This is a genomic window from Nonomuraea sp. NPDC050383 (assembly GCF_044459125.1).
GTDB lineage: Bacteria > Actinomycetota > Actinomycetes > Streptosporangiales > Streptosporangiaceae > Nonomuraea.
In genome coordinates, this window is sequence record NZ_JBITIP010000011.1 from 55,659 (window position 1) to 110,413 (window position 54,755).

Below are 54,755 nucleotides of genomic sequence, written 5' to 3' on the forward strand. Positions count from 1 at the left end.
CTCCTGCGGGTCGGCGTCCTCGATCGAGTCGCCCTTGCTGTCGGTGATCTTGTTCACGAGGTACGGCTTCATGACCGTGCCGTTGTTGGCGATGCCCGCGGCGATCATGGCCATCTGCAGCGGCGTCATCCGGTTGCTGCGCTGCCCGATCGAGGCCATCGCCAGGGCCGCCTTGTCCTCTTCCTTGCCGAAGTCACTCTGGGTCACCGACATCGGGACACCGAGCTGCTCCCCCATGCCGAACTTCTCGGTCTGCTCCTTCATCTTGTCGTAGCCGAGCTCCATGCCGATGGATCCGAACGGCGTGTTGCAGGACTTCTCCAGCGCGAAGACCAGCGGGACCTTGCCGGCGCCGCAGGCGGCGCCGCCGTAGTTGGGCAGGCTGATGGTGGTGCCGGGCAGGGGCAGCCGCTGCGGCGCGTCCACGGTGGTGTCCGGCCCGCGCGAGGAGTCGTCCTCCAGGTACGCGGCCGCGGTGACCACCTTGAACGTGGAGCCGGGCGGGTAGGTCTGGCGGATGGCGCGGTTGAGCAGCGGCTGGCCCTTCTCCTTGGCCAGCTCGTCGTAGTGGGCGAACACCTTGCTCTTGTTGGTGCCGGACAGCTCGGCCGGGTCGTAGGTGGGCAGCGACACCATCGCGAGGATCGCACCGGTCTTCGGGTTGAGCGCCACCAGGGCGCCCCGCTTGCCGCTCCCGCGCAGGGCGTCGTACGCGGCCTTCTGCGCCTTCGGGTTGATCGTCAGGTCGACGTTGGCACCCTTGGTGGGCTCACCGGTGAACAGGTCGATGCTGCGGCGCAGCAGCAGGTCGGAGCTGGAGCCGTCGAGCAGCTTGTTCTCGGTGGCCTCGATGGCGTCCGCGCTCTCGGGCGAGAAGAAGCCGGTGACGTGCGCGTACAGCTTGCCGTCGGTGTACTGCCGGACGAAGCGGAACTCCTTGCTGTCGGTCTCGACCGACTGGGCGAGGATCTCCTTGCCACCGGCCGTGATCCGCCCGCGCTGCACGGCGTAGCGCTCGTAGAAGTTGCGGATGTTGCGCGGGTCCTCGGAGTACGTGCCGGCCTTGATCGCCTGGACGTAGTTCACGTTGACCATGAGCAGCGCGAACATGGCCAGGCAGGCCACGGCGATGCGCTTGACGGTGCTGTTCATCGCTGGAACACCTGCGTCATTCCTTCGTTCTGGATCGCCTGCGGCGGTGGCTTCCGCGCCGCGTCGGAGGTGCGTACCAGGAGGGCGATGAGGATCCAGTTCGCCAGCAGGGCCGAGCCGCCCTGCGACATGAACGGGGTGACGAGGCCCGTGAGCGGGATGAGGTTGGTCACGCCGCCGACGATGATGAACAACTGCCAGGCCAGCAGGAAGGACAGACCGCCGGCCAGCAGCTTGGTGAACGGGTCACGGGCGGCGAGCGAGGTGCGCAGACCGCGCTCGACCAGCAGGGCGTACATCATGAGCAGTGCCATCAGGCCGGTCAGGCCCAGCTCCTCGCCGGTCGCGGCGAAGATGAAGTCGGAGAACGACAGCGGGATCTGGTAGGGGTGCCCCTGGCCGAGCCCGGTGCCCAGGATGCCGCCCGCGCCGAACCCGAAAAGGGCCTGCATGGTCTGGTAGCTCTTGCCGCACATCGGGCTGCCCGGCGGGTCCTGCTGGCAGATGTCATCGTTGCCGTAGAAGATGTTGTTGGTGGGGTCCAGCCAGACGTCGAATCGGGCACCTACGTGGTCGAAGATCTGCCCGGCGACGAAGGCGCCGCCGACGAACAGCAGGATGCCGATCAGCACCCACGACGTGCGCTGGGTGGCGATGTAGAGCATCGCGATGAACGTGCCGAACAGCAGCAGTGAGGTGCCCAGGTCCTTCTCGAAGACCAGCACCAGCAGGCTGAAGCCCCAGGTGACGAGGACCGGGCCGAGGTCCCTGGCCCTGGGCAGGTCGATGAAGAGCAGCCGGCGCCCGGCCAGGGCCAGCACGTCGCGCTTGGCCACCAGGTAGCCGGTGAAGAAGACGACCAGGGCCAGCTTGGCGAACTCGCCCGGCTGGATGGAGAAGCCGCCGATGCGGATCCAGATCTTGGCCCCCTGCACCTCGCTGAGGCTGCCGGGCAGCACCGCGGGGATGGCGAGCAGGACCAGGCCGACGGCGCCCGCGGTGTAGGTCAGGCGCTGGAGCATGCGATGGTCGCGCAGCACGATCAGCGTGATCGAGAACATGGCGACGCCGAGACCGGTCCACATGATCTGGTTGGCAGCGGACGCGCCGGGCATCTTGGCGGCCTCGAGCCGGTAGATCATCACCAGGCCAAGACCGTTGATCAGGGTCACCAGCGGCAGGATCAGAGGGTCGGCCCAGGGAGCGAACTTGGCCAGGACGAGATAGGCGGCCAGCATCAGACCGCCCAGACCCAGGCCGTACGTCAGCATGCCCGCCGGGACCTTGCCGTCGACGGCCAGGCCCACGTAGGCGTAGGCGAACATCACGATGCCGACGGCCAGCGCCAGCATGAGAAGCTGCGCCCCTCGGCGCTTGGCGGGCATGGGAACGGGGGAGGCGGCCATCTCGCTCATCTAGGGCTTCGTCCTCGTGGGGCTCGGAGATGCCTTCGTGGCGCTGGGGGACGCCTTGGCGCTGTCGGGGGACGGGGACGCGCTCGCGTCGGTTACGGCCTTGTCCTTCGACCCGGTCTGGTCGTCGGCGAACCTCAGGCCGTTGATCTTCTTCAGGCCCTCGTCGACGCTGGCGACCTCGATGCCGTCCTCGATGAGCGCCTGGTCGGGGGCGGAGAGCCGGGACACGGGCTTTCCGGTGTACTTGGCCACCGAGAAGAACTGGAGCGGGCCGACTTCCTGCTGGATGCCCTGGAAAACGACCACTTCGCCGCCCCTTGCTCCGACGAAGAACTGCTCCTGGGTCCACTGCCAGCCGAAGTAGCCGCCGACACCGGCGACCACCGCCCCGACGCCGAGCACGGAGACCAGCACGGGCCACACGCGACGACGGCCGCCCGACCGCCGGGTCGCCTGCGCGCCCGGCTCGTCGAACTCGTCGTCAGTGATCACCGGCTGGGGCGCGGTCACCGCGCTCGATCGCCCCGGGGAGGTCTCCTGCGGGCCGGGTCTCAGCCGGTCCATGCCGGCCGCGCCCACCACCGCGGCCTCGGCGGGCGCCTGCTGGTCGTCGGCGATCTCCAGCACGTCGGCCAGCACGCAGGTGATGTTGTCGGGCCCGCCGCCCCTGTTGGCCAGGTCGATGAGCTGCCGGACGACCTCTTCGGGGTCGTCGATGTTGGTCAGCGTGGCGTGCAGCGTCTCCGCGCTCACCACACCCGACAGCCCGTCGGAGCACAGCAGGTAGCGATCGCCGAGCTGGGCCTCGCGCAGCGTGAGGTCGGGATCGACCTCACCGCTCCCGTCGAGCGCCCGCAGCAGGATCGAGCGCTGCGGGTGCGTCGCCGCCTCCTCGGGGGTGATGCGCCCGTCGTCGACCAGCTGCTGCACCAGCGTGTGGTCGTGGGTGATCTGGTAGAGCTCCCCGCGTCTGAGCAGGTAGGCGCGCGAGTCGCCGACGTGCACCAGGGCCACCTGGGTGCCGTGCCAGAGCATGGCGGTGAGCGTGGTGCCCATGCCCTTCAGGCTCGGGTCCCGCCCCACCATCTCGTGCAGTCTGCGGTTGGCGTCGCGTACTGCTGCCTCGATGGCGTTGAGCAGGTCACCGCCCTGCTGGGCCTCCTCCAGGGAGGCCATTGCGGCGATGGCGACGGAGCTCGCCACCTCGCCGTGTGCGTGCCCGCCCATGCCGTCGGCGACGGCCAGCAGGCGGCCGCTCGCGTACGCCGAGTCCTCGTTCCCTTCGCGGAGGAGGCCGACGTCCGAGCGGGCGGCGTAGCGGAGTGCGATGGTCATTTGCGCAATTCAATGACTGTCTTGCCGACGCGGATCGGAACACCGAGCGGCACCGGGGTCGGGCGGGTGACTTTTGAGCGGTCGAGGTACGTGCCGTTGGTCGAACCAAGATCTTCCACGATCCACTGACCGTCCTGAGGGAAGAGCCGGGCATGCCGGCTGGATGCGTAGTCATCGGTGACTACCAGCGTGGCGTCGTTCGCCCGGCCGATGGTGATGGGCGTCTCCGTGAGGTTAATGGTGGTGCCCTGCAAGGGGCCACCGGTCACGACTAGCTGGCGTGGCTCGCCCTTCTTGCTCTTCGGCTTGGCCACCGGTTTGGCGGGTTTCGCGGTCTTACGCGGACCCGAGGGAGCCGTACGTGATCCGAACAAGTCAGTCCGGATCACGCCGACTGCGGCAATGACGAAAAACCACAGCACCGCCAGGAAGGCGAGCCGGATCAGCAGCAGCGTGAGCTCGGACATGGACCGTTTGTCTACCCTTAATCGCGCCGGAACACCAGAGTCGTGCGCCCCAACGTCACTCGCGTGCCGTTCTGGAGCTCGACTCTGCGTACCGGCTGGCCGTTGACGAAAGTGCCGTTGGTCGAACCCAGGTCGACCAGGAAGACCTGGGGACCCTCCACGCGCAGCTCCGCGTGGTGGCGTGAGACGCCGGGATCGACCAGGCGGAGATCGCAGTCGGTGCCCCTGCCGAGCAGGGTCACCGGCGTGGTGAGCTCGTAGGAGCGGTCACCCTGCGGGTCGTCCTGGGTGGAGACGAGCAGCCGGGGCCGCCCGCCGAACGCGTTGGGCCGGGAAGGGGGCAGGTCGCTGGCCGGCTGGCGGATCTCGTCCTGCTCCACCGTCGCGCCGCGGATGACGCCCGACCTGATGCGGAACAGACCCACAGCGAGGTCCGCCGCCGTCTCGAACCGCACCCGGACCGGTCCCACGAAGGAGTAGCCCTGCTCCTTGGCGTACTCCCTGGCGAGGTTGGCCAGCTCGTGGCTGATGCTGTCGGCGTAGACCTCAAGCCGCTCGCTGTCGGTCGTGGACAGCTCCACCACGAAGTCGTTGGGCACGAGTGTGCGACCCTGTGCGACGATCGCCGCACGCTCGTCCATCTCCCGCTGAACCGCGCTGGCGACCTCGACCGGCTGAAGGTCAGATTTGAACGCCCGCGCAAAGGCCCCCTCAACCAAGCCTTCGAGCCTTCGCTCGAAGCGCTGAAGGACTCCCACCGGGTACCTCCCTTCCTCCGTGCATATGATCGCGGCCTCCAGGCGCTCGCGCGCCTGGCTCCGCTCGTCCCACGTCACGGCGGTCCAGGCGCTTGGTCAGCCGTCGCGCCCAGCTCATCCGCTCCCGTGTCTTATGCGATCGTATCCGGGTTCAGTACCAGCGGCTGTTCCGTGCTACTGTTTCTCCGCACCCAACAAAGGGCGGGTGGCGGAACGGCAGACGCGCACGGTTCAGGTCCGTGTGTCCGAAAGGACGTGAGGGTTCAAATCCCTCCTCGCCCACTCAGGTTCGCCGATGAAATCGGCAGAACCACACTGACGAAGACAAGCCCCGGTTCGCAAGAGCCGGGGCTTTTTCTTTCCCAGGAACCTGAGAGGTTGCGGCTGGCGCTCCCCCGGCGATGAGTGTGGGGCGGGCCACTTGCAGATCGCCTTCGGACTGCTTTCGCCGGGTTCACGGTGAGATTTCGCTCACAGCGGAGCATGGGCGCCCGGGTGAGGCGCGCGCCGGAGCCCCTCCCCGGGAGTCCGCCTGAGTGCCGGGAGTCAGCCTGAGTGCCGGGAGTCAGCCTGAGTGCCGCGGCCGGCCCGTTTCCGGACCGGCCGCGGCGTTCTCAGACGGCGGCCATGGCGGGGGCGGCCAGGGCGGCGCGGGTGTCCAGCAGCTCCCCGATCAGGTCGGTGAGCGTCACCATGCCGATGACCTCGCCGCCCTGGTCCGTGACCAGCGCCAGGTGCGCGCGGGCGTCCTGGAGCGCCGTCACGGCCTCAGGGACCTGCGTGACGCACGCCAGCCGCGGCACGGGCCGCGCCAGCCCTTCGGCCGTGGCGTCGGGCTGGAGCAGCGCCTCACGCGCGTGCAGGACGCCCCTGATGTCGCCGGGCACGCCCACCAGCAGCCGCAGGTGGCCGCTGTCGCGGGCGGTCCGCCTGATGGCCTCCGCGCCGGCCTCCGGCGGCACCGTCACGGCGTGGCCGATGGGCACCATGAGCCGCTCGATGCCCTCGGCCTGGAGCCGCAGCGCCCGGGTGAGCAGGTCGTGCTCCTCCCGGTCGAGCAGCCCCATCCGGCCGGACTCGCCCACCAGCATGGCGAGCTGCCGCGGGGTGCGGGTCGTCGCCAGCTCGTCGCGGGGCCGCACGCCGAAGGCGCGCAGTATCAGGTTCGTCAGGCCGTTCAGCGTCGACAGCAGCGGGCGCGTCACGGTCACGAACGCGCGGAAGGGCAGCGTCAGCAGCATGGCGGCCCGCTCGGGCGCGGTCAGCGCCCACGACTTGGGCGCCATCTCGCCGATCACCATGTGCAGGAACGTGACCAGCGCCAGCGCGATGGTCAGCGCGATCGGCATCCGCAGCGACTCGGGCACGCCGAGGGCCGCGAAGACCGGCTCCAGGAAGTGCTCGATCGCGGGCTCGGTGACCTGGCCGAGGCCGAGCGTGCAGAGCGTGATGCCGAGCTGCGCCCCGGCCAGCATCATCGACAGCTGGCGTCCGCCGCCCACCGCCGACCTCGCGGCGAAGCGGACCAGCCGGTTGCCGCCGCTCGCCGCCTCCTCCAGGCGGTGGCGCCGCGCGGAGACGAAGGCGAACTCCGCGGCCACGAAGACCGCGTTCAGCGCCAGCAGCACGAGGCTGAGCAGGATCATCGTCATCGGGCGGCCTCCGTCTGCAGCACCGGCGACAGGCGTACCAGTCCGGGCACCCGGCGGTCGAGCGCGACGACGGTGAGCTCGGCGAGCCGCTCCTGGCCGTCGTCCTCGGCGAACAGGTCGGGCTCGGCCGTGAGGGGCACGACCACCTGGTCGCCCGCCTCGGCCATGCGGCCCAGCCTGGCCAGGATGAGACCGGCGAGGGTGTCGTAGTCGTCGCTCTCCGGCAGGGCCACGCCGGTGGCCCGCTCGACCTCGTCGAGCCGCAGGCTGCCGGGCACGTCCCAGCCGCCGTCCGGGCGCTCCACGGCGCCGGCCGGCTCGGGGTCGTTCTCGTCGACCAGCTCGCCGACCAGCTCCTCGGCCAGGTCCTCGATGGTGATGACGCCGGCCAGGCCGCCGTACTCGTCGATGACGCAGACGATGTCGTCCTTGCCGGCCCGCATCTGCTCGATCACGGCCGGCAGCGGCAGCGAGTCGGGCACCAGGCGGGCCGGTCTGGTGATGTCGCCGACCGTCCCGCCCCCTGCCGTGCCGTCCGCCCCGATGTCGAGACCGGAGGCCAGCAGCTCGCGCACGCCCGTCACGCCGGCCACGTCGCCGTCGGCGCCCAGCACCGGGTAGCGGGAGTGGCCGCGGTCGCGCATGACCTGCACGAGGTCGGAGAGCGGCTGTGAGTCGCGCAGCGCGACCACCCGCGGGCGCGGCACCATGATCTCCTCGGCGATGCGGTCGCCGAACTCCAGGGCCCGCTCCAGCAGCTCCGACAGCCGCGGCGGCAGCTCGCCGGCCCGCGTCGACTCGGCGATGATCCGCGACAGCTCCTCCGGCGTCGCGCCGTGCTCCACCTCCTCGACCGGCTCGATGCCGACGCGCCGCAGCACGCCGGTGGCGGCCGAGTCGAACAGGCGGACCACCGGGCCGACCACGGCGAGGTAGGTGAGCGTCGAGCCGGCCAGGAACTTGGCCACGGGCTCCGGCCGCGCGATGCCGAGGTTCTTGGGCGCGAGCTCGCCGAGGACCATCTGCACGATGGTCGCGGCGACCACGCCGGCCGCCACCGACAGCCCGGTGACGGCCGCGTCGGGCAGCCCGTGGCCGTCCAGCCAGGGCCGTACGAGCGTGGCGATCGCCGGCTCGGCCAGGAAGCCGACCAGCAGCGCCGTGACCGTGATCCCGAGCTGGGCGCCGGAGAGCATGAAGGAGAGGCGGGAGGTCACCTGGAGGGCCTTGTCCGCGGCCTTGTCACCGGCCGCGGCCTGCTCGCGCAGGACGCTCCGGTCGGCCGCCACGAAGGCGAACTCCTGGGCGACGAAGTACCCGGTCGCCGCGGTGAGAAGGAGAAGGGCCAGCAGGCCCAGATAGGCGCTCACCATGGTGAGCTCTCAGAGGAACCCGTGCACCCGCACGGGCTGCTACTCCAAGGGTCCGGAGCGGACACGATCTTCCCTTCGATAGAGGTCGTCCATAACCGTAACGATCCGACTCCCCACTATGTTTCCTGCGCGTATGTTTCGCGCGCGGGCGTCAGCAGGGGCCGGTGAGCCGGCCGGCGACGGCGGTGCCCAGACCGTAGCCGGCCCAGGTGAAGGTGCTGAGCCAGGCGAAGACCTCGGTGCGGTGGCGGGCGGGGGCGTGGTCGGCGAGCAGGGTGGGCACGACGGCGTCGCGCGGCCCGGTCACCAGCCCGACCAGAGTGATCAGTACGGCGAGCGTCACGAAGCCGGGCGCCCAGCCTCCGCCGAGCAGGATGACGGCCTCTGCGAGCGAGAGCGGGACGAGCACGTGCGCATCGGTCAGGTCGAATCGCCGCGTCCCCGCTAAGGTGGTGACGAGGTCTCCGGTACGAGGGTTGATCTTGGTCGATCAACCCTCATACCGGGGACCTCACTCGTTGCCGATCTCCCACCCGTCAAGTCGAGTCGGCCACCGTGGACTTTGATACGGGCCCTGGTTCCGCGTACTTTTCCGTGGCAAATGCCCGGCGGGGAGGCTTCACTGGTGCAGGTACGACGTAGCGTTTATGGCAGCCGAAGGAAGTAGGGGGACGTGTCTGAGGACGACCGGACGCGGGCCATGCGCTCGCCGGGCGACGGCCGCCCACTGCCTTCCAGGAACGACAAGCCCCCCGGGAACGACGGGGGCCTGCTGTCCGGCGGCGCGCCCGCCCACCAGCGGCCCTCCGCGCCGGGGCCGGAGTCGGCGCCCACGCACCTGCTCCCCAACGCCTCCGGGCCCGCCTCGCCCGCCGGCGACGCTCCCCGGTCGGCCGCCCGCGTGTACGGCAGGCAGCGCTCGGGCGACTCGCCCGTCAGACCGCTCGGGCGGCGGGACGGGCCCCCGGGGCCCGGCGGCCCGTCGGGCCCTTCCGGTCCCTCGCGGTCGCGCTCGCCGAGGCGGCTGCCGTCGTGGTCCACCATCGCGAAGATCGTGGCGGCCGTGGTGGCCCTGCTGCTGGTCGTCGCGGTGGGGCTGTTCTTCTGGATCGACTCCCGGCTGGCCGGCATCGACGGCGTCCTCGACGACTACGAGGGCCGCCCGGCCGACACCCCCGGCACCAACTGGCTGCTCGTCGGCTCCGACAGCCGCAAGGGCCTGTCGGCGGCGCAGCGCCGCAAGCTCGCCACCGGCCGCGCGGCCGGGCAGCGCACCGACTCGATGATGCTGCTGCACATCCCCGAGGGCAGCGACAAGCCGACGCTGGTCAGCCTGCCCCGCGACTCGGCCGTCACCATCCCCGGCAAGGGCCGCAACAAGCTCAACGCCGCCTACGCGTTCGGCGGTCCGAAGCTGCTGGCCCGTACCGTCGAGACCGTCACGGGCGTGCACGTCGACCACTACATGGAGATCGGGTTCGCCGGGTTCGTGGGCATCGTGGACGCGATCGGCGGCGTGGAGATCGACGTACGGGCCGCCGTGGACGACCCCAAGGCCGGGCTCAAGCTGAAGAAGGGCAAGCAGGTGCTCAACGGCAGCCAGGCCCTCGGCTACGTGCGCACCCGCAAGGGCGGCGCGCTGCCCGACTTCGAGCGGACCAAGCGGCAGCGGCAGTTCCTCGGCGCGGTGGTCAAGAAGGCCGCCGGACCCGGTGTCCTGCTCAACCCCTTCACCTCGATCCCGCTGGCCATGAGCGCCACGGACGCGGTCACGGTCGACTCCTCCACGGGCGCGCTCGACATGCTCTCGCTGGGGCTGGCGATGGGCGACAGCCCGGTGACGACCGTGGTGCCGTTCGGCGGCAACGAGATCGCGGGCGGCGGCTCGGCGATCAAGTGGGACCGGACCCGCGCGCTGGCGCTGTTCGACGCGCTCAAGAACGACAGGCCGGTCCCGCAGGAGATCCTGGACGCCGGCTGACCGGCCGCCCCGGTCCCGTCCCGCGAGGGCGGGACCGGGGGCGCTCAGCTGGTGGCGGCGCTGGTCGATGCCGCGATGGCGGCCGACGTGACCGCGGCCATCATGGCCGCGTTGATCGCCGCGATGGTCTTGGCCACGGCGTCGGCCGTCCACGCGCCCTCGGCGATCTCCTTGACGCGCTCCTTGCTCGCGCCCGGGAACGCCTTGCGGTCGATCTTGGCGGCGTGCAGCAGCGCGATGAGCACCGCGGTGCGCGGGTCGGGGTCGGCGCCGCCCAGCGCGCTCGCGACCCGCTCCCTGACGTTCGCCTCGACGGAGCCGTCGGCCTCCGGCCAGCGCGTCGTCGGGAAGATCCCCAGGACCTTGCCGCGCTGCTCGGTCAGCACGCCGGTCTCGGCGAGCCGGGTCAGCAACCGCGGGCGGGGCTTGCCGGCCATGAGCCTCTGCACCCACCAGACGGGCTTGCGCTCCTTGCCCTCCGCCGCGATGCGGGCCAGGGCCGCGTCCAGCTCCTCGTCGCCGAGGGGAGTGGGGTCCTTGACGGTCACGGTCTTGTCCGACAGCTCGATCCGGCCGTTGACGGCCAGCTCGGCGAGGAGGGCTCCGCTCAACGCGGGGTCGAGCTGGGCGGAGCCGACAAGCTGCCTGCCCTCGTCCTCGCTGTAGGCGAGCAGGAGGAGTTCCTCGGCGATCGTCACAGTCATGCCCCCGACACTAACGTGCGCTCATGTCCATCTCCGAGAAGTTGCACGCCGCCGGCCGCCCCCTGCTCGACGCCCAGCTCGCGCACCCCACCGTCGCCGGGATAGCGCGCGGCGACCTGCCCGAGGCGGTGTTCCGGTCCTGGCTGGAGCAGGACTACCTGTTCCTGCTCGACTACGTGCGGGTCTTCGCCCGGCTGGCCTGGCAGGCGCCGGACGGCCACCTGGGGGATCTGGTGGACCTGGCGCACACCACCTTCCATGACGAGCTGAGCCTGCACCGAACCATGTCGGCCGAGTTCGGCGCCGATCTGGAGGGAGCCGTGAAGGGGCCGGCGTGCGCCGCGTACACGGCCTTCCTGCTCGAGTCGGCGGCCACGTACGCCGACGGGCTGGCGGCGCTGTACCCGTGCATGTGGGGATATTCGACGCTGGGCCGGATCCTGGCGCAGGACCCGCCGGCCGAGCCGCGCTACCGCGCGTGGGTGGGCACCTACGCCGACCCGGGGTTCGCCGCGCTGGCCGCCCGGATCGCCGTGATGATCGACGAGGCGGCTCCCGACCCGGTGCGGGCCGAGCGGCTCTTCCGCGAGGGCATGGCTCATGAGCTGGCCTTCTGGGACGTGCCCTGACGCGTGGAGCGGTGTCCGCGAGCGTCCGGGAAGCTGTCGGTGAGTGACCGTACTCTGGTGGCATGCCGGAACTTCCCGAAGTCGAGTCCCTGGCCGGATTCCTGCGTGAGCGGGCGGTCGGCCGGACCGTGCTGGCCGTGGACGTGGTGGCGATCCAGGCGCTCAAGACCTTCGACCCACCGGTGAGCGCGCTGGGCGGGCTGAGCTTGACCGGGGTGTCGCGGCACGGCAAGTTCCTCGACCTCGACTGCGACGGGCTCCACCTCGTCATCCACCTGGCCCGGGCCGGCTGGCTGCGCTGGCGCGACGACCTGTCGGGCGCCAAGCCGGTCCGTCCCGGCAAGGGCCCGCTCGCGGCGAGGGTGCGGTTCGCGCCCGACGACGAGGGCCTGGCGCCGGGGTTCGAGCTGACCGAGGCCGGCACGCAGAAGCGCCTGGCCATGTACGTCACGAGGGACCCGGCCGAGGTGCCCGGCGTGGCCGCGCTGGGCCCGGACCCGCTCGCGGAGTCGTTCACGGTCGAGACGCTGAAGAAGATCGTGGGCGGCAACCGCACGCAGATCAAGGGTTTGCTGCGCGACCAGAAGGTCGTCGCGGGCATCGGCAACGCCTACTCCGACGAGGTGCTCCACGCGGCCCGGATGTCCCCGTTCAAGATCGCGTCCTCGCTGACCGACGCGCAGATCGCGGACCTGCACGAGGCCATCGTCACGACGCTGCGCGAGGCCATGGAGCGGGCCCACGGGCTGGCCGCCAAGGACCTCAAGGCGGAGAAGAAGTCCGGCCTGCGCGTCCACAACCGCGCCGGCCAGCCGTGCGACGTCTGCGGCGACACCATCCGCGAGGTCTCCTTCGCCGACTCCTCGCTCCAGTACTGCCCGACCTGCCAGACCGGCGGCAAGCCGCTCGCCGACCGGCGCCTGTCGCGCCTGCTCAAGTAGGGTCGGTTATCTCTTGTAACCGCAGGGTCCCTGCGACAGCATGGATGCCATGGACGACCACGCCTCCTGTGACATCACCGACGACTACGACGTCCGGCAGTGGGACACCCGCGAGGACTGCGAGGTCCGGCAGATCCTGGACCGCGTCGCCGACAAGTGGTCGCTGCTCGTCATCGCCCTGCTCGACAGCCGAAGCCTGCGCTTCAGCGAGCTGCGCCGCGAGATCGACGGGGTCAGCCAGCGCATGCTCAGCGTGACCCTGCGCCACCTGGAGCGCGACGGCCTGGTGACCAGGACCGTCCATCCCGTCGTGCCGCCCCGCGTCGACTACGCGCTCACGCCGCTCGGCCGCACCCTGCACGAGACGATCAAGTCGCTGGTCACCTGGACCGAGCGGCATCAGCGGGAGATCGCCGAGGCCCGTGCGGCCTACGACCGAAGGCGCGAGATGATGGACGCATGACGGTTCCCGAGGTAGAGGCACGTGACGTACCCGACGACGCTTTCCTGCTGGACGTGCGCGAGCGTGAGGAGTGGGTGGCGGGCCACGCTCCCGAGGCCGTGCACATCCCGATGAGCGAGATCCAGGGGCGCGTCGACGAGGTCCCCGCCGGCGGCAAGGTCTACGTCGTCTGCCGGGTCGGCGGCCGGTCCTACCAGGTGGCGGCCTGGCTGAACCACCTGGGGCGCGAGGCGGTCAACGTCGGCGGCGGCATGCAGTCGTGGGAGGGCGCGAGCCGTCCGATGGTCAGCGAGACCGGTCAGCCGCCGTTCGTGGCCTGAGCCGGTCCCTTAATCCGGTTGCCCCGCGCGCGTCCGTGCTGGTGGGCTGTGCCGGTGAATCGTGATGAGATGCTGGCGGCCTACGACCGCCAGGTGCGAATCAGCCAGGGCGAGCGGGCGGGCCGCGTGGTGCGCAAGGCGGCCGAGGGCGGCTGGAACAGCATCCTGTGGTCGGACCTCGACGAGGACACGGCCGACGCCGAGATCGCGGCGCAGGTGGCGTACTTCACCGCGCTGAAGCGCTCGTTCGAGTGGAAGCTGTACTCCCACGACCGCCCCGCCGACCTGGCGGAGCGGCTGTCGGCCGCGGGCTTCGCGGCAGACCCTGAGGAGACGCTGCTGGCCGCGGAGGCCGCCGCCATGGCCGCCGAGCCGCGGCTGCCCGAAGGCGTCGTCCTGCGCCCAGCGGAGGACCCGGCGGGGATCGAGCTGCTCATGGAGGCGCACGAGCAGGCGTTCGGCATGCCGGTGCCGGGACTGCGCGACCAGTTGCTCCGCCGGCTGGCCGAGCGGCCCGAGTCGATGGCCGCGGTCGTCGCGATGGCCGGCGACCGGCCGATCAGCGGGGCGCGGGTGGACCTGGACCCGGACACCGAGTTCGCCGGGCTCTTCGGCGGCGGCACGGTGGTCGGGTGGCGCGGGCGCGGCGTGTACCGGGCGCTGCTGGCCTACCGGGCGCGGGTGGCCGTCGAGCGGGGCTACCGCTACCTCCATGTGGACGCCTCCAGCGAGAGCCGTCCGATCCTGCTGCGGCTCGGCTTCGTGCCGCTCGGCACCACGACCCCGTACGTCTACACCCCCTGACGGGCCCGGGTGTGGCCGTCAGGCGGCGCATGAGGCATCATGAGGGCGCACGCCAGGACATCTCCGGCACAGACCAGGGTGGTCCGGCGCGCGACAACTACAGATCCCGCGGGAGCTCGGGGCCACCGGGCTGAGAGGGCAGCTACCGCTGCTGCCGACCGCATGAACCTGTCCGGGTAATGCCGGCGTAGGGAGTGTGTGATGACGCATGCCGTCAACGAAGTCCCGCTGACCCTCGACGAGGCCCCGCCGAAGACGCTCGGGGTGCTGGACCAGGGCGCGCTCTGGGCCAACCTCGGGGTGAGCCTGCTGGGCTTCTCCGGCGCGCTCTTCCTGCTCGACCCGCTGGGCGGCGCGCCCCTGAGCGTGGCCGCGGCCCTCACCGCCGCGGTCGTGGGCAGCCTCGTCGGCACCGCCATGGTGGGCCTGGCCGCCATCCCCGGCACGCAGACCGGACGGCCCTCGATGGTGCTGCTCCGGGGGCTGTTCGGGGCACGGCTGTCGTACGTGCCGACGGTGCTCAACATCATCCAGATGGTCGGCTGGGGCGCCTTCGAGCTCTGGGTGATCTCCATGGGCGCGAGCGCGATCTTCGGTCCGGCGGTGCCGTACGCGGTCTGGGTGATCGTCGCCGGGGTCCTCACCACCTCGCTGTCGATCTGGCCGCTCGGCTCGGTGCGGCTGCTGCGCCGGTACGTCACGGTCGCCGTGGTCATCGCGCTGGCCTGGTTCGCCGTGGACTTCCTCGGCCAGGCTCAGCCGCAGGCCGGCGGCTCGTGGCACGCGTTCGCGCCGGCCGTCGACTACGTGATCGCGCTGTCGGTCTCGTGGGTGCCGATGGCCGCCGACTTCGCCCGGCACTCCAGGTCGAGCGCCGCCGCGTTCACCGGCGTCGTCGGCGGCTACACGCTGGCCCAGGTGGCCTGCCTGGGGCTCGGCGTGTACGCGGTGGCCATCGCCGGGGCGGCCGCGGTCCAGGCGGACGGCACCGCGGTGTTCGGGACGTTCGTCGCGGCGCCGCTCGGCGCGCTGTTCTTCGCCGTGCTCGTCCTGCGCGAGACCGACCAGTCGTTCGCGAACGTCTACTCGACCACCCTCTCGCTGCAGAACCTCATGCCCCGCGTCGACCGCCGCGTCTTCAGCGTCGCCATCGGCGTGGTCACCACGGCCGTGGCGCTGGTGGTGGACGTGAACTCCTACGGGGCGTTCCTCGGCATCATCGGCGCGGTGTTCGTGCCGATGTTCGCGGTCCTCGCCGTGGACTACTTCGTGCTCGGCGGCTCCGCCCGGTGGAACACCGACGAGGACGCGCCGTCGCGCTGGTCCATGCTGGTGCCCTGGGTGCTCGGCTTCGCCGCGTACTGGCTGACCACCTCGACGCCGACCGTCGGGGCGTGGGACGGCCTCTGGGCCGGGGTGCGCGAGGCGATCGGCTTCACCCGTCAGCCGTGGATGAACGGCGCGCTCGGCGCGGCGCTCGTGGCCGCCCTGGTCACGCTCGCCCTCGGCCTGGCCCGGCGCCGGACCTACGCCGACCGCGTCTGACAGCTCGTGATCAGGAGCGGGACTCGACGGTGAGGAGGTGGCGCTTGGCGTTCACGCCCCCGGCGTAGTCGCCGAGCGCGCCGTCGCCGGGCACGATCCGGTGGCACGGCACGATGACGCACACCGGGTTGGCCATCAGCGCGTTGCCGACCGCCCGCAGCGCGCGTGGCCGGCCGATGTGCTCGCCGATCTCACTGAGCGTCGCCGTCGTGCCGTACGGGACCGCCATGGTCTTCTGCAGCACCGTGCGCGCGAACGACGTGGCGATGGCCAGGTCGACCGGCGTGGTGAAGGCCCGCAGCCGTCCCGAGAAGTACGCGTCCAGCTCCCGGCGCACCGGGTCCAGCCGGCCGGGGTCGGGCCCGATGAACGAGCCCACGTGCCGCGTCACCCGCTCGTACACCGCGTGCTCGTCCTCGAAGCTGCACGCCACGATCCCCTTGCCGGACACCGCCAGCACCAGCCGCCCCACGGCGCCGTCATAGGTGCCGAACGCGACGTCGGGCGGGTTCTCCCCGCGGTAGGTGGCGGAGGTCACCCGTAGCAGGGCATCGAGATCACCGCTCGACATCCGCTCACCCTCTTCTCACCTGGTAGGTCGTGATCGGCAGCGTATCGGACGGATCGGCCGACGGCGGCCGCGCAGCGCGGGCACTATGGAGGTGTGGGTGACGAGTGGGCCGGCAGTGACGACGAGATCGCTCGCGCGGTGCTCGCCGGCTCGCCCAACGCGCTGATCGCGCTCGACCGGGACCAGACCGTGCTGGTGTGGACCCCGGCCGCCGAGCGGCTCTTCGGCTGGACCGCCGAGGAGATGCTGGGCCGCAGGGCGCCGATCGTGCCGGGGGAGCTGACGGCTGAGCACAACGCGGTGCTCGAACGCGCGCGTACCGGCGACCAGGTGACGCTGCGCACCAAGCGGTTACGCCGCGACGGAAGCGTGCTCGATGTGACGGTCGACATCGGGCCGCTGGTGATGGGCAGCTCGGTGGTGGGATACGTGTGCGTCCACCACCGCGCGGCGGCCGAGGAGGCGGCGAGCGAGCGCATGGCGCGCCGGGTCCGGCTGGTACGCCGGCTGACCGACGTGGTCGGCGACATCAACGCCGAGCTGGAGCTGCCCGCCGTCCTCGACCGGATCGCCGGCAGCCTGACCGAGCTGACGGGCGCCGACGCGGGCGGCTTCGTGCTCATCGAGGGCGAACGGCTGCGCGTGGTCAGCACCCACCGGCTGCCCGAGACGCTCAAGGGCGCCACGGCCGGGCTGCGCACCAGCCTCGTGGACAAGCTGCTGCGCACCGGCAAGACCGTCCTGCTGGAGTCCCACGGGCTCGACGAGCTGCTGTGGGCGGAGCTGACCGGCCTGCACACGATCGCGCTCGGGCTGGCCGCCGTGGGCGGGCGGCCGTACGGCGCCCTCTACGCCCTGTACGCCCAGCGCAAGCCCGGCCACCTGGAGCTGGAGCTGCTGGAGCTGCTGGCCGGGCACGCCGGCATCGCGGTGGGCAACGCCATGGCCTACCAGGAGGCGGTGCGGCAGCGGGCCCACGAGCAGGCGGTGTTCGACGCCAGCGCCGACGGCATCGCCGTGCTCGACGGGGCCGGCCGCGTCATCCGGTGGAACCCCGCGGCGGCCGAGCTCACCGGGCTGCCCGTCGACGACGTGCGGGGCGGGCCGCCGCCGTTCCCGCTGCCCAGCCCGGGGGAGAAGCTGACGTTCCAGCTCGACACGGGCCGCTGGCTCGACGTCGTGAGCGCGCGCGTGGAGGAGACCGGCGAGATGGTGGTCGACTTCCGCGACGTGACGCGCGCCAAGGAGCTGGAGGAGGCCAAGGACCTGTTCCTGGCGACGACCAGCCACGAGCTGCGCACCCCCATCACGATCGTGCGGGGCTTCGCCAGCACCCTCGACGCCCGCTGGGACAAGCTCAGCGACCCCGAGCGCCGCTCCGCCGTCCACACGATCGCCGAGCGGGCCAGGTCGCTGGGGACGCTCATGGACCACCTGCTGCTCGGCTCGCGGGCCGGCGCCGACGAGCTCAAGGTACGGGTGGAGGCATTCGACCTGGCTGAGCGGATTAATGCGGCAACGCTAGGATTGCCCGAGTTGTCCGACACGCATCGGGTCGAGGTGGAAATCCCCGGCGGCCTGCCGTGGGTGAAGGGCGACGCGCTGGCCACCGACATCGTGCTCGGCCAGCTGCTGGAGAACGCCTTCAAGTACTCACCGAAGGGCGGGTTGATCAGGGTCCAGGCATGGCCGGAGGACGGCAGGGTGGTCGTGGTCGTCGACGACGAGGGCGTCGGCATCGCCGCGTCCGACCGGGAACGGATCTTCGAGAGGTTCGTCCAGGTCGACAGTGGTGACCGGAGGAGATTCGGCGGCGTGGGGCTCGGGCTCTACATCGTGCGCAGCCTCGCGAGGGCCCAGGGCGGCGACGTGAGCGCCCATGCGCGACCGGGAGGAGGCACCCGGATGCGGATGGTGCTCAACGCGGCTGCTCCTATCGGAACCGACACACCGGTGTGGTAACGAGGTGGTCACGGTTGAGCTGACCTATCGTCCGATGTGGACAAGCTGTGATCGAGATCCGGTTTCTGGGATCGAGTAACGGGGCATTTCGGTCGTACCGGGGAGTGTTCCCGCGGGGGGCACATGAAGACGGGGAGGTGGGTGTGTCAAGCGTGGTGTTGCTGCCGTACGCGCCGTCCAGCGTCGCTGTTGCCCGCCAGCGTCTGAGCACTGACCTGCATGATTGCGGCGTCTTCTCCGCCGCGATCGACGATGCGGTGCTCGTGGTGAGCGAGTTGCTCAGCAACGCGCTGCGGCACGCGCATCCGCTGCCGTCGGGCATGGTCAAGGTCACCTGGCTGCGCAACGACGACCACATCGAGGTCGCGGTGAGCGACGGAGGCGCGGCGACCGAGCCGCGCGCGGGCCGTCCCACGCTGTCCTCCCTCGGCGGCCGGGGTCTGGGCATCGTGGAGTACGTCGCCGAGAGCTGGGGTGTGCGCCACGACGGCGACACCACCACGGTCTGGGCCGTCCTGCCGGCCCCCAACGGCAACGGCACCATGAAAGGCCAGGTCGCAGCCCTGCGAGAGGCCGGCTGAGCCGGCCTCTCGGTTTTTGTCCGGGCGTTCGCCCGCTCTCCGTCAGGCGAACCGGCGCGCGAGCACCGTCCGTTCACCGTACGTCCATGCGCTGGACACCAGCAGGTACAGGGCGGCGGCGAGCGGCATCACCAGGGCCGCCAGGACCGAGCCGAAGGGCATCAGCGGCATGATCCTCCGCATCAGTGCCGGCTGCTCCTCGGGGAGTGTGGCCCTGATCCGGCGCGCCTGGAGCCACGCCACCAGCGTGACCAGGGCGATCACCACAATGAAGACCGAAAAGGGCCAACTGATCAGTCCGTAATGGGTGACAATTCCGGCAACCTGCTGGCCCAGCGGGGCGCCCAGAAGGTCATGACCGGCCAAGGCAGTCGGATGCGTGGCCACCCGGTACATCAGCCACATGAACGGCAGCTGGGCCATCCCGGGCAAGATTCCGGCCAGCGGCGAGCTGCCCTCGTTCGCGTACAGACGGGACAGCTCCTTGCTGAGCCGCTCCGGGTTGCGCTCGAACCGCTTGCGCAGGGCCCGGACCTTCGGAGCCAGGCGTTCGGTGACGCGCGCGGCCCGCGCCTGCCGGACGCTCAGCGGGAGCAGCAGCAGCCGTACGGCCAGCGTGAACAGCACGATCGCGACGGCCGCGTGGCCTCCGGACATGCCGACGAGAAGCGTGACAAGAGAATCGATCATGAGCCCTTCCTCGACGTGCAGGTGACGAGGGCTCGACGAGACGAGCCCCGCTAGACGGAAGCGGGGCTGGGAGAGGGCGCTCTCGGGCGCGGCCGACCGGCGGCGCCGGGATCACGCTGACGCTGGAACGCCGTCCGCCGGGCGTACACCAGCGGGAAGCTCGGCCCGCTGCCGCCCACGACGGGCAGCAGCCGGGCGGCCCAGCTCACCAGGAGCAGGACCGCCACCATGGTGATGCCGGCCAGCCACGGGTCCAGCAGGAACAGGGTCACGTCAGGTCCCGGACCGGGACTACCGCGACGACGTCTTGCCGACCAAGGTGACGGCGACGAAGACGAGCAGAGCCACCACCCCGATGATCAGCGCGACCTTCAGGAGTCCCAGCACCATGGGCAGGACGAAGGTGAACAGCACGAAGAGCCCCAGCAGGGCTCCCAGCACGAGCATGACGACTCGACTCATGAGCCCACCGTACGTCCTCCGACCAAGATCCGCGAGGCTTACGAACCGATGACGTGGGTGTCCCATCAGGGGGCGCCGGCCGTACGGTGAAGACGTGAGCACGCGCATCCTGGTGGTCGACGACGACCCCACGGTGGCCGAGGTGGTGGCGCGGTACCTGGAGCGCGACGGCCACGAGGTGGAGTGCGTGAGCGACGGCGCCGAGGCGCTGCGGCGCGCCCTCGCCCGGCCGCCCGACCTGATGGTCCTCGACCTCATGCTGCCCAAGGTGGACGGCCTCCAGGTGTGCCGCAAGCTCCGGGAGCGCTGGCCGGTCCCCGTGATCATGCTGACCGCGCTGGGCGAGGAGATCGACCGGGTCGTCGGGCTGGAGACGGGCGCCGACGACTACGTCACCAAGCCGTTCAGCCCGCGCGAGCTGGCGCTGCGGGTCCAGTCGGTGCTGCGGCGGGCGCGCGGCGCTTCCGTGCCGGGCGGCACGGGGGTCCTGCGCGACGCCGACCTGATGGTGGACGTGGGGGCGCACGAGGTACGGCTGGGCGGGGCCGAGGTGATGCTGACGGCGCGGGAGTTCGACCTGCTGGCGTACCTCATGCGCAACCCTCGTCAGGCGTTCAGCCGGTCGGCGCTGCTGGACCAGGTGTGGGGGTGGTCGTTCGGCGACTCGTCCACCGTGACGGTGCATGTGCGGCGGCTGCGGGAGAAGATCGAGGTGGATCCGACGGAGCCGCGCAGAATTGTGACGGTGTGGGGGGTCGGGTACCGGTTCGAGCCTCTGGAGACCTCGGGATGAGCCCGGCGCCCCCTCTCCTGACCGGCCTCCCGACGGCTCTGCTGGACCGGCTCCCGGGCGGTCCTGTCGACCGGCTCCCTGGCGGTCCTGTGGCGGCCGGGGCTGCGGCGATGGGCGATCTGGGGATGATCGTCGCGGTCACGGCCGGGCTCGGGCTGCTGGTGGCGCTCGTCGGGGTGTGGGCCATGTGGGCGCTGCGCCGCCGCTCCATCGGCGTGATGCTGGGCGTGGTCATGGTCGTCTCCATCGCGGCCACCCTGGCCGGCGTCGTGGCGATCACCCTGAAGATGATCATCGAGGGTCAGGTCAAGAACATCGTGCTCAGCGTCGTCGCGGTGGGCGGCCTGGTGGGGCTCGGAGTGGCGTACGTGCTGGCCAGGCGGGTCGTGGGCGAGAGCCGCCGACTGGTCGCCGCCGTACGCGAGCCGCCGTTCACCGCGCCGGCCGGCCTGCCCGCCGAGCTCCAGACGATCGCCAACACGCTGGAGGAGGCGTACGCCCGCGAGCGCGCCCTCGAAGGCGCCCGGCGCGAACTCGTGGCATGGGTCAGCCACGACCTGCGCACGCCGCTCGCCGGGATGCGCGCCATGGCCGAGGCGCTGGAGGACGGGGTGGTGACCGACGAGGCGACGGTCGGGCGCTACCACCGGCAGATCAAGCTGGAGGTGGAGCGCCTGTCGGCGATGGTGGACGACCTGTTCGAGCTGTCACGCATCCACTCGGGGGCGCTGCGGCTGTCCCGGGCCAGGATCGGCCTGGCCGACCTGGTGGCCGACACCCTCGCCGGGGCCGAGCCGCTGGCCAGGGCGAAGGGCGTGAAGCTGAGCGCTGAGGCCGCCGAGGCGGTGCCCGTGGAGGCCGACGCGGGAGCGCTGGGACGGGCGCTCGGCAACCTCGTCGTGAACGCCATCCGGCACACCCCCTCGGACCGCTCCGTGGTGCTGCGGGCCGAGGTGGACTCGGGCATGGCCTGCCTGTCGGTGAGGGACTGCTGCGGGGGCATACCGGACGCGGACCTGCCAAGGGTGTTCGACGTCGCCTTCCGGGGCGAGACCGCTCGTACCCCGACCCGGGAGGGGGGCGGGGCCGGGCTCGGACTGGCCATCGCCCAGGGGATCGTCGAGGCGCACGACGGGATGATCGGCGTGGTCAACGACGGCCCGGGCTGCCGCTTCGAGATCCGTCTCCCGCTGGTGCGCTGACGCGCTGACGCGCTGGTGCGCTGGTGCGCTGGTGCGCTGGTGCGCTGACGCGCTGAGGCGCGTCAGGCCGCCGGGCCTCATCGCGCCTCGCCATGCGGTCCCGGCGGCCACTCGCTGCCCGGCGCCGTCCTATGCGCGCTCGGGGAGGGTGTCGCCGTCGAGAGTCCCGCCGAACGACTCCGACATCGCGCGAAATGTCGGGCACGGCCAGCGCCACATGCAGCTCCGGCAGCGCAGGATCGGATTGGCCGAGTCGCTGGTGATGCCCCCGGCGTCCCTGGGCTGATGCAGGTCGAGCAGGCGCAGCGTCAACTCGGTGAATGCCAGCACATCCCGGCGGGCGCCCGCGAGGAACTCCAGGTCCTCGATCGCCAGCCGGGTACGTACAGGGACGAACCCCTCGTGGTTGACCAGACCACGCAGGCGCCCGACCTCGTCGTTCCAGGGGGCGGCCTTCTCGGTGCGGATGAGGATGGTCTCCAGGTGCTCGCGGAGCCGTTGACGCTGAGGATCTTCGGGTTCTTCGCTGTTCATCAGATACTCGGGCCCGTGAGTCGCGCCCAGCCCCTCCTTCTCGATGCGGCGATCAGAGTGGTTTCCGGATGCGGGTGCCGGGCCGCCCCCTTCCGGCCGTGCCGGTGTCACACCGTCAAGCTTCGCGTACTCTGCGTTCCTGTGAAGCCCAAACGGAGGACAAAAACCTGCTGTTCGCCTCTCGGCGTGACAACGTGACCGGAAGGCTTCGCGCCGCTAGCCTGCCCCTGTGGAGCTCAAGGTCTCGACTCGATCACATGCCGGCCAGGCGCTCGTCGCCATCACCGGCGAAATCGACCTCTATACGGCACCCCACCTGCAGTCCGAGTTCACTCGCCTGCTGCAGGACGGGCCCAGCCGCGTGGTCATCGACATGTCCGGCGTGGATTTCTGCGACTCCACGGGGATGAACGTCCTGCTCTCGGCGCTGAAACGCATGAAGGAGCGGGGCGGCGCCCTCGACGTGGCCGCCCCTCGTCCCGCCGTACGGAAGATCCTGCAGGTCACGGGGCTCGACTCGGTCTTCACCGTGTACGACGCGGTGCCGCAGGAACTCCTGATCACCGAGGGGTCGTGAGATCGCCCTTGACCCGCCCGCACCCCATCCCCTCGCCCACCACGGATCTCGCGCCGGCCGCGGGCCCTTCGGCCGGCAGAGACCTCACCGTCATCAGGGAACCCGCGATCATGCCGTACGCGACACGGACTCCCGCGATCACGCCGTACGCGACACGGACTCCCGCGATCACGCCGTACGCGACACGGACTCCCGCGATGGACGCGGGCCGGACCCACGCTCCCGGCCCGCACCGGATGACCGTGCCCGGCGTGGCGGGGACCCGCATCCCCGCCCTCACCTCTGTCGGTGAGGCGAAGTGAGCGGCGACACGGCGGTCATCATCCCGGCCAAGGACGAAGCGAGACGCATCGGCGCCACCGTCACCGCCTCCCTGGCCCTCCCGGGAGTCGACCTGGTCGTGGTCGTCGACGACGGATCGTCCGACCAGACCGGCAAGGCGGCGCGCGCGGCGGGCGCCCGAGTGGTACGCCACAGCCGCAACCGCGGCAAGGCGGCCGCCATGGAGACGGGCGCGGAAGCCGTACGCCTGCTCGACGGCGACACCCCGCGCCACTTACTGTTCCTGGACGCCGACCTCGGCGAGACCGCCGGAGCGGCGGCCGCCCTGATCACCCCGATCCGCGAGGGCACGGCCGACATGTCCATCGCGGTCTTCGCCGCGCGCGTCAAGCTCGGCGGCCACGGCATGGTCGTCCGGCTGTCGCGTGACGGCATCCGCCGCGCCACCGGGTTCACGGCCACCCAGCCCCTCAACGGCCAGCGCTGCCTCACCCGCGCCGCCTTCGAGGCGGCCAGGCCACTGGCCCACGGGTTCGGGGTGGAGACGGGGCTCACCATCGACCTGCTGCGCAAGGGGTTCCGCGTGGTGGAGGTCGAGGTGGAGATGAGCCACCGCGCGACGGGCACGGACTGGCGCGCCCAGCTTCACCGCGCCCGTCAACTCCGCGACGTGGCACTCGCCCTGGCGACCCGCGAGCCCCTAATCACCCAAAACCTCAACAAACTCCGCCCCAACCGCTGACCGGCTCCACGCAAACCCGGTCGATCCCTCTCACCACCCTGCACACCCCGCGGATTCCCCCACGAATCACCTTTCGGCCGCTCCGTGTGCCGTCGCCTTGTCCCGAACGCCGAGACGGCCCGGAGCCGGCCCGGCAACCCGTCCGGCCCCACCGTCACGGGCGGTGCCCAGGCTCCCGCGCCGTCTCCCTCGCCCATCGGCGCGGGCACGCCCGCACGGCTGATCCCAGGACTCAGGTACGGGCGCACCTGCCGAATGACCGGCCCTGTTTCGGGCCGCCTCGCTGTCCAGACATGTCCTGACGTACCGCACGCGCGGTCTACCCGGCGCAGCTCGCCCGGTGGAGCTTGCCCGACGCAGCTGCCCGGCGCTCAAGAACGAGCTCGGATGCGACCGAAACCCACCCCCCCGCCCGTCCGAAACCCGATTCTGGCCTTTCCGGCCACTCCTCCGGCACAATCCCCACTCCTTCATCCACCAGAAACGCGAAGTTATCCACAGCCTGGGGACAGACGACCCGGGTGCTCGGCCCGGTGTGCTGGAATTTGCGGGTGACTCCGGAGAACGAGAGCGGAAAGCCGAGCCACCGGCTTCCGAGGGCTGCCACGATCGCGATCGTCGCGTCGATCCTGCTGACGATCGCCATCGGCATCCTCGGCCCGTCCGCCATGGTCCCGGCCCTCGGCGGCCCGGCCTGGACACCGCCGTTCTCCCTGGACGTCCGGCCCGATCCCCATCTCGTGATCGCCATGGCCGTTGCCGCCGTTCTCCTCGGCGGCCTGGGCCTCCTGGCGGGCCTGACCGCCACCCGCCGAGCTGCCTCCCCCTCGAAGGACCACCCGGCCCAGCCACCCTCCACCCCCCGAAACGCCGCAGATCACCCAAAGTCGCACCGCTGCACCCTGGGCCACCTCGCCTCGGACCACAGCGCTGTGGGACGCATCACCTCGGACCACGGCGCGCTCGACCACAATCCGCCCGCTGACCACATCTCACCGCCCCACCGGCCACCCGACGGCACCACCCCGGAGCCGTCACGCCCACCACGGACCACCACACCCCGCACCGGCCCACATCCGGCAACACCGCGCCAACCGCCCGAACACCCGCGAGAGCGCCCTCTCGGCCGTGGCGATCACGGCCTGCCGCCGGCCCGGCTGCTCGTCCTCATCGGTTGCGTCGCCGCCGGTCTGCTCGCCTTCCTGCCACCCTCCGGCTCCGGCGATCATCTCAACTACGCCGCGTACGGCCGCATGGTGGTTCTCGGCGTCGACCCGTACACCCACGGCGCGGTCGATCTTCCCGGCGACCCCATCGCCAAAGCGGTGGAGGATCCGTGGCGCGAGGAGCCCAGTGTCTACGGCCCGGTCGCGACGGGCGCGCAGGCGTTGGCGAGCTGGGTCGGTGGCGACTCGCTCAAGCTGACGATCTTCGTCCTGGCCCTGCTCAATTCCGCCGCGTTCATCGCGACAGGTCTCCTGATCGACCGTTTCACCCGGCACGACCCCGCCGGACGGCTGCGGGCAGCCCTCCTGTGGACGGCCAACCCGCTCCTGCTGTACCAGCTCGTCGCCGGCATGCATCTGGACACGCTGGCCGTCGCCTGCATGATCGCAGCCCTCCTGGCGCGCGGCCGTCCGGTGCGATCAGGGCTGCTGCTCGGCCTCGGGGTGGCGATCAAGGTCAACGCGGGGCTGGTCGCCCTGGGCCCCGCGTGGGAGCTGCGCCGCCGCCCGCGACGACTGGCGCTGATGGCCGGGGCGGCCCTGGCCGTGGTGGTCGCCGGGTACGCCATCGTGGGCACGGACGCCATCAGCCCGGTGACCCGCACCAGCAAGGCGATCTCACACGCCTCGTACTGGAAGCTCGTCCAGGGCTGGCTGCAGACGCTGGTGGGTGAGGGGAGCGCCTACCGAGGCGAGATCCAGATCGGTTCCCTGCTCGTCCTCGCCCTCATCGCCTGGTCCCTGTTCCGCCTGTCCCCCCGCCTCACCCCGTCCGGATCGCCGACGACCGGCGACCCGGCCGGCGGGCCGCCGGCCGAGGTGGTGTCCGCCGTGCTGGTCGCCGCGTACGTGTTCGCGACGCCGTACGTCCTGCCCTGGTACGACGGGATGGCCTTCGCGTTGCTCGCGCTGGTGGCGGCCACGGCCTTCGACGGTTTCCTCGTCGTCCACCTGCTGGTGCTGTCGCTGGCCTACCTGCCGGCGCGGGTGATCAGCCTACCGGCCGACCTCGACTGGCTCAGGGCCGTGGTGAGGCCGCAGGTGGTTCCGTGGATGCTGCTGGCTCTGACGGTGGCCCTGGTGTGGTGGGCCCGGAGATCCGCAGGGCCCGTACGGAAGCGGCGAGCGACAGCGGTACCGCCACCGTGAGCGCCATGGCCGGGATGGCGATCCCCGAGTCGTTGATGAGAAAGCCGATGAACGCGCACGTCAACGCCCCGAACAGGCCGGCGCGGAGAGCGGGCGCGAGCGCGTACGCCTGGCCGAGCGCCGACGCGCCCCAGCGCGACGGGCGGTCCAGCACCAGGAACAGGAAGGCGAGCGCCACCACGGAGAGCAGCGTCAGCGACCAGTTCCCGACGGTGACGCCGATCATGGCGCCGAACTTCCGGCCGACCACGGTCCATGCCTGGCCGTCGATGATCTGCTGGACGAAGTTGCCCAGATGGGTTCGCTGCGTCGCGGGCCGTAGCCAGTCGAAGACCGCGATGGCGCCGATCAGCGCGGCGCCCCCGATCGCCACCAGCAGCAGCTTGACGATGGAGACCCGGCGACCGGAGAGCATGATGAGGAAGACCGCCAGTCCGATCACGAAGGCGGGCACGCCTCCGAAGTCGGCGCCCCATGCGGGCCACCCGTCGGCGAAGACCGCCAGGCCGCCGTACGCGGAGCAGACCAGCAGCGTCACGATACGCGGCACGCCCTTGCCCAGCAGCCACTGGGCGACCCCGGCGAGCCCGAGGATGGTTCCGGTCGCGTAGACGGCGAAGGCGATGTTGCTGAACCCGTAGAACCGGCCGCCGGTGACGGGCTCGTAGCCGGTGACGGCGTTCACCTGCAGCGTGGAGCCGGTCATCACGTCCGCGAGCAGAGCCACCGACGTGACGGCCGCGACGACGGTGAGCGGCCCGAGCACGTGCCCCCGCCACGGCCCGGCGAACGCCACCCCGCTGATCAACAGGGCGATGCCGAGAATGGTGACGATCAGGGCCGCCATCGGCGTGGGCAGGCTCCACCAGGGCACAAGCTGCGCCAGGAACGTGGAGACGGCGATGGCCCCACTGACCACCGCCACAACCTGCACGGTGGTCAGCAGCCGCGACTCCCCTGCGACATCCCTCCTGGCGCCCCCACCAGGCCCCCCACCCGCCGCCCCGGCTTCCGAAGGTACGCCGGCTGATGCGGCCGCCGCCGGGACGTCCGCCGCTGGTGTGGTCCCTGCCGGGACGTCACCCACCGGTGCGGTCCCTGCCGGGACGCTGCTTGTTGGTGCAGCCCCCGCAGGGACGTCCGCCGCCGGTGTGGCCCCCGCCGGGACGCCTTCCGCCGCCGTACCTTCCGCTGGTACGCCCGCCGCCGGTGCGGCCCCTGCCGGTGCGTCACCCACCGGTGCAGCCCCCGCCGGGACGCCCGCCGCTGATGCAGTCCCTGCCGGTACGTCCGCCGTTCCGTTGGGGTGCTGGGGGGCGTCGGTGGTGAGGGCCCGGCCTCGGGTGCCGGGGGACTTGCGGCGGCGGCGGAGGGCGAGCGCGGCGAAGGCGTAGAAGGCCAGCTGCACCGAGACGAACACCGCGAAGAACGGTCCACGCACATCGCGGAGCACCTGGCTGGCCAGGTCGGCGTCCGCCAGCTCCGCGACCGTCTCGGCCGGTGTGGCCGGGGCGGGGCCGTCGCTCTGCCAGGCCCGGCCGACGACCTGACGCGGAGGTTCGAGCCCGAGTGTCGCGATCGCCGTGGCCGTCAGGTCGGTGATCGTGACCAGGGCGTCCTGCCGTGTGGAGGTGGCGGTGAGGTGACCGTGACGGTACTGCTCCCCGCCGGAGGGCTCCTCCGCGCCGGAAGGCTGGTCCCCGCCAGGCTGCTCCCCGCCGGAAGGCTGGTTCCCGACCGAAGGTTGCTCCCCGCCGGGCCGCTTCCCGCCGGGCTGCTTCCCGCCGGAAGGCTGGTCGCTGGAGGGTGGGGTTGCGGTCGGCTCGTTCGTGGCGGCTGGTTGGTCGGCCGGGGCCGGGCCGGTGGCGAGGGCGACGTGGAGGTGGGCGTTCGGGGTGACGTCGGAGATGCCCGCCACCAGGATCGTCGTGTCGGTCGGCAGCCGGGTCAGGAGGGCGCCGATGCGCCGGTCGGCCTCCGCGACGGCCGCCCGCCTCGTGGCTGTCGGCATGGGCGACGGCACGCCGTACTCGTCGAGGGGCTGGCGGGACCACGCCTCGGCCAGCGGGGAGACGTCCTGCACGATCAGGTGGTAGGAGGACGGGTCCGGCAGGGCTTCCGGAGTGTCGGCGTATGTGGCGATATTTCCCGCCTTGTTGGCGGCGGCGAGAGCCGCTCCCGGACCGATGGCCGCGACCCGGCCCCCTCCGTCGGTCACCAGCTGACCGAGCGTGCCGAGCTGCGCGTCGTAGCCCGTGTCCGCCTGGAGAGCGGCCAGCGCCGCCCAGCCGGGGACGGTGGCGCCGTCGCCGTTCCGCTGCGGCGTGGGCAGGGCGGGACAGCCGCGCTCGGCCGTACCGGCTCGCTGGCCCGCCGAGACGGTCAGCCACCCTGCGAGGGGACACGTGACGCCACGGTCCGGTGGCGGGACGGCGCGCGTGGACAGGGACGCCGAGCCTGCTCGTCCGACGAGCTTCCACAGGTTGGGGGTTCGGGAAGCGTCGAGGTCGCTCCACTCCAGGCCGGGGACGCCGATGAGGGCCACCCTGCCGGTCAGTTGGTCGGCTCGGCCGGTCGGGGTGCGGGCGGTGGGCCGGAGGGCGTGCAGCGGTGAGGGTGCGCTCGTGGTCGCGGAGGCTGCGACGGTCGTCGCGGCTGCGGGGACCGTCGTGGCGGAAGTGGCGAGGACGGCGCTCGCGACGAGGGCGAGTGCGCGGGTCAACGACCGACCGGCGAGCCGCGCGAGGAACATCCGCAGAGTCGCGGACGAAGGAGGCGTGAGCGCGGACGAAGGAGCCGTCAGAGAGGGGGAAGGAGCCGTCAGCGGGCGGGAAGGATGCGTGAGCGAGGGGGGAGGAGGCACGGGGGTGGGCGACGACGTGGCCGAGCGGTCGGGCAGGGAAGGTGACCGCCGGGGCGGGAGAGGGGCCAGGGGCGTGCGGGGGTGTGAGGGCGCGCTGAAGCTGGCGTGCGGCATGTACGGGACCCCCGGTGTCTGACCCTCGATCGGCAACAGCCACGGTAACCTCCCACACCGTGACAGGTGGCGAGACGCCGGTGCTCCGGCGGCAGTGGTGGGCGTGGGCCGTGGCGGCGGTCGTCGTGGCGTGGGCCGTGGCTCCCCTGGTGCTGCACTGGCTGACGAACCCCGACGACCAGCGCCTCGTCGACCTCGATGTTTACCGTACCGGCGGACAGATGCTCCTGGACGGCCGCGCCGTGTACGACTTCTCCACCCCCGCCCCCCAGTTGCTCCCGTTCACCTATCCGCCCGTCGCGGCGATGCTGGCCGTGGCGCTGGCCGAGATGTCGTGGGGGACGGCCCAGTGGGTGTGGACGGCCGGGATCTTCGTGGCGCTGGCCGTGACCGTGGGGTACTCCTTCCGCAAGGCGCTTGTCGGAGCGCTCGGGAAGCACGGCCCGTGGGTGTTCGCGTTCCTGATGGTGGCGTGCACGTATGTGATGCCGATCCGCGACCAGGTCCGGTTCGGGCAGGTGGACATCATGCTGGTGGCGCTGTGCCTGGCCGACTGCGTGGCGCGGCGGCCGTGGTGGCCGCGCGGGTTCCTGATCGGGGTGGCGACCGCGGTCAAGCTCACCCCCGGTGTCTTCCTGGTGTACCTGCTGGTCACGAGGCAGTGGCGGACGCTGTTCATGGCGTCGTTCGTGACGGGGCTCCTCACGTTGCTGCCGTTCGCGGTGATCCCCCGGGACGCGGCCGGCTTCTGGTTCTCGGCGCTCCTCGACCCCGAGCGTCTCGGCTCGAACGCCGGCACCACCAACCAGTCCGTCCGCGGCATGCTGATCCGCCTGTATCTGAACGACACGCTGACGTGGGTCCTGTGGGTGGCGGTCGTGGCCGTGGTCGCCTGGTACGGGTTCCGCGCCGCCCGTGAGGCGTACCGGGCGGACGACCACGTCACCGCCGTGGCGCTGGTGGGGCTGATGGCGGTGCTGCTGTCGCCCGTCGCGTGGATCCACCATCTGGCCTGGGTGGTCGTGGTGCTGGGCGCGCTCGTGGGCGACGGCCGCGATCCGGTACGGCTGCGCGTGGCGGCCGGGGTGTGGCTGTACTACGTGCTGCCGATCCCGTGGTGGGGCGTGTCGCTGAAGGCGGCCGAGATCCCGGTGCTGAGCCCCGTCCTGGGGAAGATCGTGCAGAACGGGTACGGACTGGGCGCGCTGGCCCTGGTCTGGCTGCTGGCGGCCTGGCTGCCGAAGCGGAGGGCGGCCGAGCCCTCGCCAGGCGCCTTGGCCGCCCATTACCCTCGGTAGCGTGCTGATTGCCGTGGGGATGTGCGCCGCCGCCGCGACGGGCGGCGTGGTCATGGGCTACCTGGCTCTCCGGCGGGCTCGGGAGGAGATCGAGGACTGCCGCCGCATGCTCGTACGGCAGGCGTCGGCCGCCCGAGGGGACCTGATGGCCATCCGGGACGTGGCCGTGTGCCGGTACGACGCCCTGGAGAAGATGGCGGGCGAGCTGTCGTTCTCGGTCGCGATGATCAACGGTCTGGGCGACGGCATCGTGCTGACCTCCATCAACGGCTGCTCCGAGAGCCGCACGTACGTGCGCCGCGTGGTGGGCGGCAGGGGCGAGCAGCCGCTGTCGCCGGAGGAGGAGCAGGCGGTGCGGGCGGCCAGGCTCGGGCTGGGATCAGTCGCGGCGAAGCCGCGCGCACCTCGACAAGCTGCGGATACCCTGTAGCCATGCCCAGACTCGCCTATCTCGGGCCCGAGGGAACCTTCACCGAGGAAGCCCTGCGGCTCCTGGATCCCGGCGCCGAGCGTCTGCCCTGCCCGACCGTGAGCGCCGCGCTGGCCGCCGCGCGCAGCGGCGAGGCCGACGGCGCCGTCGTGCCGCTGGAGAACTCCGTCGAGGGGGCGATCACCACGACGCTGGACGAGTTCGCCTGGGGCGAGCCTCTCCTGATCAACGCCGAGCTGCTGCTGCCGGTGCGCTTCTCGCTGCTGGCCCGGCCCGGCGCGGAGATCCCGCGCATCAAGCGCGTCTACACCCATCCCGCGGCCATCACCCAGTGCCGCGCGTTCCTCTCCCGGGAGCTGCCCGACGCGGTGGTGGTGGCGGCGCCCTCGACGGCCGCCGCGGCCCAGGAGGTGTCGCTGCCCAGCTCGCCGTACGACGCGGCGATCGCGGCGCGCATCGCGGGCGAGCACTACAACCTGGTGGAGCTGGCCGGCGACATCGGGGACCGCACCGACACGGTGACGAGGTTCGTCAAGGTGGCCCGTCCCGGCGGTCCGCTGCCCGGGCCGACCGGGTCCGACCGCACCACGCTCGTCGTCTTCCTCGCCGACGACCACCCGGGCGCGCTGCTGGAGATGCTGACCGAGTTCTCCGTGCGCGGCGTCAACCTGACCCGCATCGAGTCGCGGCCCACCGGCGACGGCATCGGCCGCTACTTCTTCCACTTCGACTTCGAGGGCCATGTCGCCGACGCCCGGGTCGGCGAGGCCATCTCGGGGCTCCACCGGATCTGCGACGAGGTGCGCTTCCTCGGCAGCTATCCGCGGGCCGACGGCGTCGTGCCCCGGGTCAAGCGGGGCACGGCCGACGAGGAGTTCGCCGAGGCGGGCGGCTGGCTGGCCCGGATCCGCTCCGGCGAGGTCTGACGGGCCGCAGGGGCGACGTCCGGGAATCGAGGGGCGAGGAGACGTCCCGCGCCGGTAGCCTTTCCTTGTGATTGACCTGCGTACCCTTCGTGAGGACCCCGACCGGCTCCGGGCGTCGCAGCGTGCCCGCGGTGAGGACGACGCCGTCGTCGACACGCTGCTCGACCTCGATGAGCGCCGGCGCTCCGCGCTGACCGGCTTCGAGTCGCTGCGCGCCGAGCAGAAGAGTTTCGGCAAGTCGGTGTCGAAGGCGCAGGGCGAGGAGAAGGCCGCGCTGCTGACCCGGGCCAAGGAGCTGGCGAGCGCGGTCAAGGCCGCCGAGTCGGAGGCCGAGCGGCTGGGCGGCGAGCTCGACGAGCTCATGCAGACGGTCCCCAACCTCGTCGAGGAGGGCGCGCCGCACGGCGGCGAGGACGACTACGTCGTGCTGGAGACCCACGGCGAGCCGCGCCGGTTCGACTTCGAGCCGAAGGACCACCTGGAGATCGGCGAGCTGCTCGATGCGATCGACATGGAGCGGGGCGCCAAGGTGTCCGGCTCGCGGTTCTTCTTCCTCAAGGGCGTCGGCGCCCGGCTCCAGCTCGGCCTGCTCAACATGGCGATGCAGCAGGCCATCGCCGCCGGCTTCACGCCCATGATCACTCCGGTGCTGGTCAAGCCGGAGACCATGCAGGGCACCGGCTTCCACGTGGCCCACGACAAGGAGATCTACCGCCTTCCCGAGGACGACCTCTACCTGGTCGGCACCTCCGAGGTGGCGCTGGCGGGCTACCACGCCCAGGAGATCCTCGGCGGGGACGAGCTGCCGCTGCGCTACGCGGGCTGGTCGTCCTGCTTCCGTCGCGAGGCCGGCTCGTACGGCAAGGACACGCGGGGCATCATCCGCGTCCACCAGTTCGACAAGGTGGAGATGTTCTCCTACGTACGGCCGGAGGAGGCGCACGAGGAGCACCAGCGGCTGCTGGCCTGGGAGAAGGAGATGCTCGACGCGGTGGAGGTGCCCTACCGGATCATCGACACGGCGGCGGGCGACCTCGGCATGTCGGCGGCGCGCAAGTTCGACTGCGAGGCGTGGATCCCCACCCAGGGCCGCTACCGGGAGCTGACCTCGACCTCCAACTGCACGGAGTTCCAGGCCCGCCGGCTGGGGGTGCGCTTCCGCGACAAGGACGGCAAGCCGCAGCACGTGGCCACGCTCAACGGCACCCTGGCCACCACGCGCTGGATCGTCGCCATCCTGGAGAACCACCAGCAGGCCGACGGCTCGGTCGTGGTGCCGGAGGCCCTGCGCCCGTACGTCGGCCTCGACGTCCTGGAGCCCGCCAAGAAGTAGGCGGGTCCTGGAGCCGCCGAGAAGTAGGCCGTACGCGGCCTTGAGAGGGCCCGGAGACCCCCTTGCGGGGGTCGCCGGGCCCTTGTCCTTCTCAGCGGCCGTACGAGGCCCGTACGGGCCTCTGGAACGCGAAAGGCCGGAAGCCCGCTGGACGCGGACCCCGGCCTGACTCGCTGCTACAGGTCAGATGGCACGGACCTGGGAGGCCTGCGGCCCCTTCTGTCCCTGCGTGATCTCGAACTCGACCCGCTGGCCGTCTTCAAGGCTGCGGTAGCCGTTGCCGACGATCTCAGAGAAGTGCACGAACACGTCCGGCGCACCGCCGTCCGGGGCGATGAAGCCGAAGCCCTTCTCGGCGTTGAACCACTTGACGGTTCCCTGAGCCATAAAAGCTCTCCCTCAGGATGTGAATCTATGGGACCCGCACCTCGCGAGTCCCGGTGTGTCGTACAGCAAGCACCCCGGGGTGGCTCAGACAAAGTCATGCTGGTTTTCACTACGGGATCAGCTAATACAACGCCACCACATCTAACACCATTCTGGCGCGTTGGTGTTCCCGTCTCTGGGAAGATTTCTCGCCGGCGGCATCACCCGGCAAACTGGAACGTGTTATGCAGAGTCTCCCCGCGCCGCGTCTTGTGGCCACTGACCTCGACGGCACCGCCCTGCGCGCTGACGGAACCGTCTCTCCCTGGACGGCTGCGGCCTTCGCGAGGGTCGAAGAGGCGGGCGCCATGCTCGTGTTCGTCACGGGGCGGCCGCCCCGGTGGATGAGCGGAGTGGCGGGTGCGCTCCGTCACCGCGGGCTGGCAATCTGTGCGAACGGCGCCCTGATCTACGACCTGCATACGGAACGCATAGTCGAATCTCACCTGATCGCGGCCGATGTGCTGGAACAAGTCGTCGCTCAGCTAAGAGCGAACGTGCCCGAACTCGCATTTTCGGTCGAGTATGAGGGGGGATTTGCGCATGAGTCCGAATTTCCACTCGGCGGCTGGGACAGCAAGGCCGTCGCCGGACTGCGCGTCGGCATCCGCACGCTGACCTCGCAGCCCTGCGCCAAGCTGCTGGCCCTGCACCCCCACATGGACCCCGACGCGCTCCACGAGACCGTCCACGGGCTCGTGGGGCACCTGGTGACCGCCACGCACTCCAGCGGCCGCAGCCTCGTCGAGATGAGCGCTCACGGTGTGACCAAGGCCACGGCGCTGGCCGTGCTGGCGGAGCGGCACGAGATCAAACCCTCGGAGGTCGTGGCGTTCGGCGACATGCCGAATGACCTGCCCATGCTGAGCTGGGCAGGCACCTCGTACGCCGTCGCCAACGCGCACCCGGCCGTCCTGGCCGCGGTCGACCACGTGACCGCGGCCAACGACGACCACGGCGTGGCCCGCGTGCTCGAGGAGCTCTACGGGCCGCCCTCCCGCGACTACAGGTAGGGGCCGGAGCCGCCCGGCGGGCGGTGGTCCTCGCCGTGCGGTACGCCGGGCAGCGCCCTGCGCATCTGCTCCAGCTGGGCCCGAGCGGCCATCTGCTGCGCGAACAGCGTGGTCTGGATCCCGTGGAACAGCCCCTCCAGCCAGCCGACGAGCTGCGCGTGGGCGATGCGGAGCTCCGCGTCGCTCGGCGGCGTGCCGTTGTCGTCGGTGAACGGCAGGGACAGCCGCTCCAGCTCGTCCACCAGCTCGGGCGCCAGGCCGTCCTCCAGCTCCTTGATCGAGGACTGGTGGATGTCCTTCAGCCGCTTGCGGCTGGCGTCGTCCAGCGGCGCCGCGCGGACCTCCTCCAGGAGCTGCCTGATCATGCTGCCGATGCGCATGACCTTGGCGGGCTGCTCGACCAGGTTGGTGACCGAGCGCTCCTCTTCCCCACTGTCGCTCTGCCCCTGGAAGTCGGGCCCGACCACCACGATGCGAGAGGTGTTGTTGTCCTCAGCACTCATAGGTTTCACCGTACTAGCAGGATCTTGCCGATGTGTTCCCCGGAATCCAGGATGCGGTGCGCCTCGGCCGCGTCGCTCATCGGCACCCGCGCGTGCACCACGGGACGCACCGCCCCGGCGGCGACCAGCGGCCAGACGTTGTCCACGACGCTGCGCACGATGACGCCCTTCTCCTCGGCGGGGCGGGAGCGCAGCGTGGTGCCGTGGACGGCCGCCCGCTTGGCGAGGAGGAGCCCGAGGTCGATCTCGGCCTTGGCGCCGCCCTGGAGAGCGATGATCACCAGGCGTCCTCCGGTGTTGAGCGCCCGGAGGTTGCCGGCCAGGTAGCGGGCGCCGATGATGTCGAGGATCACGTCGGCCCGCACGAGGTCGGAGAAGTCCTGCTCGCGGTAGTTGACGGTCTCGTCGGCGCCCAGCTCCCGCAGCCGCGCCAGCTTGGCGTCGGTGCCGGCCGTGGTCGCCACCCGCGAGCCGAGCGCCTTGGCGAGTTGGACGGCGAACGTCCCGATCCCGCTGGCCCCGCCGTGGACCAGCAGCGTCTCGCCCTTGCGCAGCCGCGCCAGCATGAACACGTTGGACCACACCGTGCAGGCGACCTCCGGCAGCGCCGCCGCCTCGTCCAGGGGCAGGCCCTCGGGCGCCGGCATCACCTGCTCCCACGGCACGGCCACCCGCTCGGCGTAGCCGCCGCCGGCCAGCAGCGCGCACACCCGGTCGCCGGCCTCGAACCCCGGCACGCCCGCGCCGACCTCCGCCACCACGCCGGAGACCTCCAGGCCCGGGTACGGCGGGGCGCCCGGCGGCGGGTCGTAGAAACCCTTTCGCTGGAGAACGTCCGCTCTGTTGACCCCGGCGGCGGTCACCTCGATGACGACCTGACCCTGCTCGGGACGCGGATCAGGCACCTCGCGCCACTCCAGGACCTCTGGGCCGCCCGGCCGGGCGATCTCGATGGCTCGCATGTCACCACCGTAACCGGGCAAAGAAGTTGTGGGTTGGCTGCGACCATGGGAACACCTGGCGTTAATCTTCAGAAGATTTGCTGCCCCTTTACACCCACCCGAGGGGGACCACGGTGGCGAGACACGACCGCGAGGAATCGCTCGAGGAGCAGCTTGCCTGGCTCGACGCGATCAAGGAGTCGGAGGAGGCGTCCGTACCGGCCGGCTCAACCGGCTCCGCCGACGAGCCGTCCGCTTCGCCGTACCCTCAGGACCCCTGGCGGTCGGTGACGCCGCCGGACGTACCGCCGCAGCCGCTGTTCCGGGCCGCCGCCGGGTCGATGTACAGCTCGAACCCGGACGCGGTGGACTCCGGCGCAGGTGAGGATGAGGCGGGGCGGGAGGATGACGCCTCGACCCAGTGGCTCCAGCCGCCGTCGCCGTTCGACCAGCCGTCCGCGTACGACCAGTCTCCCGCGCCCGCTCAGCCGCCCGCGCCCGCTCAGCCGTCCTCGTTCGACCAGCCGTCCGCGTACGACCAGCCGGGGCGGACGGGCGCGTTCGGTGAGCCGTCGGCGTTCGAGACGCCCGCGGCGCCGTTCGACGCGGAGCGGGGCGACGAACGGGACGAACGTGATAACCCGGCGGCTGCCGGGACCGGGAGGCCGGACGAGGCGTTCCTGGAGCCGCTCAAGCCGCTGCCCCGGGCCGACGACGGCGAGACGTACCCCTCGCTGCCCCAGCTGCGGCCGGTGCGGGACGGCGACGACCCGGCGGCCACGGCGGGACGCGCGGCCGACGAGCGCACGGCCTGGTCGGAGCCGCTGGAGTGGCCGCTCCCGCCTGAGCGCTTCAACGCCTTCGACTCACAGCCCTCGGAGGTACGGGAGGACCTGGGCTCCCCGGACACGACCTCGCCGGACGTACGGCCGCCCGTCGTATGGCCGTCCGATGCGAGGCAGCCCGATGCGAGGCCGTCCGAGACCCGGCAGCCCGATGCGAGGCAGTCCGAGAAGCGGCAGTCCGAGACGCGGCAGTCCGAGGAGGCGCGGGCCGCGGAGACCGCGCCCGGTGAGGACGAGGCCCGGCCCGAGGACGCCCGCACCGGCGACGCCCGCTCCGACCACGCGGGCTCCGGCGGAGCGACGGACCGGCCCGAGGACGCCGAGCCGTCCTTCGGGGACGCCGAGCCGCTCTTCGGGGACGCCAAGGCGCACGACGACCAGCGGTCCGCCGCACCCGCCGAGGGCAGGCCACTCACCCACCCGCCCGCGTTCGGCGCCCAGGAAGCCCTCCAGGCCACGCCAGACCCCCGCCCGCACGACACGGGCCGGCACGACGCGGGCCGGCACGACACGGGCCCGCACGACGTGGGCAGGCATGACATGGGCCGGCACGACACGGGCCGGCGCACGTACGACACGGTCCCGCACCCGCTGGCCGGCGGTGCCCACGGCAGGGGGCTGGACCGTCCGGAGCCGCCGGAGTTCCCCGAGCCGCCCGCACGGCAGCGCGCCTCGCAGGCGCAGCCGCCCGTGGCCCCCGCAGTCCCGCCGGTCCCGGCGCCGGAGCCCGCGCCGCCGGTGCGCAGGCCGAGCCGCCCCGCGCCCATCCCCGTGTTCACCGCCTCCCCGCGCCCGCCCGTCACCGGCAAGCCGACCGCCGAGAGCCTCGACCCCGAGACGCTGCTCCGCGGCCGCCGCAACGCCCCCTCCAAGGGCTGGCGGCGCCTGGTGTACAAGGCGTCGGGCGGCTGGATCAAGCCGGGTGAGCCGCCGGAGGTGCGCCGCCGTCGCGAGCTGCTGGCCAGGGCCCGCACCCCGGTCGCCACGGGCCACCACCGCGTGGCCGTGCTCAGCCTGAAGGGCGGCGTCGGCAAGACCACGACCACGGTCGGCCTCGGCGCGACGCTCGCCCAGACGCGCGGCGACCGCGTCATCGCCGTGGACGCCAACCCCGACCGCGGCACGCTGTCCGACAAGCTGGTGCTGGAGACCTCGGCGACGGTCCGCGACCTGCTCAACGAGCGTGACCAGGTCAAGAGGTACGTGGACATCAGGGCCTTCACCTCGCAGGCGCCGTCGCGGCTTGAGGTGCTGGCCTCCGACCGGGACCCGTCGGTGTCGGAGGCGTTCAGCGGCGCGGACTACCAGTCCGTCTCGCAGGTGCTGGAGAACTTCTACTCCATCTGCATCACCGACTGCGGCACCGGCCTGCTGCACTCCGCCATGGGCGGCGTGCTCGGCCTGGCCGACCAGATCGTGCTGGTCAGCTCGCCGTCGGTGGACGGCGCGCGGGCCGCTTCGGCCACGCTCGACTGGCTGGAGGCGCACCACTACGGCGACCTGGTACGGGATGCCACCGTGGTGCTGTGCAGCGTCCGGCCGCGGACGAAGTCGGCCGTCGACCTCAACAAGCTGGAGGCCCACTTCGCCGCCCGGTGCCGCGCCGTGATCCGGGTGCCGTACGACCCGCATCTGGAGGAGGGCGCGGAGATCGACCTGGACCGGTTGCAGGAGGGCACGCGCGACGCTTTCCTGCAGCTCGCGGCGTACGTGGGCGACGGCTTCGCGGGGATGCGGGAGTCAGCGGCGGCCCCGGGGGCGCGGGACTAGGCCGCCCGGGGGAGCCGGAGCCGAGCGGAGGGTGTGGGATTCGAACCCACGAGGCCATCGCTGACCTGGCCGCTTTCAAGGCGGCTGCACTCGTCCACTATGCGAACCCTCCAGTGCGCACACCACCTTAGCGGCTGCCGTGCCGCCGGGGTACCGGACCGGCGGGCTCCTAACCGGTGAGCTGTGACAGCAGCCACCTGGGGCCCTGGGTGGTGGCGCCGAGCTCGGTGACGCGCTCCTTCAGGCCCCGGTCGGCGGTCACGACGAGCACCCGCTCCCACGGCCGTGCCCGCCGTACGACCTCCACGACGGCGTCGTCGCCGCTGCCGGTGGCGGCCACCACCTGGATGCCCGCCACGTCCGGAACCTCGCGGGCGGCCCCCTCCACGACGGCCACGATCCGCGGGTACCACCGCTCCAGCACGGGGTGGGCCGGCGCCAGCCGTGACACCTCGCCGAGCAGCCGGGTGGCGGCGCCGAGCCGGTCGTTCCACCAGCCGTGCTCGGCCCGGGCGCCCACGATGTTCGCCACGTCGAGGACGAGCGTCTCGGGCCGCAGCTCCTGCCTCACCTCCTGCCAGGTCTCCGCGAACCCGGGGTGCAGCCGCAGCTCGGTGATCTCCGGCAGGCGCACCCAGCGCAGCTCGTCGCTCTCCCCGTTGGTGGGGACGGCGGGCAGCAGCTCGGCCGACTCGGCGATCACCGTCTCGAACGCCCATCCGCCGTGGTCGTCCATGTACACGCCCTTGATCCGCAGCGCGTCGGCCGGGAGCGCGGCCTCCTCGCGGGCCTCGCGCAGCGCGCCGGCGACGGCGTCCTCGTGGCTGTCGAGCGCGCCTCCCGGCAGGCCCCACGTGCCGCCGTGGTGGCTCCACCACGAGCGCTTCTGCATGAGCACGTACGGCACGCCGGCCTGGTCATGGTGGACGGCGAGCAGCCCGGAGGCGCCGTGCAGTCCCCAGTGCCGGTGGCCTCGTCCGCACTCCGCCCAACCGTCGCCGTCGCCAGCCGCCATGCTCGCGTGTCTCCCTGTCCGAGTCTCCCCTGTCCGGGGCTCCGTGTCCGGGCCCCAAGGACATCCAGCCTAGGGCCGCTCCGGCCGGGAGGGGCTTTGGAAACGGTTGCGAGGGTCAGGCCGTCTGCTCGGGCGAAGACGGGTGGGTCGGCCACCGGTGACGGCGTGTTTCGGACGTCCTGACCCGGACATTGGAGGATGGTTTCTGCAACCGGTTGCAGGTAGAGTCCCTGAGACAACATGTTGATCGACCAGGAGAGATCCACCGTGCCCCTGGACCCCGCTGACACCTACCGCAACCCCGTGCTCAACGCCGACTGGTCCGACCCCGACGTGATCCGCGTGGGCGACGACTTCTACCTGACCGCCTCCACCTTCACCAAGGTCCCGGGCCTGCCGATCCTGCACTCGCGTGACCTGGTCAACTGGACGATCATCGGGCACGCCGTGACCGCCGGCCACGACGAGGTGCGTCCCGGCTGCGGCGTGTGGGCGCCCTCGCTGCGCCACCACGACGGCCGCTTCTGGATCTTCTACGGGGACCCCGACGTGGGGATCCACCAGGTCAACGCCGAGGACCCGCGGGGTCCGTGGAGCGAGCCGCACCTGGTCAAGCCGGGTCTCGGCCTCATCGACCCGTGCCCGCTGTGGGACGAGGACGGCCAGGCGTACCTGGTGCACGCCTGGGCGAAGAGCCGGGCGGGGATCAGCAACCGGCTCACGCTGCACCGCATGGCGCCCGACGCGAGCCGGGTGCTCGACGAGGGCACGATCGTCATCGACGCCGACCTGCTGCCCGGCTACCGCACGCTGGAGGGCCCGAAGCTGTACCGGCACGACGGCCACTACTGGATCTTCGCCCCGGCCGGCGGCGTGGCGACGGGCTGGCAGTCGGTGTTCCGGTCCCGGTCGATCTTCGGACCGTACGAGGACCGGATCGTGCTGGAGCAGGGCGGCACCGACGTCAACGGCCCGCACCAGGGCGGCTGGGTGGACACCCCGTCCGGTGAGCACTGGTTCATGCACTTCCAGGACCGCGGCGCGTACGGCCGGGTCGTGCACCTGCAGCCCATGGAGTGGCGGGACGGCTGGCCGGTCATGGGCGCGGACGGCGTCCCGGTGCCGGGCGGCCCCGTGCCCGTGCCGGGCGGGGAGCCGGCCGCGCCGGCCACGTCCGACGGCTTCGCCGGGCCCGGCCTCGGCCCGCAGTGGAGCTGGCAGGCCAACCCCGACCCGTCCTGGTGGGAGCTGCGCGACGGGACGCTCCGGCTCTCCTGCGTGCCGGGCCCCGCGGACCTGTGGGAACGCCCGGCAGTCCTCACCCAGCGGCTCCCTGGCGAGCCCTGCACGGTCGTCACCCAGGTCACCCTGCACGGCGAGGGCCGGGCGGGCCTGGCCGTCGTCGGCCGCACCTCCGCGTACGTGGCGGTCGAGTCGACGCAGGACGGGCCGGCCGTGGTGTGCGCGGGCTCCGCGGCGGTGCCCGTGCCCGAGGGCGCGGCCGTCACCCTGGGCGCGCGCATCGGGCAGGGCGCGGTGGTCACGTTCCTGGCCGACACCGGGGACGGCCTGCGTGAGATCGGCGAGCCGTTCCACGCCACGCAGGGCCGGTGGGTGGGTGCGGTGCTCGGGCTGTTCGCCGCCTCCCACGGGGACGCCCCGGCGGGACACGCCGCCTTCGCCGCCTTCACCGTCGATCTCGAAAGGTAAGAAGCCCTGCAACCTTTCGCCCCGCCGATCGCGTTGGCAACGGGCGAGAGGAGTCCCACCTTGGATCGTCACGACGGCTTCCGCGAGTTCGTGCTCGCCCGCCAGCAGGCGCTCATGCGCACCGCGTACCTGCTGACGGGCGACGCCCACCTCGCCGAGGACCTGCTGCAGAGTGTCCTGACCAACGTCGTGGGGCAGTGGCACAAGCTGTCAAGGGGCGGCAACCCCGAGGCGTACACCCGCAAGGCGCTGGTCAACCAGTACATCTCCTGGCAGCGCCGGCGGCGTCTCGAACTGCCCAGCGGCGACCCGCCCGAGCGCGGCGTCTCCTACGACGACGCCGCGCTCGACCGCATGGTGCTGCGCCAGGCCCTGGCGAGGCTGACGCCCAAGCAGCGTGCGGTGATCGTGCTGCGCTTCCGCGAGGACCTCACCGAGGCGCAGACGGCCGAGGTGCTCGGCTGTGCCGTCGGCACCGTCAAGAGCCAGACCCACCACGCGCTGGCCCGCCTGCGCGAACACGCGCCCGAGCTGGCGCACCTGCTGTCCGACTCCGAGATCGCGGAGGTGGCCCCATGACGCGGCTGCGCGAGGCACTGAACGGCATCGCTGACGACGCCCCTCTGGTGGACCTGGCCGACCTGGCCATCGCGGGTCACCGTCGCAGGCGCCGCACCGGCACGGCGCTGGCCGCGCTCGCCACGGCCGTGGTCCTGGGCGTGACGACGGCCGTGGTGACGCTGCCGGGCCAGGGCGCGAACCAGCCTGCCACGCCCCAGCGCCTGGACACGGTCCACGACCTGCCCGAGGGCCGAGTGGGACCGCTCAGCCACGCGTACCTGACCTCCTGCGAAATGGACGCGGAGCGGCATCCGGACTGCAGCGCCGTCGAGTGGCGGGTGGTCACCGCCGCCGGCACCACGTACCGCGTGCCGCAGGCGCTGGCCCAGACCACGAGAATGGACACCACGCCGGTCGCGATCAGCAGGGACGGGCGCCTGCTCGCGTACTACAGCCGCCAGGCGCAGGCGCACGTGGTGCGCGACCTGGTCACCGGCGCGAAGACGATCTCCGCCGCCACCGTGAAGGAGGACCGGATCGGCGCCGGCTCCATGCTCGTGATCTCCGACGACGGCCGTTACCTGGCCTTCGACCCGCGCGAGGGCAGCAAGCAGCCCGGCTCGCTGATCGACACGCGCACGGGTAGGACGGTGCCGATCAACGGGAAGTACGAGCCGGTCGCCATCAAGGGCGGCGTCGCCGAGCTGGTCCGGTACATCAAGACGGACCTGTGGTTGATGCCTGTCGCCGGCGGAGGCAGGCCGGTGCGCTTCGACGGTGTGTTCATCATGTTCAGCGAGACCGCCCCTGACGGTCGTACGGTCGTCGCCTTCGGCAGGGACCGCTTTACCGCCCCCGCGACGGACGACCTCGCCCGGAACAGGCTGACCGTGCTCGACGCCAGGACCGGCCGGATCCTCCGCAAGGTCACCATGCGCGGCATGCCGAAGGGCGGGGGCCCGGCCGTGGGCGCGGGTCCCTGGCTGAACGGCCACGAGGTCACGGTCGCCTACCACCTCAAGGGGGAAACGAGCACGTACGGGGTGGATGTCACCACGGGGAAGGCCCGGCTCCTGTCCCGCTACCCGGGCCGCCACCAGCGCTTGACCTTGCCCGGTTTCGCCCAGTGATCCCCTGACGGTGGACACCATGGCCGTGATGGAGCTAGAGCACTTCTCGGAGCACGTCGTCGACCGGTGTGGCGCTCACGCCGAGGATCTTCTCGGTCTCGGAGTAGTCGATGACGAACGGGTGGCCGGGCTTGGTGAGCACTTCGTGCAGCTCCGCCCAGAACGGCTCGGTGAACGCGAGCAGGGTCAGGTCGCGTTCGGTCATCTCCTCCATCCGCGGTTCGGGCGCTCCCGAGAGTGCGGCGAGTCGCCCGGCCAGTTCCCGTACCGACAGCGTCGAGGTGGGCACGTGCCAGGCCCGGCCGTACGCCTGCTCGTGGCGGCTCGCGGCGACCAGCGTGCGTGCGGTGTCGCCGATCGCCGAGTAACTGTGCGGCACGTCGAGCTCCTGCGGCACCAGGACGAGCCTGCCCTCCACCACCTGCCGCTGCACCATGAGGCTGAACACCGAGAAGGCGCCGGCGCCGTAGAACTGGGCGGCCCGCACCTCGGTGACCTTCACTCCCGAGGCTGCGGCCTCCTCCCAGATGCGCGCCCTGACCAGGCCCTTGCGCCCGGTCGCGGTGAGCGGGAAGTCCGGCGTGATCGGCCCGTCCACCGGCCCGTAGGCGTAGAGGTTGCCGAGCATGACGTAGGCGACGCCGGTCCGCTGCACAGCGGTGAGCAGGGATCCGGCCAGGGCGGGGAACTGCTCGGGCCAGGCGTGGTACGGCGGCGCGGCGGTGGAGAACAGCGTGTCCGCCCCCTCGGTCAGCTCGGTGAGCCGGTCGGTGTCGGTGACGTCCGCGGCGACCTTCTCGACGAGCGGGTGGTCGGGCCCGCCGCCCGTGCGGCTGATCATCCGCACCCGTTCGCCGTCCTCGGCCAGCAGCAGAGCGGTCTTCGACGCGGCAGCCCCGCGACCCACGATCACATGAGATTTCATGAGGACAACAGTGCCGATCCGCGGCCCCGTGACATAGTGGCTGGAATGCCAACTATCCGGAAGATCTGGCCATGCACCTCGTCGCCGCGGTAATCGTGCCCCCCGTGCTCAGCTTCGACGTCTCGATCCCGCTCATGGTGTTCAACAACGTCCCCCACTATGAGGTGCGCGTCTGTACGGCGCGGCCGGGCACGGTGCCGACCGTGGGGGGTCCCGACATCGTGGTGACGGACGGCCTGGACGCGATGGAGGGCGCCGACACGGTGATCGCCGTCGGCAGCGGCGGCGAGCAGGCTCCCGCGGAGGTCCTCGACGCCCTGCGGAAGGCCGCGGCCGGCGGCGCGCGCATCGCCTCGCTCTGCACGGGCGCGTTCGTCCTGGCCCAGGCCGGCCTGCTGGACGGGTGCCGCGCCACCACCCACTGGGGGCTGGCCGACGACCTCGCCGCCCGCTTCCCCTCGGTCGACGTCCAGCCCGGCCTCCTCTTCGTCGAGGACGGCGGCATCTTCACCTCGGCGGGCGCCGCGGCCGCCATCGACCTGTGCCTGCATCTGGTCAGGCTCGACTACGGCGCGGCGGTCGCCAACACGGCCGCGCGGCTCGCGGTCGTGCCTCCCGTACGGCCGGGGGGCCAGGCGCAGTTCATCGAGACCCCGCTGCCCGACGACCGTGGCACGTCGCTCGCCCCCACCCGGGCCTGGGCGCTCGAACACCTCGATCGCCCGCTCACCCTCGCGGACCTGGCCCGTCACGCCGGGACGAGCGTACGGACCCTGACCAGGCGCTTCCACGCGGAGACGGGGCTCAGCCCGCTCCAGTGGCTGCTGCACCGGCGCGTCGACCGGGCCAGGGAGCTGCTGGAGACCACCGAGCTGCCCATGGACCAGGTGGCCGAGCAGAGCGGTCTGGGCAGCGCGGACTCCCTTCGCAAGCACCTGGCCGGCCGGGTCGGGCTCACTCCCACGGCCTACCGTGCCAGCTTCACCCGGGTGAGGGGCCAGGCGGTCCGGGGAGCCGCGATGCGCGGGCGGCGGTCCGGCGACTGACCCGGTAGCGGCCCGGGGTCGTTCCGATGATGTTGGTGAACGCCGCGATGAAGCTGCTGGGGTTGGCCCATCCGCAGGCACTTGCGGTTCGGATGGTGTCGTGGCCGTCGGCGAGGAGCACGAGCGCGTGGTGGATGCGTAGCTGCGTGCGCCACTCGTAGAAGGTCATGCCGAGTTCGTCGCGGAACAGCCGGCTGAGGGTGCGGGTGCCGGCTCCGACCGTCTTCCCGAGCTCGGCCAGCGTGGCGTTGTCTCCCGGCGACTCGTACAGCATCCGGGCGATGGCCCGCAGTCGGTCGTCCCGTGGCTGCGGCAGGTGCAGTGGCTGTTCGTGGGCTTCGCGGAGCTCGTCGACGAGGACCCGAAGGAGGCGAGAGCGCGCGGAGCGGCTGTAGGCAGGCGCGGCGTCGTCGTAGTTGCGGGGGCCGGTCAGGGCGAGCAGGACCTCGCGGGCGAGGTCGGAGGCCAGGAACACGGCGGGATGGTCTGGTATGAGCCGGGCGAGGGCCGGCGCGAGAAAGACGATCCGCATGTCGGTGTCGCCGTGGGCGCGATGGTGGTGCGTGAACCCCGCTGGGGTCCAGGCGACCCGGTTGGCGGGCACGATCGACGTGCCGCGCTCGGTGTGAACCGCCAGGACGCCGCTGGCCGCGTATACCAGGTGTCCCCGCGCGTGCGACTGCACTGCGCTCGTCTCGCCGGACGGCCAGAGGTGGCGCCCGCCGGACGGCCACATGTGTGACGTCACACCGGCGTCCCGGCGAGGTTGGCGGCGAACGGGCATAAGTAGGCATCCTATCGGTGGCAAGCCACACCTTGCTCTGGTGAAACTGCCTTCATGCGGAGCGCTCCTCGATCGCGCGGAGCGCCCGACCGGATCACATGGCATCGAGGCGGCGTGCCTCGATGCCGCGGCTTGAGAGAAGGCAGAAACGCATGGCGACGTTCGTTCTGGTGCCCGGCGGCTGGCACGGCTCATGGTCGTTCGAGGCGGTGGTCCCGCTGCTGGAGCGTGCGGGTCATGCCGTTCACGCCCTGACCCTGACCGGTCTGCGGCCGGACGACGACAACGCGACGGTCGCGACCGCCAACCTCGACACGCACGCCGACGACGTGTTGCGGCTCCTCGATCGCGCCCACATCAGCAGCGCGACGCTGGTCGGCCACAGCTACGGCGGGATGGTGATCGCCGCCGCCGCCGATCGCGCCGAGGGCCGGGTCTCACGACTGGTGCATCTCGACGCCTACGTACCGCGCGACGGCGAGTCGTGCTGGTCGTCGACGACCGAGCGCTACCGGGAGGTGTTCGCTGCCGGGGCCGCGGCCACCGGCTACGCCGTCCGACCGCCGGACGGCGGCGATCCCCGCCGCCGTCCCCATCCCCTCGCCTCGTTCCTGCAGACGATCCGGCTCGCGGGCGGGCACGCCCAGGTCCCCCGCCGGGAGTTCGTCTACTGCTCGGGATGGGAGGACAGGACGCCGTTCGCCGAGCTCCGCACCCGGCTCCGAGCCGATCCCGGTTGGCAGGTCCACGACCTGCCGACCGGCCATGACGCCATGCATGAGGCGCCGGAAGCGGTCGCCGCACTGCTGCTCGGCGAAGGCGTCGGTCTCAGCGGCCGTTCCGGCTGAAGTGCTGGAAGTCCTTGGTGCCGGACCAGGCGCCGCCCCAGCCCCAGCCGACCGCGGCGAACGTGCGGACCACGCGGTCGCCCGGGTTGATGACGCCCTTGCCGCGCATCGGGCGGTGGTCGTACTTCTTGGCGTTGGCGTGCGCCGTGCTGCCCGAGGCCGTCACGTACGGGTTCTCGCGCGGGTTGACGTCCACCGCCTCCCCGAAGGCGTGGTTGGACCAGTTGCTCGATCCCGTGGCGGGGCGGCAGTTGAAGGCCGAGGTGTTGTCCGCGTCGATGGAGTCGAAGTCGTCGCCCTTGTAGACGTCCACGAGCCGCATCTGCCTGATGGGGTAGCGCATGGCGTACAGCTTCCTGAAGGCCGTCACGATGTCGTCGGTGACGGTCTTGCGCACGACCAGCTCGCCGGTGTGGGCGCGGTCGTCCCAGCCCCAGTACGTCATCGTGACCAGGCGCAGGTCCCGGTAGGAGACGGGGCAGCCCGGCCGCCACGAGTACGGCAGGCGGTCACGGGCGATGCGGGTGACCTTGGCCGTGAACGGCGGCGGGCCGGCCTTCGTGGGTTTCGCCGAGCTCGTGGGGGACGGGCTCGTGGGGGACGGGGAGGAGGGGGCCGGGGTGATGCCGGCCCCGCTCGTCTCAGGGGTGGAGACCGGGGCGGAGGCGGGTGGCGGGCTCTGCGTGGACGAGGCGGCCGGGGCCTGCCCGCCGCAGGAGACGGACGCGAGCACCACGAACGCCAAGGTGGCGGCACCTTTCATCTGACCACCCTATGCGAAGCTCCGTTTCACCAGGTCAGGCCGTGTGTTCCCCCGTGTGCCGACCACGCCGGGCGACGGCACGCAGCGCCGCGCCGGTGTACCCGACGAGCGTCGCGAACGACAGGCCGGCCAGCAGGCCGCCCACCCACAGGTCGTTGACCGTGGCGTCGGAGAAGTCGGCGCCGCGTGGCTGGTAGCCGACGACGAACGGGGCGGCGACCAGCCAGAGGCCGGCCAGGAGCAGCAGGGCGAGGGCGACGACGCCCGCCTTGGCCTTGTTCAACGGTGGTCCTCCGCTCCGACGAAGCCGTTCGGGTGGGTCGGCTCGGGCTCGTGCCGGCCTGTGTGGCCGGGGGTGAACAGGTTCGGGTGCTGGTCGCCGGCCTGGCGCGGGTCCAGGCGCGGGGCGGGGCGTTCGGTGATGGGGCGTTCGGTGGTGGCCAGGTCGGCGTTCAGGTCGGCGCGCAGTGCCTCGACGAGCGGGGCGAGCAGCGCGGCGAGCTCGGCCGACGACGGCTGCGGCACGCCGGAGGCGACGGGCGGCGCGGGGACGGGCTCGGGCTCGGGCTGCGGCTCGGGTTCGGGCCGCTGTCGTACGGTGACCAGGCCGCGCTCCACGAGCGTCTCCCGGATGGCGGAGGCGAACAGGGCGGCGCCCGCCAGCCCGACGACGGCCACGCCGAGGCCGGTGAAGAACTCGGTCGTCGTCGCGTCGGTCCAGTCGTCGCCGGAGGGCTGCGTGCCCAGGGCGAAGGGGGCGAGCATGAGCCAGAGCCCGGCCAGGAACGCCAGGGTGGCCGCGACCGCCCCCGCGAACTTGCGGATCATCGTGTGGTCCTTCCGGAGACGAGGTCTGCGTACGTTCTGCCCGGCCGTGGCGTCCCGGGGCGTGCGGACGCGGGGGACGGCGGGGCGCCAGGAGGTTGTGGCGTGGCGGCGTGGGCGATCAGGGCGCGCGAGGTGGGCCGCAGCACCGTGCGGGCGACCGAGCGGGCGCGCTCGGACTCGGTGCGGTGGTCGTCGGCCGGCGCCATCCTGGCGACGGCGCTGAGCAGCGCGGACGGCCGGCCGTTCACCAGCTCCACCCGCTGCGCCACCAGCTCCAGCAGCAGACCGGCGAGCACGAGGTCGTCCTTGCTGAGCGGCGCCGACGCCGGCTCGGCGGGGGGCTGCGGGGCGGCCGGTGCCGAGGTGGCGCCGCGCAGCGGCAGCTCCTTGAGGAAGACCACGGCGACGAAGCCGAGCAGCGTGATCGGCACTCCCACGAGGAACACCGTCTCCAGCCCCCGGGTGAACGACTCCAGCACGATGCCTCTGATCGGCTCGGGGAGGTGCTGGATCTCGCTGGGGCTGCCCAGGGACATCGAGGCCCCTCCGGGGACCTTGACGTGCCGGGCGGCGAGCAGGCCGGTCATCTCGTCCTTGAGCCGGTTCAGCAGGATCGCGCCGAACGCGGCCACGCCGACGGCGCCGCCGAGCGAGCGGAAGAACGAGACGCCGGACGTGGTGGAGGCCATGTCGCGCGGCTCGGAGCCGTTCTGCGCGGCCAGGATGAGCATCTGCATGGACAGGCCGAGCCCGAGGCCCAGCACGGCCACGTCGATCCCGATCAGCCACCGGCTGGAGTCGACGTGCAGCCGCGACAGCAGGAACTGGCCCACGGCGACGATCAGCAGCCCGACCACGGGGAAGATCTTCCACTTGCCGGTACGGGTGACGATGCGGCCGGAGACGATGCCGGAGACGAACAGCGAGAAGACCATGGGCAGGGTCATCAGGCCGGAGTTGGCCGGGCTGAGGCCCTTGACGATCTGGAGGTACTGCGGCAGGTAGATCATCGCGCCGAACATCGCCATGCCGACGAACAGGGAGGCGGCGCTGGTCAGCACGAACGTGCGGTTGCGGAACAGCCGGGGCGGCAGGATGGGCGTGCGGGCGGTGCGCTCGGCCAGGACGGCCAGGGCCAGCATGAGCACGGCGGCGGCGCCGAGCAGGTACGTCCACGGGGAGTTCCACTCGAACTCCTGCCCGCCGAGCGTGAGCAGCAGCATGAGGGCCGTGGCGCTGCCGGTGATCGTGGTGGCGCCCCAGATGTCGATCGTGGTGTCCCGCTTGATCCTGGGCAGCTTCAGCACCCGCTGGATCACCACGAAGGCGACCACCGCGAACGGCACCACGACGTAGAAGCACCAGCGCCAGCCGAGCCAGTCGGCGTCCACGATGAACCCGCCGAGCAGCGGCCCGGCGACGGTGGAGATGCCGAAGACGGCTCCCATGTAGCCGGAGTAGCGGCCGCGCTCGCGGGGCGACACGATGTCGCCGAGGATCACCTGCGCGAGGGCGGACAGGCCGCCGACGCCGACGCCCTGCACGGCCCGTGCCGCGATGAGCTGGCCCATGTCCTGGGACAGGCCGGCCACGAGGGAGGCGGCGACGAACAGGCCGAGGGCGATCTGGAAGAGCAGCTTGCGGCCGAAGATGTCGGACAGCTTGCCCCACAGCGGCGTGGACACGGTCATCGTGAGCATGGTGGCGGAGGCCACCCAGGAGTACTGGTCCTGGCCGCCGAGCTCGCCGACGATCGTCGGCAGGGCCGTGCCGACCACCGATGTCGAGATCATCGAGGTCAGCATGGCGAGCATGAGCCCCGACATCACCTTCAGAATCTCGCGGTGGGTGTAATGCCGCGTCTGAGTCATCAGGGCGTCATGCCTCCTTTTCCAGACTGGTGGGGGCCGGCCGGGTAAGCCGGAAATGAGCGCAGATCTGGCTAGTATACGTACGTTTACTAGCCGTGCGGCAAGTGGGGTCCCAGGCGCTAGAGTTTGCGGGGTGGACCATGTCCAGGTGGAGGCGCGGCCGAGGGATCGCGAGGCGACGCGCGGCCGCCTGCTCGCCGCCGCCCGCGCGCTGTTCGCCGAGCACGGCTACGAGCACGTCACCGTACGCATGATCGCCGCCGCGGCCGGGGCCAACCTCTCCCTGGTCGGCCGCTACTTCGGGTCGAAGGCAGGGCTGTTCCGCGAGGTGCTCGCCGGGGAGCCGACCCTCACTCACGTCCTCGACGGCGACCGGGCCGGCCTGCCCGCGCGGCTGGCCGAGTACGCCGCGCTGCGCATGCACGCCGACCCCGAGAGCCGCATCCTGCGCTCGCTCGAACGCTCGGCCGGCGACCCCGAGATCCGGCAGCTCGTCGGCGAGCGGGTGCGCACGGCCCTGGTCGAGCCGCTGGCCGCGCGCCTCGACGGGCCCGACGCGGTGGCCCGCGCCCGGCTGGCGACGGCGGTGTTCCTGGGGGTGGGGGCGGTGCGCCGCAACCTCGGGCCGGAGGAGCCGACCCCGGCCGACCTCGCCCGCCTGACCGCCGCGTTCGAGGCCTGCCTGGGGGACCTGACGACGCCGGAGGCCGGCGACGCGGCCCCCGGCGATCAACCTTCGGCCGGCTAGGCGCCCTTGGCCTTGGCGTACTCCGCGGCCCCGCCCGCGAAGTCGAACACGATGGTCGCCTCGTCGCCGACCACCCACGCGTCGTGCCCCGGCGGTGCCACGAAGACCTCACCGGGACCGATCTCGGCCTCGGTGCCGTCGTTCATGCGGATGCGGAGCCTGCCCTTGGCGACGAAGCCGTTGTGGTGGACCTCGCACGACTCGGTGCCGGCGATCGGCTTCACGGACGCCGACCAGCGCCACCCCGGCTCGAACGTGGCCACGCCGAAGGTCAGGCCGCTCAGGTTGCAGACCTCCAGGTGCCCCATCGGGAAGTCGCGGCGCTCGTCGGGCTTGTCGATGCTCTTGACTTCGATCATGACGTCCCCCTTCGTCACCTTTCAGTGTTTCACCACCGTTTTGGGGCTACAAGGTTGTTTCGGGGAGGCGGGACCGGCGGACTCAGAAAATCCTCACGTTCATCTCAACGTAAAGGAATGCGGGCCTCAGGGCAGGCCAAGACAGCGCTTCTAGGTTTCTTGCCGAAGGCGGCTCCAAGGGCGGGGTCAACCGGACTCCACGAGCCGCCGGAGATCGGGGATCCATTCCATGCGTCTCATGAAGCCGTTCGCCGTCGGTGTTGCCGGCGCCGCTCTGCTCGCCGTCCCGTTCGCGGGCGTCTCGCTCGCCGCCACGAGCCCGGTCAAGGACCCGGCCCGCACCACCACGACGACCCATCCGACCACTCGCCCCGAGGACCGGGCGGTGAGCATCGTCAAGGACGACTCCCGGCTCTCGGTCAAGGCCGAGGTCGCCCCCGGCGAGGTCGCCGCCGGCCACTCCTACCGGGTCACGATCCTCGCCGCGGGCGCCAGGCGGGACACCACGGCCACGGTGAAGAGCCCGCAGGGCGCCACGTACACGGTGACGCTGAAGGACGGCAGGGCCACCAAGACGCTGACCGTCCCGCGCACCACCAAGCCGGGCCGCTACAGGGTGGGCGTGACGGTCGCCGGCCGGGTGACGACGGCCGAGTTCACCGTGACGCGCGACGACGACCGCAACCGCGACCACCACCCGTCCGGCAGGTGACCGGGCCCCGTCCGCGGGCCGGCTCGGGGAGGGGCCGGCCCGCGGCCCTGGGGCGAACAGCCGGTGAACGCCGGATGTCGGAAAGCGTAGATGTGATCGTAACGACAGGGAGACGCACCGGACATCTCACATAGTGAGCATGGCCGCATGACCATCCCGTCCGTTCGACCAGTGGTGAGCGATGGCAGAGCCTCCTTCTGACGGGCCGTCGCGGCCCGCCCTCGACATCGACCACGACCAGCTCAGGCAGCGTGCCGCGCCCGCCTTCGACGACGCCTCCGCGGCCGTGCTGCAGGCCGTGCGGAAGGCCGCCAACGCGCTGGGGGCGCTGGGCGGCTGGCCGGTGAACGAGGCGGCCGACAAGGCGTTCGTCGAGTGGTACCAGCCGAAGCGCGACGAGATGCTGCGCATGATCGAGGACTTCGCGACCGTGTACGCGGACATCGCCGACGGCATCGTGACCATGGGCCGCAACGTGGCCGTCGTCGACTGGGGCATCGCCGACGACATCAAGCTCGCGGACGTGCCGGTCTACACGTGGCCGGAGGACGGGTCGTGATCCCCGTCAGGCCGATGCTGTCGCCGACGGCCCTGAACGGGGCCAGGGTCCTGTCGCCCGTCCCGCTGATGACGACCCTGCTCCTGGCCTCCGCCGGGACGATGGTCGCCCTGCGCGTCTACGCGGGCGTCACCGCGCCGGAGATCGACCCGGCGGAGCTGCGCAAGGCCGCCGCCGCCTTCCGCGCGCTGGCCGACGACCTGAACGGCCCCGAGCCGCCTCCCGCGAACGGCGACACCGGTGGAGCCGCCGGCATGGCCGACCATGCCGCCGCCTCGGTGTGGAACAACAACGGCGGCGAGGGGGTGGACGCCTTCGCCCGGCTCTACATCCTGCGGATCATGGGCTTCCCGGCCGCCTTCGCCAAGGACTGCCGGGTGATCGCCGCCGGCTGCGACGCGTACGCCGACCTGGTGGAGGCCGTGCGTAAGCAGCTCGCCGAGCTGGACAAGGCCATCGTGCAGCTCCTGTGGCTGGTCTGCTTCCAGCCGTTCACGACCATGCTGTACGGCGTGGCGCAGGCGATGGCCGCCGCCCAGATGGCGCGGCTGGTGAAGCTGGCCCAGACCGCCAAGGCCGTCTTCGGGATGAACGTCGGCCGCATCCTGCAGATCTGCCTGCCGAAGTACGTGCTGACCACGCTCAACTACGCCGCCATCGACGGCCCCGCCTACGCCGCCGGAGCGCTCACGCTGGACGCGATGAGCGACGCCGCCCACGGCCGGCCGACGAGGTCTGCGGGTGAGAACGCCCACGAGTTCGGGGGGATCGTCGCCGGGAACACCGGCTACGTCCTCGGCTACGACCTGGCCAAGCTGGGCCTGCCCGGTCCCGCCACGCGGGGCGGCGAGCTGGTGGCGCGGCTGTTCGGCTCGGGGTTCGGCTACACGCCGGTCAAGAGCGCCGTGGACGGCGACGGCGACATCATGACGACGCCGGAGGAGTGGGCGAGCAAGGTCGAGGGCCACGGCCTGCGGGCTCTCATCTTCCCCCCGGGCTGGAGGTTCGGCCGCTGATCCCGTCGCCGCCACGGCCGGCGACCACCCCTGGTCAGCCGCCGCTCTGCGGCATCAGCTTGAGGATCTTGCCCTTCGCGTTCGCCAACAGGTACGCGGCGCCGTAGTCGTCGACGACGTAGTACATGAGGGCCGGCTGGTTGCCCGCGAACGGCGAGGCGCCTTCGGCGATCACGTACCGCATGGTCGGCTTCGCGATGCCGAGCCGGCGGTCGGCCGTGCGGCGCAGGCTCGGGAGGACGGCCCAGTCGAACGACCTGAGGGTGGCCGCCTTCTGGCCCGGGGTGATCGTGCCTCCGGCGGTCCGGCTCACCTGGCCGTCCCGGTAGGTGAAGCGGTCGTACACGCCCTTCCTGGTGCGTACCGGGGCATCGGCGATCGCGTAACCCTCGTACAGGACGAGCCGGAAGAAGCCGGTGCCGCCCGACGCCTTCTCCAGGGCCGCGATGGCGGTGCGGACGCCGGCGGGCGTCGTCAGGTTCGCCGCCTTCTCCTCCTCGGCGGGCTCCGTCTCGGCAGGGTCGAGGGGCTGGTCCTCCTCGGTGGTGATCCCGGTCGGGGATGTCGTCCGCGAGACCGTGAGGGAGGCTTGGCCCTGCAGCCGGGGGACGACGATCAGACCGGCGGTGATGATGCCGCCGACGGCGGCCACGCCGGCGATCGTCGCCGCCCGGCGCCCGGCGGAGCGCTTGCGCACCGGGCCCGTGGGCAGGGCCGCGTAGGGGTGCTGCGGGCCGGTCGGGAACGCGGGGCGGGGAGCCTGCGGCGTGGCCGGCCCCGCGCTCGCGGGATGGCCGGCCGCCTGCTCCGCCGCCTGGGCCAGCATCCGGTCGAGCTCCGCCACCGGTGGGCGCGCGGCCGGGTCGGGTGTCAGCAGGGCCCGCAGCACGTTCTCCAGCGGCCCCGCCCGGAGCGCCGGCGGCACCTGGGCGTTCATGACGGCCGCGAGCGTGGCGATCGGGGTGTCGCGGCGCAGCGGGTGGCGGCCCTCCACCGCCACGTACAGCAGCATGCCCAGCGACCACAGATCCGAGGCGGGATCGCCCTCGTGGCCGCGCAGCCGTTCCGGCGCGATGTACTCGGGGGAGCCCACGACGTCGCCGCTGGC

At 71.8% G+C, this 54,755-nt stretch carries 57 protein-coding genes, 2 tRNA genes, 1 pseudogene and 1 riboswitch (2 of these 61 cut by a window edge); of the genes and pseudogenes, 32 read left to right on the plus strand and 28 right to left on the minus strand.

Going from position 1 to position 54,755, the window contains the following annotated elements:
• The 5 genes in view from ACIBG4_RS26100 to ACIBG4_RS26120 are tightly spaced (at most 17 nt apart) and all read right to left on the minus strand, a layout consistent with a single transcriptional unit that may run on beyond the window.
• Positions 1–1,152: the 5' portion of a peptidoglycan D,D-transpeptidase FtsI family protein gene (locus ACIBG4_RS26100; protein ID WP_397204046.1), read on the minus strand. The gene continues 312 nt to the left of window position 1, outside the view; 1,152 of the gene's 1,464 nt are visible here — the first part of the coding sequence; the start codon lies at positions 1,150–1,152; the stop codon falls past the left edge of the window.
• Positions 1,149–2,567, minus strand: coding sequence for an FtsW/RodA/SpoVE family cell cycle protein (locus ACIBG4_RS26105; protein WP_397204047.1), 1,419 nt, complete (start codon positions 2,565–2,567; stop codon positions 1,149–1,151). Before ACIBG4_RS26105 ends, ACIBG4_RS26100 begins: the two co-directional genes overlap by 4 nt.
• Positions 2,568–3,902, minus strand: coding sequence for a Stp1/IreP family PP2C-type Ser/Thr phosphatase (locus ACIBG4_RS26110; RefSeq protein ID WP_397204048.1), 1,335 nt, complete (start codon positions 3,900–3,902; stop codon positions 2,568–2,570).
• Positions 3,899–4,369: an FHA domain-containing protein gene (locus ACIBG4_RS26115; protein WP_310707629.1), complete on the minus strand. Its 471-nt coding sequence runs from the start codon at positions 4,367–4,369 to the stop codon at positions 3,899–3,901. Before ACIBG4_RS26115 ends, ACIBG4_RS26110 begins: the two co-directional genes overlap by 4 nt.
• A gap of 17 nt (positions 4,370–4,386) precedes the next feature.
• Positions 4,387–5,127, minus strand: coding sequence for a DUF3662 and FHA domain-containing protein (locus ACIBG4_RS26120; protein ID WP_310707628.1), 741 nt, complete (start codon positions 5,125–5,127; stop codon positions 4,387–4,389).
• A 199-nt stretch (positions 5,128–5,326) separates the two neighbouring features.
• On the opposite strand from ACIBG4_RS26120, the gene ACIBG4_RS26125 reads away from it, so the two are divergent.
• Positions 5,327–5,409: transfer RNA gene (locus ACIBG4_RS26125), tRNA-Leu, on the plus strand.
• Between the two features lie 332 nt (positions 5,410–5,741).
• Here ACIBG4_RS26125 and ACIBG4_RS26130 read toward each other — a convergent pair.
• The 3 genes from ACIBG4_RS26130 to ACIBG4_RS26140 form a co-directional block, all read right to left on the minus strand.
• Positions 5,742–6,779: a hemolysin family protein gene (locus tag ACIBG4_RS26130; protein WP_397204049.1), complete on the minus strand. Its 1,038-nt coding sequence runs from the start codon at positions 6,777–6,779 to the stop codon at positions 5,742–5,744.
• Positions 6,776–8,152 carry a hemolysin family protein gene (locus ACIBG4_RS26135; protein ID WP_397204050.1) on the minus strand — a complete coding sequence of 459 codons (1,377 nt, stop codon included), beginning with the start codon at positions 8,150–8,152 and terminating at the stop codon, positions 6,776–6,778. The genes ACIBG4_RS26130 and ACIBG4_RS26135 overlap by 4 nt, the downstream gene beginning before the upstream one ends.
• Before the next feature lie 151 nt (positions 8,153–8,303).
• Complete coding sequence (locus ACIBG4_RS26140) at positions 8,304–8,561, minus strand: hypothetical protein (RefSeq protein ID WP_397204051.1); 258 nt, start codon at positions 8,559–8,561, stop codon at positions 8,304–8,306.
• Between the two features lie 264 nt (positions 8,562–8,825).
• On the opposite strand from ACIBG4_RS26140, the gene ACIBG4_RS26145 reads away from it, so the two are divergent.
• Entirely contained in the window at positions 8,826–10,133 is a 1,308-nt protein-coding gene (locus ACIBG4_RS26145; protein ID WP_397204052.1) for an LCP family protein, read from the plus strand.
• Between the two features lie 44 nt (positions 10,134–10,177).
• Here the strand turns inward: ACIBG4_RS26145 and ACIBG4_RS26150 are convergent, their stop codons facing one another.
• Positions 10,178–10,837 carry a GPP34 family phosphoprotein gene (locus ACIBG4_RS26150; protein ID WP_397204053.1) on the minus strand — a complete coding sequence of 220 codons (660 nt, stop codon included), beginning with the start codon at positions 10,835–10,837 and terminating at the stop codon, positions 10,178–10,180.
• Between the two features lie 23 nt (positions 10,838–10,860).
• On the opposite strand from ACIBG4_RS26150, the gene ACIBG4_RS26155 reads away from it, so the two are divergent.
• The 6 genes from ACIBG4_RS26155 to ACIBG4_RS26180 all read left to right on the plus strand — a co-directional run bounded on the left by ACIBG4_RS26155 (position 10,861) and on the right by ACIBG4_RS26180 (position 15,539).
• Positions 10,861–11,466: a TenA family protein gene (locus tag ACIBG4_RS26155; protein ID WP_397204054.1), complete on the plus strand. Its 606-nt coding sequence runs from the start codon at positions 10,861–10,863 to the stop codon at positions 11,464–11,466.
• A gap of 62 nt (positions 11,467–11,528) precedes the next feature.
• Positions 11,529–12,407, plus strand: coding sequence for an Fpg/Nei family DNA glycosylase (locus ACIBG4_RS26160; RefSeq protein WP_397204055.1), 879 nt, complete (start codon positions 11,529–11,531; stop codon positions 12,405–12,407).
• A gap of 49 nt (positions 12,408–12,456) precedes the next feature.
• Positions 12,457–12,870, plus strand: a complete 414-nt coding sequence (locus ACIBG4_RS26165) for a helix-turn-helix domain-containing protein (protein ID WP_310707620.1) — start codon at positions 12,457–12,459, stop codon at positions 12,868–12,870.
• Positions 12,867–13,190, plus strand: coding sequence for a rhodanese-like domain-containing protein (locus ACIBG4_RS26170; protein ID WP_310707619.1), 324 nt, complete (start codon positions 12,867–12,869; stop codon positions 13,188–13,190). Before ACIBG4_RS26165 ends, ACIBG4_RS26170 begins: the two co-directional genes overlap by 4 nt.
• A gap of 54 nt (positions 13,191–13,244) precedes the next feature.
• On the plus strand, positions 13,245–13,994 hold the full coding sequence (locus ACIBG4_RS26175; protein WP_397204056.1) for a GNAT family N-acetyltransferase: 750 nt from the start codon (positions 13,245–13,247) through the stop codon (positions 13,992–13,994).
• A 98-nt stretch (positions 13,995–14,092) separates the two neighbouring features.
• Positions 14,093–14,205: riboswitch (TPP riboswitch) on the plus strand.
• Complete coding sequence (locus ACIBG4_RS26180; RefSeq protein WP_397204057.1) at positions 14,196–15,539, plus strand: purine-cytosine permease family protein; 1,344 nt, start codon at positions 14,196–14,198, stop codon at positions 15,537–15,539. Its footprint overlaps the riboswitch before it by 10 nt.
• Before the next feature lie 10 nt (positions 15,540–15,549).
• Here the strand turns inward: ACIBG4_RS26180 and ACIBG4_RS26185 are convergent, their stop codons facing one another.
• Positions 15,550–16,110, minus strand: coding sequence for a methylated-DNA--[protein]-cysteine S-methyltransferase (locus tag ACIBG4_RS26185; protein WP_397204058.1), 561 nt, complete (start codon positions 16,108–16,110; stop codon positions 15,550–15,552).
• Positions 16,111–16,203: 93 nt separating this feature from the next.
• Here ACIBG4_RS26185 and ACIBG4_RS26190 point away from each other — a divergent pair, with 93 nt between their 5' ends.
• Positions 16,204–18,072 carry a PAS domain S-box protein gene (locus ACIBG4_RS26190; RefSeq protein ID WP_397204059.1) on the plus strand — a complete coding sequence of 623 codons (1,869 nt, stop codon included), beginning with the start codon at positions 16,204–16,206 and terminating at the stop codon, positions 18,070–18,072.
• 143 nt (positions 18,073–18,215) lie between these two features.
• On the plus strand, positions 18,216–18,653 hold the full coding sequence (locus ACIBG4_RS26195; RefSeq protein ID WP_397204060.1) for an ATP-binding protein: 438 nt from the start codon (positions 18,216–18,218) through the stop codon (positions 18,651–18,653).
• A gap of 42 nt (positions 18,654–18,695) precedes the next feature.
• Here the strand turns inward: ACIBG4_RS26195 and ACIBG4_RS26200 are convergent, their stop codons facing one another.
• Genes ACIBG4_RS26200 through ACIBG4_RS26210 form a run of 3 tightly spaced genes read right to left on the minus strand, consistent with a single transcriptional unit; the run spans position 18,696 to position 19,805 of the window.
• The gene (locus ACIBG4_RS26200; RefSeq protein ID WP_397204061.1) at positions 18,696–19,343 is read right to left on the minus strand and encodes a YidC/Oxa1 family membrane protein insertase; all 648 of its coding nucleotides are present in this window, start codon (positions 19,341–19,343) and stop codon (positions 18,696–18,698) included.
• A 50-nt stretch (positions 19,344–19,393) separates the two neighbouring features.
• On the minus strand, positions 19,394–19,615 hold the full coding sequence (locus ACIBG4_RS26205) for a DUF6412 domain-containing protein (protein ID WP_397204062.1): 222 nt from the start codon (positions 19,613–19,615) through the stop codon (positions 19,394–19,396).
• Positions 19,616–19,634: 19 nt separating this feature from the next.
• A complete protein-coding gene (locus ACIBG4_RS26210) occupies positions 19,635–19,805 on the minus strand; it encodes a hypothetical protein (RefSeq protein ID WP_397204063.1) in 171 nt (56 codons plus the stop codon).
• Between the two features lie 94 nt (positions 19,806–19,899).
• Between ACIBG4_RS26210 and ACIBG4_RS26215 the strand changes: the two genes are divergently transcribed.
• Together ACIBG4_RS26215 and ACIBG4_RS26220 are read left to right on the plus strand one after the other, a co-directional pair.
• Positions 19,900–20,598 carry a response regulator transcription factor gene (locus ACIBG4_RS26215; protein ID WP_397204064.1) on the plus strand — a complete coding sequence of 233 codons (699 nt, stop codon included), beginning with the start codon at positions 19,900–19,902 and terminating at the stop codon, positions 20,596–20,598.
• A 110-nt stretch (positions 20,599–20,708) separates the two neighbouring features.
• On the plus strand, positions 20,709–21,800 hold the full coding sequence (locus ACIBG4_RS26220; protein ID WP_397204065.1) for a sensor histidine kinase: 1,092 nt from the start codon (positions 20,709–20,711) through the stop codon (positions 21,798–21,800).
• 129 nt (positions 21,801–21,929) lie between these two features.
• Here ACIBG4_RS26220 and ACIBG4_RS26225 read toward each other — a convergent pair whose 3' ends face one another.
• Positions 21,930–22,334 carry a hypothetical protein gene (locus ACIBG4_RS26225; protein ID WP_397204066.1) on the minus strand — a complete coding sequence of 135 codons (405 nt, stop codon included), beginning with the start codon at positions 22,332–22,334 and terminating at the stop codon, positions 21,930–21,932.
• Positions 22,335–22,563: 229 nt separating this feature from the next.
• On the opposite strand from ACIBG4_RS26225, the gene ACIBG4_RS26230 reads away from it, so the two are divergent.
• From ACIBG4_RS26230 to mptB, 4 genes and pseudogenes are all read left to right on the plus strand, one after another.
• Complete coding sequence (locus ACIBG4_RS26230; RefSeq protein WP_175594545.1) at positions 22,564–22,911, plus strand: STAS domain-containing protein; 348 nt, start codon at positions 22,564–22,566, stop codon at positions 22,909–22,911.
• On the plus strand, positions 22,908–23,213 hold the full coding sequence (locus tag ACIBG4_RS26235; protein WP_397204067.1) for a hypothetical protein: 306 nt from the start codon (positions 22,908–22,910) through the stop codon (positions 23,211–23,213). Before ACIBG4_RS26230 ends, ACIBG4_RS26235 begins: the two co-directional genes overlap by 4 nt.
• The gene (locus tag ACIBG4_RS26240) at positions 23,210–23,935 is read left to right on the plus strand and encodes a glycosyltransferase family 2 protein (protein ID WP_397204068.1); all 726 of its coding nucleotides are present in this window, start codon (positions 23,210–23,212) and stop codon (positions 23,933–23,935) included. The genes ACIBG4_RS26235 and ACIBG4_RS26240 overlap by 4 nt, the downstream gene beginning before the upstream one ends.
• Before the next feature lie 749 nt (positions 23,936–24,684).
• Positions 24,685–26,025 (plus strand): annotated as a pseudogene (gene mptB, locus ACIBG4_RS26245) (polyprenol phosphomannose-dependent alpha 1,6 mannosyltransferase MptB); the annotation flags it as partial.
• Positions 26,026–26,179: 154 nt separating this feature from the next.
• On the opposite strand, the gene ACIBG4_RS26250 reads toward mptB, so the two are convergent.
• Positions 26,180–29,032, minus strand: a complete 2,853-nt coding sequence (locus tag ACIBG4_RS26250; protein WP_397204069.1) for a hypothetical protein — start codon at positions 29,030–29,032, stop codon at positions 26,180–26,182.
• A 118-nt stretch (positions 29,033–29,150) separates the two neighbouring features.
• Between ACIBG4_RS26250 and ACIBG4_RS26255 the strand changes: the two genes are divergently transcribed.
• From ACIBG4_RS26255 to serS, 5 genes are all read left to right on the plus strand, one after another.
• On the plus strand, positions 29,151–29,309 hold the full coding sequence (locus tag ACIBG4_RS26255; RefSeq protein WP_397204070.1) for a hypothetical protein: 159 nt from the start codon (positions 29,151–29,153) through the stop codon (positions 29,307–29,309).
• Positions 29,310–29,346: 37 nt separating this feature from the next.
• Positions 29,347–30,585 carry a glycosyltransferase 87 family protein gene (locus tag ACIBG4_RS26260; protein ID WP_397204071.1) on the plus strand — a complete coding sequence of 413 codons (1,239 nt, stop codon included), beginning with the start codon at positions 29,347–29,349 and terminating at the stop codon, positions 30,583–30,585.
• Between the two features lies 1 nt (position 30,586).
• On the plus strand, positions 30,587–31,015 hold the full coding sequence (locus ACIBG4_RS26265) for a DUF4446 family protein (protein WP_397204072.1): 429 nt from the start codon (positions 30,587–30,589) through the stop codon (positions 31,013–31,015).
• Positions 31,016–31,017: 2 nt separating this feature from the next.
• Entirely contained in the window at positions 31,018–31,941 is a 924-nt protein-coding gene (gene pheA / locus ACIBG4_RS26270) for a prephenate dehydratase (RefSeq protein ID WP_397204073.1), read from the plus strand.
• A gap of 67 nt (positions 31,942–32,008) precedes the next feature.
• Entirely contained in the window at positions 32,009–33,274 is a 1,266-nt protein-coding gene (serS, locus tag ACIBG4_RS26275; RefSeq protein WP_355434721.1) for a serine--tRNA ligase, read from the plus strand.
• Between the two features lie 183 nt (positions 33,275–33,457).
• Here the strand turns inward: serS and ACIBG4_RS26280 are convergent, their stop codons facing one another.
• Positions 33,458–33,661, minus strand: a complete 204-nt coding sequence (locus tag ACIBG4_RS26280; protein ID WP_043619750.1) for a cold-shock protein — start codon at positions 33,659–33,661, stop codon at positions 33,458–33,460.
• A gap of 224 nt (positions 33,662–33,885) precedes the next feature.
• Here ACIBG4_RS26280 and ACIBG4_RS26285 point away from each other — a divergent pair, with 224 nt between their 5' ends.
• Positions 33,886–34,713 (plus strand): HAD family hydrolase, encoded by an 828-nt coding sequence (locus ACIBG4_RS26285; RefSeq protein ID WP_397204074.1) that lies wholly within the window; start codon positions 33,886–33,888, stop codon positions 34,711–34,713.
• Here ACIBG4_RS26285 and ACIBG4_RS26290 read toward each other — a convergent pair.
• Both ACIBG4_RS26290 and ACIBG4_RS26295 read right to left on the minus strand, forming a co-directional pair.
• On the minus strand, positions 34,704–35,216 hold the full coding sequence (locus tag ACIBG4_RS26290) for a bacterial proteasome activator family protein (RefSeq protein WP_310707598.1): 513 nt from the start codon (positions 35,214–35,216) through the stop codon (positions 34,704–34,706). The genes ACIBG4_RS26285 and ACIBG4_RS26290 overlap by 10 nt on opposite strands.
• Positions 35,217–35,221: 5 nt before the next feature.
• The gene (locus ACIBG4_RS26295) at positions 35,222–36,178 is read right to left on the minus strand and encodes an NAD(P)H-quinone oxidoreductase (protein ID WP_397204075.1); all 957 of its coding nucleotides are present in this window, start codon (positions 36,176–36,178) and stop codon (positions 35,222–35,224) included.
• A gap of 113 nt (positions 36,179–36,291) precedes the next feature.
• Here ACIBG4_RS26295 and ACIBG4_RS26300 point away from each other — a divergent pair, with 113 nt between their 5' ends.
• Positions 36,292–38,772 (plus strand): AAA family ATPase, encoded by a 2,481-nt coding sequence (locus tag ACIBG4_RS26300; protein ID WP_397204076.1) that lies wholly within the window; start codon positions 36,292–36,294, stop codon positions 38,770–38,772.
• Positions 38,773–38,797: 25 nt separating this feature from the next.
• On the opposite strand, the gene ACIBG4_RS26305 is transcribed toward ACIBG4_RS26300, so the two are convergent.
• A tRNA-Ser gene (locus ACIBG4_RS26305) sits at positions 38,798–38,884 on the minus strand.
• Between the two features lie 57 nt (positions 38,885–38,941).
• Positions 38,942–39,787, minus strand: a complete 846-nt coding sequence (locus tag ACIBG4_RS26310; protein WP_397204077.1) for an NUDIX domain-containing protein — start codon at positions 39,785–39,787, stop codon at positions 38,942–38,944.
• 240 nt (positions 39,788–40,027) lie between these two features.
• On the opposite strand from ACIBG4_RS26310, the gene ACIBG4_RS26315 reads away from it, so the two are divergent.
• The 3 genes from ACIBG4_RS26315 to ACIBG4_RS26325 are packed head-to-tail and all read left to right on the plus strand — an operon-like array spanning position 40,028 to position 43,188.
• Positions 40,028–41,497 carry a glycoside hydrolase 43 family protein gene (locus tag ACIBG4_RS26315; protein WP_397204078.1) on the plus strand — a complete coding sequence of 490 codons (1,470 nt, stop codon included), beginning with the start codon at positions 40,028–40,030 and terminating at the stop codon, positions 41,495–41,497.
• 60 nt (positions 41,498–41,557) lie between these two features.
• On the plus strand, positions 41,558–42,076 hold the full coding sequence (locus tag ACIBG4_RS26320; RefSeq protein WP_310707593.1) for a SigE family RNA polymerase sigma factor: 519 nt from the start codon (positions 41,558–41,560) through the stop codon (positions 42,074–42,076).
• Positions 42,073–43,188 carry a hypothetical protein gene (locus ACIBG4_RS26325; protein ID WP_397204079.1) on the plus strand — a complete coding sequence of 372 codons (1,116 nt, stop codon included), beginning with the start codon at positions 42,073–42,075 and terminating at the stop codon, positions 43,186–43,188. Before ACIBG4_RS26320 ends, ACIBG4_RS26325 begins: the two co-directional genes overlap by 4 nt.
• Positions 43,189–43,222: 34 nt before the next feature.
• Here the strand turns inward: ACIBG4_RS26325 and ACIBG4_RS26330 are convergent, their stop codons facing one another.
• On the minus strand, positions 43,223–44,113 hold the full coding sequence (locus tag ACIBG4_RS26330; RefSeq protein ID WP_397204080.1) for an NAD-dependent epimerase/dehydratase family protein: 891 nt from the start codon (positions 44,111–44,113) through the stop codon (positions 43,223–43,225).
• A gap of 71 nt (positions 44,114–44,184) precedes the next feature.
• Between ACIBG4_RS26330 and ACIBG4_RS26335 the strand changes: the two genes are divergently transcribed.
• A complete protein-coding gene (locus tag ACIBG4_RS26335; RefSeq protein WP_397204081.1) occupies positions 44,185–45,159 on the plus strand; it encodes a GlxA family transcriptional regulator in 975 nt (324 codons plus the stop codon).
• On the opposite strand, the gene ACIBG4_RS26340 is transcribed toward ACIBG4_RS26335, so the two are convergent.
• A complete protein-coding gene (locus ACIBG4_RS26340) occupies positions 45,095–45,907 on the minus strand; it encodes an AraC family transcriptional regulator (protein ID WP_397204082.1) in 813 nt (270 codons plus the stop codon). The genes ACIBG4_RS26335 and ACIBG4_RS26340 overlap by 65 nt on opposite strands.
• Positions 45,908–46,095: 188 nt before the next feature.
• Between ACIBG4_RS26340 and ACIBG4_RS26345 the strand changes: the two genes are divergently transcribed.
• Positions 46,096–46,791, plus strand: a complete 696-nt coding sequence (locus ACIBG4_RS26345) for an alpha/beta fold hydrolase (RefSeq protein ID WP_397204083.1) — start codon at positions 46,096–46,098, stop codon at positions 46,789–46,791.
• Here the strand turns inward: ACIBG4_RS26345 and ACIBG4_RS26350 are convergent.
• The 4 genes from ACIBG4_RS26350 to ACIBG4_RS26365 are packed head-to-tail and all read right to left on the minus strand — an operon-like array spanning position 46,772 to position 50,253.
• Positions 46,772–47,554 (minus strand): M15 family metallopeptidase, encoded by a 783-nt coding sequence (locus ACIBG4_RS26350; RefSeq protein ID WP_397204084.1) that lies wholly within the window; start codon positions 47,552–47,554, stop codon positions 46,772–46,774. The two genes, ACIBG4_RS26345 and ACIBG4_RS26350, sit on opposite strands and share 20 nt — an antisense overlap.
• 34 nt (positions 47,555–47,588) lie before the next feature.
• Positions 47,589–47,837, minus strand: a complete 249-nt coding sequence (locus ACIBG4_RS26355) for an SPW repeat protein (protein WP_310707586.1) — start codon at positions 47,835–47,837, stop codon at positions 47,589–47,591.
• Complete coding sequence (locus ACIBG4_RS26360; protein ID WP_310707585.1) at positions 47,834–48,382, minus strand: hypothetical protein; 549 nt, start codon at positions 48,380–48,382, stop codon at positions 47,834–47,836. Before ACIBG4_RS26360 ends, ACIBG4_RS26355 begins: the two co-directional genes overlap by 4 nt.
• Positions 48,379–50,253, minus strand: a complete 1,875-nt coding sequence (locus ACIBG4_RS26365; RefSeq protein WP_397204085.1) for an MDR family MFS transporter — start codon at positions 50,251–50,253, stop codon at positions 48,379–48,381. The genes ACIBG4_RS26360 and ACIBG4_RS26365 overlap by 4 nt, the downstream gene beginning before the upstream one ends.
• A 133-nt stretch (positions 50,254–50,386) precedes the next feature.
• Here ACIBG4_RS26365 and ACIBG4_RS26370 point away from each other — a divergent pair, with 133 nt between their 5' ends.
• Positions 50,387–51,001 (plus strand): TetR family transcriptional regulator, encoded by a 615-nt coding sequence (locus tag ACIBG4_RS26370; RefSeq protein WP_397204086.1) that lies wholly within the window; start codon positions 50,387–50,389, stop codon positions 50,999–51,001.
• Here ACIBG4_RS26370 and ACIBG4_RS26375 read toward each other — a convergent pair.
• On the minus strand, positions 50,998–51,360 hold the full coding sequence (locus tag ACIBG4_RS26375; RefSeq protein ID WP_397204087.1) for a cupin domain-containing protein: 363 nt from the start codon (positions 51,358–51,360) through the stop codon (positions 50,998–51,000). The genes ACIBG4_RS26370 and ACIBG4_RS26375 overlap by 4 nt on opposite strands.
• 229 nt (positions 51,361–51,589) lie before the next feature.
• On the opposite strand from ACIBG4_RS26375, the gene ACIBG4_RS26380 reads away from it, so the two are divergent.
• From ACIBG4_RS26380 to ACIBG4_RS26390, 3 genes are all read left to right on the plus strand, one after another.
• Positions 51,590–52,072, plus strand: coding sequence for a hypothetical protein (locus ACIBG4_RS26380; RefSeq protein WP_397204088.1), 483 nt, complete (start codon positions 51,590–51,592; stop codon positions 52,070–52,072).
• A gap of 181 nt (positions 52,073–52,253) precedes the next feature.
• Positions 52,254–52,631, plus strand: a complete 378-nt coding sequence (locus ACIBG4_RS26385) for a hypothetical protein (protein WP_397204089.1) — start codon at positions 52,254–52,256, stop codon at positions 52,629–52,631.
• Positions 52,628–53,647, plus strand: coding sequence for a hypothetical protein (locus ACIBG4_RS26390; RefSeq protein ID WP_397204090.1), 1,020 nt, complete (start codon positions 52,628–52,630; stop codon positions 53,645–53,647). Before ACIBG4_RS26385 ends, ACIBG4_RS26390 begins: the two co-directional genes overlap by 4 nt.
• A 34-nt stretch (positions 53,648–53,681) precedes the next feature.
• Here ACIBG4_RS26390 and ACIBG4_RS26395 read toward each other — a convergent pair whose 3' ends face one another.
• Positions 53,682–54,755, minus strand: the 3' portion of a protein-coding gene (locus ACIBG4_RS26395; RefSeq protein ID WP_397204091.1) for a serine/threonine-protein kinase. Its footprint extends 519 nt past the window's final position; 1,074 of the gene's 1,593 nt are visible here — the last part of the coding sequence; its start codon lies beyond the right edge, outside the window; its stop codon occupies positions 53,682–53,684.

Bases quoted from the DNA above. Each gene is read 5' to 3' on its own strand.
- ACIBG4_RS26135 (WP_397204050.1), bottom strand. From the start codon at position 8,152: ATGGTGAGCGCCTATCTGGGCCTGCTGGCCCTTCTCCTTCTCACCGCG.
- ACIBG4_RS26165 (WP_310707620.1), top strand. From the start codon at position 12,457: ATGGACGACCACGCCTCCTGTGACATCACCGACGACTACGACGTCCGG.
- ACIBG4_RS26385 (WP_397204089.1), top strand. From the start codon at position 52,254: ATGGCAGAGCCTCCTTCTGACGGGCCGTCGCGGCCCGCCCTCGACATC.
- ACIBG4_RS26160 (WP_397204055.1), top strand. From the start codon at position 11,529: ATGCCGGAACTTCCCGAAGTCGAGTCCCTGGCCGGATTCCTGCGTGAG.
- ACIBG4_RS26185 (WP_397204058.1), bottom strand. From the start codon at position 16,110: ATGTCGAGCGGTGATCTCGATGCCCTGCTACGGGTGACCTCCGCCACC.
- ACIBG4_RS26285 (WP_397204074.1), top strand. From the start codon at position 33,886: ATGCAGAGTCTCCCCGCGCCGCGTCTTGTGGCCACTGACCTCGACGGC.
- ACIBG4_RS26330 (WP_397204080.1), bottom strand. From the start codon at position 44,113: ATGAAATCTCATGTGATCGTGGGTCGCGGGGCTGCCGCGTCGAAGACC.
- ACIBG4_RS26170 (WP_310707619.1), top strand. From the start codon at position 12,867: ATGACGGTTCCCGAGGTAGAGGCACGTGACGTACCCGACGACGCTTTC.
- ACIBG4_RS26335 (WP_397204081.1), top strand. From the start codon at position 44,185: ATGCACCTCGTCGCCGCGGTAATCGTGCCCCCCGTGCTCAGCTTCGAC.
- ACIBG4_RS26280 (WP_043619750.1), bottom strand. From the start codon at position 33,661: ATGGCTCAGGGAACCGTCAAGTGGTTCAACGCCGAGAAGGGCTTCGGC.
- ACIBG4_RS26180 (WP_397204057.1), top strand. From the start codon at position 14,196: ATGACGCATGCCGTCAACGAAGTCCCGCTGACCCTCGACGAGGCCCCG.
- ACIBG4_RS26200 (WP_397204061.1), bottom strand. From the start codon at position 19,343: ATGATCGATTCTCTTGTCACGCTTCTCGTCGGCATGTCCGGAGGCCAC.
- pheA (WP_397204073.1), top strand. From the start codon at position 31,018: ATGCCCAGACTCGCCTATCTCGGGCCCGAGGGAACCTTCACCGAGGAA.
- ACIBG4_RS26360 (WP_310707585.1), bottom strand. From the start codon at position 48,382: ATGATCCGCAAGTTCGCGGGGGCGGTCGCGGCCACCCTGGCGTTCCTG.
- ACIBG4_RS26375 (WP_397204087.1), bottom strand. From the start codon at position 51,360: ATGATCGAAGTCAAGAGCATCGACAAGCCCGACGAGCGCCGCGACTTC.
- ACIBG4_RS26105 (WP_397204047.1), bottom strand. From the start codon at position 2,567: ATGAGCGAGATGGCCGCCTCCCCCGTTCCCATGCCCGCCAAGCGCCGA.
- ACIBG4_RS26350 (WP_397204084.1), bottom strand. From the start codon at position 47,554: ATGAAAGGTGCCGCCACCTTGGCGTTCGTGGTGCTCGCGTCCGTCTCC.
- ACIBG4_RS26365 (WP_397204085.1), bottom strand. From the start codon at position 50,253: ATGACTCAGACGCGGCATTACACCCACCGCGAGATTCTGAAGGTGATG.
- ACIBG4_RS26290 (WP_310707598.1), bottom strand. From the start codon at position 35,216: ATGAGTGCTGAGGACAACAACACCTCTCGCATCGTGGTGGTCGGGCCC.
- ACIBG4_RS26225 (WP_397204066.1), bottom strand. From the start codon at position 22,334: ATGAACAGCGAAGAACCCGAAGATCCTCAGCGTCAACGGCTCCGCGAG.
- ACIBG4_RS26130 (WP_397204049.1), bottom strand. From the start codon at position 6,779: ATGACGATGATCCTGCTCAGCCTCGTGCTGCTGGCGCTGAACGCGGTC.
- ACIBG4_RS26295 (WP_397204075.1), bottom strand. From the start codon at position 36,178: ATGCGAGCCATCGAGATCGCCCGGCCGGGCGGCCCAGAGGTCCTGGAG.
- ACIBG4_RS26155 (WP_397204054.1), top strand. From the start codon at position 10,861: ATGTCCATCTCCGAGAAGTTGCACGCCGCCGGCCGCCCCCTGCTCGAC.
- ACIBG4_RS26210 (WP_397204063.1), bottom strand. From the start codon at position 19,805: ATGAGTCGAGTCGTCATGCTCGTGCTGGGAGCCCTGCTGGGGCTCTTC.
- ACIBG4_RS26315 (WP_397204078.1), top strand. From the start codon at position 40,028: ATGTTGATCGACCAGGAGAGATCCACCGTGCCCCTGGACCCCGCTGAC.
- ACIBG4_RS26110 (WP_397204048.1), bottom strand. From the start codon at position 3,902: ATGACCATCGCACTCCGCTACGCCGCCCGCTCGGACGTCGGCCTCCTC.
- ACIBG4_RS26150 (WP_397204053.1), bottom strand. From the start codon at position 10,837: ATGACTGTGACGATCGCCGAGGAACTCCTCCTGCTCGCCTACAGCGAG.
- ACIBG4_RS26310 (WP_397204077.1), bottom strand. From the start codon at position 39,787: ATGGCGGCTGGCGACGGCGACGGTTGGGCGGAGTGCGGACGAGGCCAC.
- ACIBG4_RS26325 (WP_397204079.1), top strand. From the start codon at position 42,073: ATGACGCGGCTGCGCGAGGCACTGAACGGCATCGCTGACGACGCCCCT.
- ACIBG4_RS26220 (WP_397204065.1), top strand. From the start codon at position 20,709: ATGGGCGATCTGGGGATGATCGTCGCGGTCACGGCCGGGCTCGGGCTG.
- ACIBG4_RS26380 (WP_397204088.1), top strand. From the start codon at position 51,590: ATGCGTCTCATGAAGCCGTTCGCCGTCGGTGTTGCCGGCGCCGCTCTG.
- ACIBG4_RS26115 (WP_310707629.1), bottom strand. From the start codon at position 4,369: ATGTCCGAGCTCACGCTGCTGCTGATCCGGCTCGCCTTCCTGGCGGTG.
- ACIBG4_RS26345 (WP_397204083.1), top strand. From the start codon at position 46,096: ATGGCGACGTTCGTTCTGGTGCCCGGCGGCTGGCACGGCTCATGGTCG.